The organism is Xanthomonas maliensis, from assembly GCF_009192945.1.
Taxonomy (GTDB): Bacteria; Pseudomonadota; Gammaproteobacteria; order Xanthomonadales; family Xanthomonadaceae; genus Xanthomonas; species Xanthomonas maliensis.
The window spans coordinates 57672-111169 of sequence record NZ_NSET01000062.1 but is presented as its reverse complement, the minus strand read 5'-3'; the positions used below and the strand labels follow the sequence as shown (position 1 = coordinate 111169).

Annotated in this window: 51 protein-coding genes and 2 tRNA genes (1 of these 53 only partly in view); 47 read left to right on the top strand and 6 right to left on the bottom strand. The window is 65.0% G+C overall.

Translation table 11 applies throughout. From position 1 onward, the window contains the following. Positions 1 to 123: 123 nt before the first annotated feature. Positions 124 to 1020, bottom strand: a complete 897-nt coding sequence (locus CKY51_RS18690) for a LysR family transcriptional regulator (protein WP_031338200.1) — start codon at positions 1018 to 1020, stop codon at positions 124 to 126. 108 nt (positions 1021 to 1128) lie between these two features. Here CKY51_RS18690 and trpB point away from each other — a divergent pair, with 108 nt between their 5' ends. The 10 genes from trpB to CKY51_RS18640 all read left to right on the top strand — a co-directional run bounded on the left by trpB (position 1129) and on the right by CKY51_RS18640 (position 11875). Then, positions 1129 to 2346: a tryptophan synthase subunit beta gene (gene trpB, locus CKY51_RS18685; RefSeq protein ID WP_022970561.1), complete on the top strand. Its 1218-nt coding sequence runs from the start codon at positions 1129 to 1131 to the stop codon at positions 2344 to 2346. Between the two features lie 49 nt (positions 2347 to 2395). Then, complete coding sequence (locus CKY51_RS18680) at positions 2396 to 2776, top strand: hypothetical protein (RefSeq protein WP_022970562.1); 381 nt, start codon at positions 2396 to 2398, stop codon at positions 2774 to 2776. A gap of 47 nt (positions 2777 to 2823) precedes the next feature. After that, complete coding sequence (gene trpA / locus CKY51_RS18675; protein ID WP_022970563.1) at positions 2824 to 3630, top strand: tryptophan synthase subunit alpha; 807 nt, start codon at positions 2824 to 2826, stop codon at positions 3628 to 3630. 324 nt (positions 3631 to 3954) lie between these two features. Beyond that, positions 3955 to 4839, top strand: a complete 885-nt coding sequence (gene accD, locus CKY51_RS18670) for an acetyl-CoA carboxylase, carboxyltransferase subunit beta (RefSeq protein WP_022970564.1) — start codon at positions 3955 to 3957, stop codon at positions 4837 to 4839. A gap of 112 nt (positions 4840 to 4951) precedes the next feature. After that, positions 4952 to 6301, top strand: coding sequence for a phosphoglucosamine mutase (glmM, locus tag CKY51_RS18665; protein ID WP_022970565.1), 1350 nt, complete (start codon positions 4952 to 4954; stop codon positions 6299 to 6301). Between the two features lie 114 nt (positions 6302 to 6415). Continuing rightward, positions 6416 to 7354 (top strand): isopenicillin N synthase family dioxygenase, encoded by a 939-nt coding sequence (locus CKY51_RS18660; RefSeq protein WP_022970567.1) that lies wholly within the window; start codon positions 6416 to 6418, stop codon positions 7352 to 7354. A 180-nt stretch (positions 7355 to 7534) separates the two neighbouring features. Continuing rightward, positions 7535 to 8224 carry a methylamine utilization protein gene (locus CKY51_RS18655; protein WP_022970568.1) on the top strand — a complete coding sequence of 230 codons (690 nt, stop codon included), beginning with the start codon at positions 7535 to 7537 and terminating at the stop codon, positions 8222 to 8224. After that, complete coding sequence (locus tag CKY51_RS18650) at positions 8221 to 10584, top strand: putative bifunctional diguanylate cyclase/phosphodiesterase (RefSeq protein WP_022970569.1); 2364 nt, start codon at positions 8221 to 8223, stop codon at positions 10582 to 10584. The genes CKY51_RS18655 and CKY51_RS18650 overlap by 4 nt, the downstream gene beginning before the upstream one ends. Continuing rightward, entirely contained in the window at positions 10581 to 11453 is an 873-nt protein-coding gene (locus tag CKY51_RS18645) for a DUF3034 family protein (protein WP_031338201.1), read from the top strand. The genes CKY51_RS18650 and CKY51_RS18645 overlap by 4 nt, the downstream gene beginning before the upstream one ends. After that, positions 11453 to 11875: a group I truncated hemoglobin gene (locus CKY51_RS18640; RefSeq protein WP_022970571.1), complete on the top strand. Its 423-nt coding sequence runs from the start codon at positions 11453 to 11455 to the stop codon at positions 11873 to 11875. Before CKY51_RS18645 ends, CKY51_RS18640 begins: the two co-directional genes overlap by 1 nt. 49 nt (positions 11876 to 11924) lie before the next feature. Here the strand turns inward: CKY51_RS18640 and CKY51_RS18635 are convergent, their stop codons facing one another. After that, entirely contained in the window at positions 11925 to 12725 is an 801-nt protein-coding gene (locus CKY51_RS18635) for an SDR family NAD(P)-dependent oxidoreductase (RefSeq protein ID WP_022970572.1), read from the bottom strand. Between the two features lie 110 nt (positions 12726 to 12835). On the opposite strand from CKY51_RS18635, the gene tpiA reads away from it, so the two are divergent. The 25 genes from tpiA (at position 12836) to pnp (ending at position 38703) form a co-directional block, all read left to right on the top strand. Beyond that, positions 12836 to 13591 carry a triose-phosphate isomerase gene (gene tpiA, locus CKY51_RS18630; protein WP_022970573.1) on the top strand — a complete coding sequence of 252 codons (756 nt, stop codon included), beginning with the start codon at positions 12836 to 12838 and terminating at the stop codon, positions 13589 to 13591. 33 nt (positions 13592 to 13624) lie between these two features. After that, positions 13625 to 14101 (top strand): preprotein translocase subunit SecG, encoded by a 477-nt coding sequence (gene secG, locus CKY51_RS18625; protein WP_152249646.1) that lies wholly within the window; start codon positions 13625 to 13627, stop codon positions 14099 to 14101. Positions 14102 to 14150: 49 nt separating this feature from the next. Beyond that, positions 14151 to 14235, top strand: a tRNA-Leu gene (locus CKY51_RS18620). 105 nt (positions 14236 to 14340) lie between these two features. Then, positions 14341 to 14697 carry an NADH-quinone oxidoreductase subunit A gene (locus CKY51_RS18615; RefSeq protein ID WP_003485539.1) on the top strand — a complete coding sequence of 119 codons (357 nt, stop codon included), beginning with the start codon at positions 14341 to 14343 and terminating at the stop codon, positions 14695 to 14697. Next, on the top strand, positions 14688 to 15242 hold the full coding sequence (locus tag CKY51_RS18610; RefSeq protein ID WP_016944318.1) for a NuoB/complex I 20 kDa subunit family protein: 555 nt from the start codon (positions 14688 to 14690) through the stop codon (positions 15240 to 15242). The genes CKY51_RS18615 and CKY51_RS18610 overlap by 10 nt, the downstream gene beginning before the upstream one ends. A 36-nt stretch (positions 15243 to 15278) precedes the next feature. Continuing rightward, the gene (locus CKY51_RS18605; RefSeq protein ID WP_022974264.1) at positions 15279 to 16031 is read left to right on the top strand and encodes an NADH-quinone oxidoreductase subunit C; all 753 of its coding nucleotides are present in this window, start codon (positions 15279 to 15281) and stop codon (positions 16029 to 16031) included. Next, entirely contained in the window at positions 16028 to 17335 is a 1308-nt protein-coding gene (locus tag CKY51_RS18600; protein ID WP_152249645.1) for an NADH-quinone oxidoreductase subunit D, read from the top strand. The genes CKY51_RS18605 and CKY51_RS18600 overlap by 4 nt, the downstream gene beginning before the upstream one ends. Beyond that, positions 17332 to 17859 (top strand): NADH-quinone oxidoreductase subunit NuoE, encoded by a 528-nt coding sequence (gene nuoE / locus CKY51_RS18595; protein WP_152249644.1) that lies wholly within the window; start codon positions 17332 to 17334, stop codon positions 17857 to 17859. The genes CKY51_RS18600 and nuoE overlap by 4 nt, the downstream gene beginning before the upstream one ends. A gap of 3 nt (positions 17860 to 17862) precedes the next feature. Next, positions 17863 to 19197 carry an NADH-quinone oxidoreductase subunit NuoF gene (gene nuoF / locus CKY51_RS18590; protein ID WP_152249643.1) on the top strand — a complete coding sequence of 445 codons (1335 nt, stop codon included), beginning with the start codon at positions 17863 to 17865 and terminating at the stop codon, positions 19195 to 19197. Then, the gene (nuoG, locus tag CKY51_RS18585) at positions 19194 to 21428 is read left to right on the top strand and encodes an NADH-quinone oxidoreductase subunit NuoG (protein ID WP_022974259.1); all 2235 of its coding nucleotides are present in this window, start codon (positions 19194 to 19196) and stop codon (positions 21426 to 21428) included. Before nuoF ends, nuoG begins: the two co-directional genes overlap by 4 nt. Next, a complete protein-coding gene (nuoH, locus tag CKY51_RS18580; protein ID WP_152249642.1) occupies positions 21425 to 22516 on the top strand; it encodes an NADH-quinone oxidoreductase subunit NuoH in 1092 nt (363 codons plus the stop codon). Before nuoG ends, nuoH begins: the two co-directional genes overlap by 4 nt. A gap of 3 nt (positions 22517 to 22519) precedes the next feature. Next, positions 22520 to 23008, top strand: a complete 489-nt coding sequence (gene nuoI / locus CKY51_RS18575; protein ID WP_014508211.1) for an NADH-quinone oxidoreductase subunit NuoI — start codon at positions 22520 to 22522, stop codon at positions 23006 to 23008. 4 nt (positions 23009 to 23012) lie between these two features. After that, complete coding sequence (locus CKY51_RS18570; RefSeq protein ID WP_022974257.1) at positions 23013 to 23675, top strand: NADH-quinone oxidoreductase subunit J; 663 nt, start codon at positions 23013 to 23015, stop codon at positions 23673 to 23675. Then, positions 23672 to 23977 (top strand): NADH-quinone oxidoreductase subunit NuoK, encoded by a 306-nt coding sequence (nuoK, locus tag CKY51_RS18565; RefSeq protein ID WP_152249641.1) that lies wholly within the window; start codon positions 23672 to 23674, stop codon positions 23975 to 23977. The genes CKY51_RS18570 and nuoK overlap by 4 nt, the downstream gene beginning before the upstream one ends. A gap of 7 nt (positions 23978 to 23984) precedes the next feature. Then, positions 23985 to 26174, top strand: a complete 2190-nt coding sequence (nuoL, locus tag CKY51_RS18560) for an NADH-quinone oxidoreductase subunit L (RefSeq protein WP_152249640.1) — start codon at positions 23985 to 23987, stop codon at positions 26172 to 26174. Positions 26175 to 26194: 20 nt separating this feature from the next. Then, complete coding sequence (locus CKY51_RS18555; RefSeq protein ID WP_022974255.1) at positions 26195 to 27697, top strand: NADH-quinone oxidoreductase subunit M; 1503 nt, start codon at positions 26195 to 26197, stop codon at positions 27695 to 27697. Between the two features lie 36 nt (positions 27698 to 27733). After that, complete coding sequence (gene nuoN, locus CKY51_RS18550) at positions 27734 to 29194, top strand: NADH-quinone oxidoreductase subunit NuoN (RefSeq protein ID WP_031340783.1); 1461 nt, start codon at positions 27734 to 27736, stop codon at positions 29192 to 29194. Positions 29195 to 29359: 165 nt separating this feature from the next. Beyond that, a tRNA-Met gene (locus CKY51_RS18545) sits at positions 29360 to 29436 on the top strand. 197 nt (positions 29437 to 29633) lie between these two features. Beyond that, the gene (gene rimP / locus CKY51_RS18540) at positions 29634 to 30221 is read left to right on the top strand and encodes a ribosome maturation factor RimP (RefSeq protein ID WP_022974253.1); all 588 of its coding nucleotides are present in this window, start codon (positions 29634 to 29636) and stop codon (positions 30219 to 30221) included. Positions 30222 to 30225: 4 nt separating this feature from the next. Continuing rightward, positions 30226 to 31737 carry a transcription termination factor NusA gene (nusA, locus tag CKY51_RS18535; RefSeq protein WP_022974252.1) on the top strand — a complete coding sequence of 504 codons (1512 nt, stop codon included), beginning with the start codon at positions 30226 to 30228 and terminating at the stop codon, positions 31735 to 31737. Positions 31738 to 31832: 95 nt separating this feature from the next. Next, positions 31833 to 34517 carry a translation initiation factor IF-2 gene (gene infB, locus CKY51_RS18530; protein WP_022974251.1) on the top strand — a complete coding sequence of 895 codons (2685 nt, stop codon included), beginning with the start codon at positions 31833 to 31835 and terminating at the stop codon, positions 34515 to 34517. Positions 34518 to 34633: 116 nt separating this feature from the next. Beyond that, a complete protein-coding gene (gene rbfA / locus CKY51_RS18525) occupies positions 34634 to 35023 on the top strand; it encodes a 30S ribosome-binding factor RbfA (protein WP_022974250.1) in 390 nt (129 codons plus the stop codon). A gap of 73 nt (positions 35024 to 35096) precedes the next feature. Then, positions 35097 to 36023, top strand: coding sequence for a tRNA pseudouridine(55) synthase TruB (gene truB, locus CKY51_RS18520; RefSeq protein ID WP_022974249.1), 927 nt, complete (start codon positions 35097 to 35099; stop codon positions 36021 to 36023). 153 nt (positions 36024 to 36176) lie between these two features. Then, positions 36177 to 36437 carry a 30S ribosomal protein S15 gene (gene rpsO / locus CKY51_RS18515; protein WP_022974248.1) on the top strand — a complete coding sequence of 87 codons (261 nt, stop codon included), beginning with the start codon at positions 36177 to 36179 and terminating at the stop codon, positions 36435 to 36437. Positions 36438 to 36594: 157 nt separating this feature from the next. Beyond that, positions 36595 to 38703, top strand: a complete 2109-nt coding sequence (gene pnp, locus CKY51_RS18510) for a polyribonucleotide nucleotidyltransferase (RefSeq protein ID WP_152249638.1) — start codon at positions 36595 to 36597, stop codon at positions 38701 to 38703. Positions 38704 to 39068: 365 nt separating this feature from the next. Here the strand turns inward: pnp and CKY51_RS18505 are convergent, their stop codons facing one another. The 3 genes from CKY51_RS18505 to CKY51_RS18495 form a co-directional block, all read right to left on the bottom strand. After that, positions 39069 to 40157, bottom strand: a complete 1089-nt coding sequence (locus tag CKY51_RS18505) for a DUF2272 domain-containing protein (protein WP_022974245.1) — start codon at positions 40155 to 40157, stop codon at positions 39069 to 39071. Positions 40158 to 40219: 62 nt separating this feature from the next. Further along, positions 40220 to 41104, bottom strand: a complete 885-nt coding sequence (nadC, locus tag CKY51_RS18500) for a carboxylating nicotinate-nucleotide diphosphorylase (RefSeq protein ID WP_022974244.1) — start codon at positions 41102 to 41104, stop codon at positions 40220 to 40222. Beyond that, entirely contained in the window at positions 41101 to 41370 is a 270-nt protein-coding gene (locus CKY51_RS18495; RefSeq protein WP_022974243.1) for a Trm112 family protein, read from the bottom strand. Before CKY51_RS18495 ends, nadC begins: the two co-directional genes overlap by 4 nt. Positions 41371 to 41428: 58 nt before the next feature. Here CKY51_RS18495 and purE point away from each other — a divergent pair, with 58 nt between their 5' ends. Together purE and CKY51_RS18485 are read left to right on the top strand one after the other, a co-directional pair. Then, complete coding sequence (purE, locus tag CKY51_RS18490; RefSeq protein ID WP_022974242.1) at positions 41429 to 41932, top strand: 5-(carboxyamino)imidazole ribonucleotide mutase; 504 nt, start codon at positions 41429 to 41431, stop codon at positions 41930 to 41932. Then, complete coding sequence (locus CKY51_RS18485) at positions 41929 to 43071, top strand: 5-(carboxyamino)imidazole ribonucleotide synthase (protein ID WP_022974241.1); 1143 nt, start codon at positions 41929 to 41931, stop codon at positions 43069 to 43071. Before purE ends, CKY51_RS18485 begins: the two co-directional genes overlap by 4 nt. A gap of 63 nt (positions 43072 to 43134) precedes the next feature. Here CKY51_RS18485 and CKY51_RS18480 read toward each other — a convergent pair whose 3' ends face one another. Next, positions 43135 to 43713 carry a superoxide dismutase gene (locus CKY51_RS18480; protein ID WP_022974240.1) on the bottom strand — a complete coding sequence of 193 codons (579 nt, stop codon included), beginning with the start codon at positions 43711 to 43713 and terminating at the stop codon, positions 43135 to 43137. A gap of 121 nt (positions 43714 to 43834) precedes the next feature. Here CKY51_RS18480 and grxD point away from each other — a divergent pair, with 121 nt between their 5' ends. From grxD to CKY51_RS18430, 10 genes are all read left to right on the top strand, one after another. Next, entirely contained in the window at positions 43835 to 44155 is a 321-nt protein-coding gene (gene grxD / locus CKY51_RS18475) for a Grx4 family monothiol glutaredoxin (protein WP_152249637.1), read from the top strand. Next, positions 44152 to 44892, top strand: a complete 741-nt coding sequence (locus CKY51_RS18470; protein WP_022974238.1) for an SDR family NAD(P)-dependent oxidoreductase — start codon at positions 44152 to 44154, stop codon at positions 44890 to 44892. Before grxD ends, CKY51_RS18470 begins: the two co-directional genes overlap by 4 nt. Beyond that, entirely contained in the window at positions 44889 to 45488 is a 600-nt protein-coding gene (locus CKY51_RS18465; protein WP_022974237.1) for a YhgN family NAAT transporter, read from the top strand. The genes CKY51_RS18470 and CKY51_RS18465 overlap by 4 nt, the downstream gene beginning before the upstream one ends. A 458-nt stretch (positions 45489 to 45946) precedes the next feature. After that, positions 45947 to 49141 (top strand): TonB-dependent receptor, encoded by a 3195-nt coding sequence (locus tag CKY51_RS18460; protein ID WP_152249636.1) that lies wholly within the window; start codon positions 45947 to 45949, stop codon positions 49139 to 49141. A gap of 108 nt (positions 49142 to 49249) precedes the next feature. Beyond that, the gene (gene ppnN, locus CKY51_RS18455) at positions 49250 to 50635 is read left to right on the top strand and encodes a nucleotide 5'-monophosphate nucleosidase PpnN (protein WP_022974236.1); all 1386 of its coding nucleotides are present in this window, start codon (positions 49250 to 49252) and stop codon (positions 50633 to 50635) included. Positions 50636 to 50805: 170 nt separating this feature from the next. Next, complete coding sequence (locus CKY51_RS18450) at positions 50806 to 51321, top strand: GspH/FimT family pseudopilin (protein ID WP_022974235.1); 516 nt, start codon at positions 50806 to 50808, stop codon at positions 51319 to 51321. Further along, positions 51321 to 51794, top strand: coding sequence for a type IV pilus modification protein PilV (gene pilV, locus CKY51_RS18445; RefSeq protein WP_425509525.1), 474 nt, complete (start codon positions 51321 to 51323; stop codon positions 51792 to 51794). The genes CKY51_RS18450 and pilV overlap by 1 nt, the downstream gene beginning before the upstream one ends. Further along, positions 51791 to 52966 carry a PilW family protein gene (locus CKY51_RS18440; RefSeq protein WP_152249634.1) on the top strand — a complete coding sequence of 392 codons (1176 nt, stop codon included), beginning with the start codon at positions 51791 to 51793 and terminating at the stop codon, positions 52964 to 52966. The genes pilV and CKY51_RS18440 overlap by 4 nt, the downstream gene beginning before the upstream one ends. A gap of 3 nt (positions 52967 to 52969) precedes the next feature. Further along, positions 52970 to 53479 carry a pilus assembly PilX family protein gene (locus tag CKY51_RS18435; protein ID WP_152249633.1) on the top strand — a complete coding sequence of 170 codons (510 nt, stop codon included), beginning with the start codon at positions 52970 to 52972 and terminating at the stop codon, positions 53477 to 53479. 10 nt (positions 53480 to 53489) lie between these two features. Next, positions 53490 to 53498 carry the start of a pilus assembly protein gene (locus CKY51_RS18430; protein WP_211904925.1) on the top strand. The gene runs 3864 nt beyond the window's last position, so only the first 9 of its 3873 coding nucleotides appear in the window; it begins with the start codon at positions 53490 to 53492; its stop codon lies beyond the right edge, outside the window.

The window sequence follows — 53498 nt, the reverse complement described above, 5'->3', positions numbered from 1 at the left end:
GCCTTGGGCCATCGCGCATCAAACCCGACAGCGATGGCCCAAGGCTGCGCGGGAGTTGCAGGGCAGCGGCATGAGTGGGCCGGATGTCTGGACCGATACGCCATTGGCAGCGCGCAGGCGGTGTCAGTCTTGGCTGTCTTCGGCCAACCGTTGGCGCATCCAATCGGCCAGGCGCGGGAGGCGCGGGTCGGGATTGCGCCGCGCCGCACACAAGACCCAGCGCGCCCGCGTGGGGACAAAGCCCCACGGGGCCAGCAAGCGCCCAGCCGCCAGGTCGGCGCCAACCAAGGGCTGCGGTGCGATCGCCACGCCCAACCCGGCAGCCGCCGCCTCCAGCAAATAGACCAGATGCTCGAACGCGGTGCCGAAGCGCAGGCGCTCGACCGGCAAGCCATGGGCCTGCGCCCAGTCCGGCCAGGCTTGCGGGCGCGAGCGCGTTTGCAGCAGTGGTTCGCCGAGCAGCATCGCCGCGGGCGGCGACGCGGTCGCTGCCAGGCGATGCTGCGGTGCTATCACCGGGCCGATCCATTCCTCGCCGAGGGTATGCACTTGCCAATCGGCGGGAAACGGCGGCGTCTCCAGCAGTAAGACTGCATCCAATCCGGGCAAGTCCGGCCCAGGCGGTTGCTCGCTGGCCGACAGATGCAGACGCAGGTCGGGCAGCGCCTGTTGCAACTGCGGCAGGCGCGGAATCACCCAGCGCGCCAGCAGGCTGCCGGAGCAGCCCAACACCAGCGGGGTGTCGTTGCGGGGCTGCGCCAGTGCTGCCCAGGTGCGAGCGATGCGCGTGAATCCTTCGCTGGCGGCGTCGCGCAATTGCTCGCCAGCAGGCGTCAAGGCCAATCCACGTCCCTGCCGGCTGAACAGGGCGGCCCCGAGCGACTGCTCCAGGCTGCGGATATGCCGACTGACGGCGCCGTGGGTCACGTGCAGCTCGTCGGCAGCGCGGCTGACGCTCTGCAGGCGCGCGGCCGCCTCGAAGGCGCGCAACGCCGGCAGCGAGGGGAGAGAGTGATTCACGTGTGAGTCTGGGTCACATGTCAGGGCGATCTAATCGATGTATCACGCCCGCCTCCTGGGGTAAAGTGAGGCTTTCCAGCAATGCCGCCAACGGCGGAGGACGAGCCCATGTCGGCCCAGCCCATCAGTGACTTTCATGCCTATCCCGACGCTGCCGGCCACTTCGGTCGTTTCGGTGGCCGCTTCGTCGCCGAGACCTTGATCGGTCCGTTGCAGGAACTGTCGGCTGCCTACGACGCCGCGCGCCAGGATCCAGCGTTTATCGCCGCCTACGACAAGGACCTGGCCCATTACGTCGGCCGGCCCAGCCCCATCTACCATGCCGAACGGCTCAGTCGCGAAGTCGGCGGGGCGCAGATCCTGCTCAAGCGCGAGGACCTGAACCATACCGGCGCGCACAAGATCAACAACACCATCGGGCAGGCACTGCTGGCCAGCCGCATGGGCAAGACCCGCATCATCGCCGAGACCGGCGCCGGCCAGCACGGCGTGGCCAGTGCCACGGTGGCGGCGCGGCTGGGTCTGGAGTGCGTGGTCTACATGGGCGCCACCGACATCGAACGGCAGAAGATCAACGTCTACCGGATGAAGTTGCTCGGTGCCAGTGTGGTGCCGGTCACCAGCGGATCGGCCACGCTGAAGGATGCGCTCAACGAGGCGATGCGCGACTGGGTGACCAATGTGCGTGATACCTTCTACATCATCGGTACCGTTGCCGGGCCGGACCCGTACCCGCGCATGGTGCGCGACTTCAACGCCATCGTTGGCCGCGAAGCGCGTGCGCAGATGCTGCAGGACTACGGTCGGTTGCCGGATGCGATCAGCGCCTGCGTCGGTGGCGGCAGCAATGCGATCGGTTTGTTCCATGCCTTCCTCAACGATGCTTCGGTGAAGATCTACGGTGCCGAAGCCGCGGGCGACGGCATTGCCAGCGGTCGCCATGCCGCGTCGATCGCCGCTGGTCGTCCAGGGGTGTTGCATGGCAACCGCACCTATGTGATCTGCGACGACGATGGCCAGATCATCGAGACCCACTCGATCTCGGCCGGTCTGGACTATCCCGGCGTCGGTCCCGAGCATGCGTTCCTGTCCGACAGCGGCCGCGCCACCTACCAGGGCATTACCGACGACGAGGCGATGGCGGCCTTCCACCTGCTGGCGCACACCGAGGGCATTCTCGCCGCGCTGGAATCCAGTCACGCGGTCGCGCAGTCGATCAAGCTGGCGCGTGACCTGCCCAAGGATGCGCTGGTGCTGTGCAACCTGTCCGGCCGTGGCGACAAGGATGTGCATACCATCGCCGCGCGCGAAGGGATTGCGCTGTAGCCCATGCGAAAGCTGCGAGGCTGCATCGGCAACGCGCCGGGGCGCGGCAATGATCGAATGCATCACGCAATTTGTCGTCGAGTTGCTCTTGCAGGCGCTGACCGAGTTGTTGATCGAGGCCGGTTTGCATCACATGCGCCATTCGGGCCACGCGCGCCGCTCGCCCGACGCAGCGGTCGTCGGTTACGTGCTGTTGGGGGCGAGCATGGGCGGGATCAGTCTCTTGCTGCTGCCCAGGCATCTGACCACCGGCGAGGCAGCCCGGCTGGCGGTGCTGATCGGCGTTCCCGTGCTGGCAGGGGCGTTGATGGCGGTACTGGGTGGCTGGCGTGAGCGTCGCGGCGAGCAACGGCTGCGCCTGGACCGTTTCTCCTATGGGTATCTGTTCGCGCTGGGCTTCGCGTTGGTGCGCTTTTTCTTCGCCGACTGACGTAGTGCGGGCGGCCGATCCTTTCTCTTTCCTTCCTGGGTGAGCCCATGAGTCGTATCGCAACCTGTTTCGCCACGCTGCGCGCCGCCGGCCGCAAGGCCCTGATTCCGTTCATCACTGCCGGCGACCCATCGCTGGAAGCCACCGTGCCGGTGATGCACGCGCTGGTGCGTGCCGGTGCCGATGTCATCGAGCTGGGGGTACCGTTCTCCGATCCGATGGCCGACGGCCCCACCATCCAGCGCAGTTCCGAGCGTGCACTGGGCCGCGGCGCCGGCCTGGCCTATGTGTTGGAGGCGGTGCACGAATTCCGTCGCGAGGATCCCACCACGCCGGTGGTGTTGATGGGCTACCTCAACCCGATCGAGATCCATGGCACGCAGCGCTTTGCGCAAGCGGCGGTGGCCGCCGGTGTGGACGGCGTGCTGCTGGTCGACCTGCCGCCGGAGGAAGCGAGCGAAACTCGCGCGATCTTCGATGCTGCCGGTCTGGACCTGATTGCCTTGGCCTCGCCCACCACCAGCGAAGCGCGTCTGGACATGTTGTGCAGCACTGCCCAGGGCTATCTGTATTACGTCAGCTTCGCCGGCGTGACCGGGGCGTCCGATCGTCTCGACACCCAGGCGGCCAGCGACCGCCTGCGCCAGTTGCGCCAGCGCGCTGGTGCGCCGGTGGTGGCCGGATTCGGTATCAAGGATGCGGCCAGCGCGGCGGCCATGGCGGTGGATGCCGACGGCGTGGTGGTCGGTAGCGCGCTGGTGGCAGCGCTTGGCGAGGCTGGCGACAGCGCCGCGGCACGGCAGCGCGCCGAGGCGTTCCTGGGCCCGCTGCGGCAGGCATTGGACGCTGCCTGAGCGCTGCCGCGCGACCCATCGGTCGCGCGGTTGCTGACGGCGTTGGTCGCGCCCCTGGCCAATGCGCGGCTGGATGGGGCAAGGCGCAGCGGTCGCAGGGGAGGGCATCGCGCCCGCCGCCGTGGTGGTGGCGTGGCGGCATGACCTGGAGGATCTAGCTGAACGCGCCGGGGGCGTGGGCCCCGCAGCACGGTGGTGCACCTCCTTGCCGAGCCCCGGCCCAGATGCTTCCATGCGCCACCGTCCTGCACCCGGCGGGGCGCCGCGTTAGACTGTCGCCCCTCTGCGGCCTCCGGGCCGCCTTGCATGGATCGTCATACCCGCATGAGCTGGCTCAGCAAATTGATGCCCTCCGGCATCCGCACCGAGAACACCCCTGCCAAGAAGCGCAGCGTCCCCGAGGGCCTGTGGGAGAAGTGCAGCAACTGCGGCAGTGCGTTGTATCGGCCCGAGCTTGAAGAGAATCTCGAGGTGTGTCCCAAGTGCGGTCACCACATGGCGATCCGCGCGCGCGCGCGCCTGGCCGCGCTGTTCGATGCCGGCGCGCCCTGCACCGAGATCGCCGCCCAGCTCGGCCCGGTCGACGTGCTGAAGTTCAAGGACCAGAAGAAGTACGGCGAGCGCATCAAGGCCAGCCAGAAGAGCAGCGGCGAGTACGACGCGCTGATCGCCATGCGCGGTGTGCTCAAGGGCAATCCACTGGTCGCCGCTGCCTTCGATTTCGCTTTCATGGGAGGCTCGATGGGCTCGGTGGTCGGCGAGCGTTTCGCGCGCGCGGCCGAGGTGGCGCTGGAGCTGGGGTGCCCGTTCGTCTGCTTCTCCGCCAGCGGCGGCGCACGCATGCAGGAAGGCCTGTTCTCGCTGATGCAGATGGCCAAGACCTCCGCGGCGCTGGGTCGGTTGCGCGAGGCCGGGCTGCCGTACATCTCGGTGCTGACCCATCCCACCACCGGCGGCGTCTCGGCCTCGTTCGCGATGCTGGGCGACATCAACATCGCCGAGCCGCATGCGCTGATCGGCTTCGCCGGCCCGCGCGTCATCGAACAGACCGTGCGTGAGACGCTGCCGGAGGGGTTCCAGCGCTCGGAATTCCTGCTCGAGCATGGCGCCATCGATCAAATCTGCGACCGCCGCGAGTTGCGCGACCGCATCGCCGAGCTGACCGCACTGATGATGCGCCAACCGCGTCCGCTGGAGGCGGTGGCGTGAGGCGGCCGGTACCCGGGAGAAGCGTGGCTCGCTGTCGTTGGACGCCCGAGGACTGCTCCACCCGGGCCCCGGGTCCCGGGTCCCGGGTCCCGGCTCTTCGGGTCCCCGCTCCATGAGCGCCCGCAAATATTTCGGCACCGACGGCATTCGTGGTCGGGTCGGGCAAGGCGTCATTTCCGCCGATTTCGTGCTGCGCCTCGGCAACGCCTTGGGCCGCGTGCTCTCTGCCGGGCGGGTAAAGCGTCCGCTGGTGCTGATCGGCAAGGACACGCGTATTTCCGGCTACATGTTCGAAGCGGCGCTGGAAGCCGGATTGGTCGCGGCCGGTGCCGACGTGCAGTTGATCGGGCCGATGCCGACCCCGGCGATCGCCTTCCTGACCACCACGCTGCGCGCCGACGCCGGCGTGGTGATCAGTGCCTCGCACAATCCGCACTACGACAACGGCATCAAGTTCTTTTCCGCTGAAGGCGAAAAGCTCGACGACGCCACCGAAGCCGCGATCGAAGCCGCACTGGACGCGCCGTTCCATACTGTGGAGTCGGAGCGGCTGGGCAAGGCGATCCGCACGCGCGATGCGATCGGCCGCTATATCGAGTTCTGCAAGGCCAGCGTGTCGCGCGGCTTCACCCTGCGTGGTCTGAAGATGGTGCTGGACTGCGCGCATGGCGCGACCTATCACATCGCACCGATGCTGTTTCGCGAACTGGGCGCCGATGTTGTGGTGATCGGCGCCGCGCCGGATGGATTGAATATCAACGACGGCGTCGGCTCGACCCATATCGACAACCTGGCCGCCAAGGTGCGCGAGAGCGGTGCCCATCTGGGCATTGCCTTCGATGGCGACGGCGACCGTGTGCTGATGGCCGACGATCAGGGCAATCCGGTCGACGGCGACGATCTACTGTACGTATTGGCTCGGTCCTGGCAGGCCAGTGGCCGCTTGACCGGCACGGTGGTGGGCACGCTGATGACCAATTACGGTCTGGAGCGCGCGCTGGCGGCACTGGGCATTCCCTTCCAGCGCGCCAAGGTCGGCGATCGCCACGTCCATCAGGCGCTGGTGGAGGGCGGCGGCACGCTCGGCGGAGAGACCTCTGGCCACTTGCTGTGCCTGGATCGTGCCAGCACCGGCGACGGCGTGGTCAGCGCGTTGCAGGTGCTGGAGGCCCTGGGGCGCGATGGTCACAGCCTGCGGCAGGCGCTGGCCGGACTGTCCAAGGTGCCGCAGAAGACTGTCAACGTGCGGCTGGAGGGCGGCGCGGCCAAGGCCGTGGTCGCCGCGTCCTGCGTGCAGCAGGCGCTGCAGCAGGCGCAGGCCGCGGTGCACGGTCGCGGCCGCGCCTTCCTGCGCCCGTCCGGCACCGAGCCGGTGGTGCGCGTCACGGTGGAAGCCGACGATGCGGCGCTGATGCAAGACACCCTGGACCGGCTATCCGGAGCGGTGCGTGACGCGGCGTGAATCACTGATCATTGCCGTCTGCGTGGGCCTGGCCAAGGCCGCCACGTTCTATTTGCTGTACCGCCTGCTGTTCTGACGCAGGCGGCCTTCCTTCGATCCGACCAAGACATCCGTATGAGCGCTCGCATTCCCACCCTGGACATCACCCGCTTCGACAGCGATCGCGAGGCCTTCGTTGCCGAGCTGGGCGCTGCCTACCGTCAGTGGGGATTCGCCGGCATCCGCAACCATGGCATCGCCCAGGCCGACATCGATGCCGCCTACGACGTGTTCAAGGCGTTCTTCGCCTTGCCGGAAGAGGTCAAGCGGCGTTACCACGTCCCGGGCAGCGGTGGTGCCCGTGGCTACACCGCCTTTGGCGTGGAGACCGCCAAGGACTCCAAGCATTTCGACCTGAAGGAGTTCTGGCACATCGGTCGCGAGATTGCCGACGATTCGCCGTATCGCGCGGTGATGGCGCCCAACCTGTGGCCGGAGGAAGTTCCGGGCTTTCGCGAGCATGGCTATCGCTTGTACCAACAGCTCGATCAATTGGGCTCTCGGGTCCTGTCGGCGCTGGCCCTGCACATCGGCCTGCCGGTGGACTACTTCGCCGACAAGACCAATAGCGGCAACTCGATCCTCCGGCCGATCCATTACCCGCCGATCACCAGCGACGACATTCCCAATGTGCGTGCCGGCGCGCATGGCGACATCAACCTGATCACCTTGCTGGTCGGTGCGAGTGCGGCCGGTCTGGAGGTGCGTTCCCACGACGGTGAATGGGTACCGTTCACCGCCGACGCCGACACCATCGTGGTCAACATCGGCGACATGCTGCAGCGACTCACCAACCACGTGTATCCGTCGACCATCCATCGGGTGGTCAACCCGCCGGGAGACGAGGCACGCAAGCCGCGCTATTCGGTGCCGTTCTTCCTGCACCCCAATCCCGACTTCCTGATCGAGGTGTTGCCCTCCTGCATCACCGCCGACAATCCCAGCCGCTACCCACAGCCGATTACCGCCCACGGCTTTCTGGAAGAGCGTCTGCGCGAAATCAAGCTCAAGTAGAGCGCGTTCGATGTGCGGATGCGGAATCGATCCGCGTCCGCTCTGCGGGGGCATGGCTCCCATATTGTCGATGCGCGCGCAATTAAAGCTTGCGTTCACCTCGGCCGATACCCCAGTCTGATCGCTAGCGCGACGTCGGACTCGCCTGGCGTGCGCGGCCAGTGACGAGGGGCGGGGGTTATGCGGACGCAACGGTATCGACAGCTGGGCTTGCTGCTGACAGCGCTGGTGGGCGCCTCACAAGCGGCTGCCACCTCGCTGACGGTCAACGTCGGTGACGCCGCCGGTGCCCTGTCCGATGCGGTCGTCAGCCTGGAGCCCGCGCGGCCCGCCGCCGCGCCTGCGGCAGGCGCGAAGCCGGCGGTGATGGATCAGGTCAATTCGCAGTTCGTGCCGGCCGTTCTCCCGGTGCGCACCGGCACCCTGGTGAAATTTCCCAACAGCGACCAGATCCGCCATCAGGTCTACTCGTTCTCGCCGGCCAAACGCTTCGAGTTGCCGTTGTTCCAGGGCAGCACGGCCGCGCCGGTCCGCTTCGACAAGCCCGGCGTGGCGACCGTTGGCTGCAACATCCATGATTGGATGCTCGGCTATATCGTGGTGCTGGATACGCCGTATTTCGCCAAGACCGGTGCGGACGGCCGCGTGCAACTGGAAGCGCCCGCCGGCGACTACACCCTGCATGTCTGGCATCCGCGCCTCAATGGCCCGGCCACCTCCGAGGCCTTGGTGCTCGGTCGCGACGCCGTGCAACGACGGGTTCGCGTGCAGACCACCGGCCCGGCGCCGACCACTGCGCCGCCCGACGAGCGCATCCGTGCGCTGCAGGACAAGTTCCGCAACGCCGGCCAGAAGAAGCCCACTCCATGAGGGCGATGCGCCTGCACACCCGCATCGCGGTATTGCTGGTCCTGGTGCTGCTGGCGACGCAGGGGGCGACCTTCATCGCCGTGCAGGTTGCCACCGATCGGAGCGTCCGCGCCCAGCTCGACGAAGAGCTGGAGATCGGCGAGCGGGTCTGGCAACGCATCAATACCCGCCGCGACGAACAGCTGCTGCAGTCGGCCTCGGTATTGGCCGACGATTTCGGTTTCCGTGCGGCGGTGACCAGCGGCGATGTGCCGACGATGCAATCGGCGCTGCGCAACCACGCCGCCCGCATGTCGGCGCAGACCGCCCTGCTGTTGGCGCCCGACGGCGAGTTCCTGACCGGACTGGCGGATCTGCCGCAAGCTCAGCAACTGCGCGCGGTGCAGGCGCTGCTGCAACGCGCGCAGCGCGACGGTCGTGCGGTGGGTGTGGTTGCGCTGGAGGGGCAGATCGTCCGGCTGGCGGTGGTGCAGGTGCTGGCGCCGAACCGCGTCGGCTGGATCGCCATCGGCAACGAATCCGGCGACGGTCTGGCCCAGGATTTCCGTAGTACGACCGGCCTGGATGCGAGCTTCTTCATTGCTGGACGACCGGCCCAGGTACTGGCGTCCACGCTCGAGCCGGCCGCGCGCGCCCAATTCGCCCAGCAACTGTCACTTGCCACGCCGAGCGCTGCGGGCGCCATTCCATTCACCCTGGATGGCGCGCGTTACCTGGTGAAGCTGCAGGCGGTGCAGGGCGATGGCCAGGTCCGCGTCGCCTTGCAGGCATCGCTGGATCGTGCCATCGCACCCTATCAAGTCTTGAAGCTGCGCATCCTGCTATTGGCCGGGCTGGCCACCGCAGCGGCACTCGGTGTGGCGATCTTGCTGGCGCGCAGCATCAGCAAGCCGGTCGCACAACTGGTACAGGCAGCCCGGCGCATCCAGCGCGGCGACTACCACACCGCCTTGCAGGTGCCGCCAGGACGCGAGCTGGCCGAGCTGGCCAACAGTTTCGGCCACATGCAGCAACAGATTGCCAGCCGCGAGCAACGTATCCTGCATCAGGCCCGGCACGATGCATTGACGGGACTGCCCAACCGCAGCTGGTTGCTGGAACGGTTGCGGCAGGTGGTTGTGCAGACCGTGGCCAGCGGCGAGAGCGCGGCAGTGCTGATCCTGGATCTGGAGCGCTTCAAGGAACTCAACGATAGTCTCGGTCACGACTTCGCCGACCAGGTGCTGGTCGAGGTGGGACGGCGGCTGGCCGACGTGGTGCAGGAACCGCATCTGGTCGGGCGGCTGGGGAGCGACGAATTCATGGTGGTGATGGCCCAGGCCGATGCCGCCAGCGTGCAGCAGGATGCGCAGCGGCTGTTGCTGCAACTGCGTAACCCGTTGAGCTTGCCGCAGGCGCGCATCCAGCTGGAAGCACGCATCGGGATCGCGCTGGTTCCGGATCATGGCGACGATGCAGACACCTTGCTGCGGCGCGCGCACATCGCGCGGCGGCAGGCGGGCGAGACCGGCAGCGCCGCTAGCATCTATCGCATGGGCGAGGACGAACAACATCTGCGCCGACTGCGGCTGACCGGCGATCTGCGCCAGGCCATCGCCGGCAACGAACTGACCCTGCGGTTCCAGCCCAAGATCAGTCTGCGCAACGATCGCGTCGAACAGGTCGAAGTGCTGGTGCGCTGGCACCACCCGGTACTGGGGCCGATCGGGCCGGATGAGTTCATCCCGCTCGCCGAACATTCCGGGGTGATCCATGCGCTGACGCGCTTCGTGCTCGACGACGCCTTGCGCTGTCTGGCCCGCTGGCGCCGGCAAGGGCTGCAATTGGGCATGGCGATCAATCTGTCGGCGCTGGATCTGTCCGATCCGGGCTTGCCCGATTACGTCCGTGGCCGCCTGGAGCATCACGCCGTGCCCGCACGCCATGTCACCCTCGAGCTGACCGAAAGCGCGTTGATGCGCGACGTGGAGTTCGCGCTGCATATGCTGCACCAGCTGCGCAATGTCGGCGTGCGGCTGTCCATCGACGATTTCGGCACCGGCTACTCCTCGCTGGCTCAGCTCAAGCGGATGCCGGTGGACGAGTTGAAGATCGACAAGAGTTTCGTCATGCAACTGGCCGAGGCCACCGACGATGCCTTCATCGTGCGCAGCACGATTGATTTGGGGCACAACCTCGGTCTGAGCGTGATCGCCGAGGGGGTGGAGAATGCCGCGGCGGTAACGTTGCTGCGCGGCTGGGGCTGCGACATGGTGCAGGGCTATCTGTATTCGCCTCCGCTCGAGGAGGCTCCGTTGGTGGCGTGGTGCAAGCGGCAGCTCGAAGCGGCCACCACGGTCCAGGCAGGAGTTGCACAATGAACACGACGCGTTGTCTCTGCCTTCCCGCGGCGGTGTTGGCGCTGGCCGTGTTGCCGCAGACCGGCATCGCTGGCGATGGACGTCTGTTGGCGACGGGGGCGGTTTCAACCATCGAAGGCACGAGCGGTGGCGGCATCGTGCCGTGGGCCAGCTTGTCCGGTTACGGCACCCGCGATGAACTCGGGACGACGCTGTTCGCTACGCATGTGGATAGCGGCGACTACCGCCTGGATGTGCAGGGCGCTGCCTTTACTGTGGGAAACCGGCTGGAATTGTCGCTGGCGCGTCAGCGCCTGGACCTGGGCACCTTGCAGGACCGCCTGGGCTTGCCATGGAACGCGCTTGGCCAGGACGTGTTCGGCGCCAAGCTGCGCCTGCATGGCGACCTGGTCTACGGGCGCGCACCGCAGGTGAGTCTTGGAGTGCAATACAAGCGGCTGCGCGACGGCGCCTTGCCGCTGGCGATCGGTGCGCGTGACGACCATGGCACCGATGTCTATCTCAGTGCCTCGCGCCTGTTGTTGCAGGGCGCTGGCGGCTACCAGTTGCTGCTCAACGGTACCCTGCGCGCCACGCGCGCCAACCAGACCGGCTTGCTGGGCTTCGGCGGCGACCGTCGCAACGGTTACACGCTGGTGGGCGAACTGGCCGCGGCGGTGGTGCTGGCGCCGTCCTGGGTCGTGGGGGTGGAATATCGCGATAAGCCGAACAATCTGGGGTTTGCCCGCGAGCAGGCCTGGGGCGATGCCTTCGTGGCTTGGTTCCCCAGCAAACATGTCTCGCTGACCGCGGCCTGGGCCGAGTTGGGCGAGGTGGCGACGCTGCGCGCCCAGCGCGGCCCCTATCTTTCCTTGCAGGTGGCCTTGTGATGACGCGTGCCTTGCCCTGGGGGCTGTTGTGCGTGCTGGCGTTGACGGCGTGTGCGACCACGCCGCGGCAATCCCTGTATGACGAACTCGGGGGGCAGCCCGGCATCGAGGCCTTGGTGGAAACCATGCTCTCGCGGGTGGCCGACGATCCACGGATCGTCGACAAGTTCGCCCGCGTCAATATCGTGATGCTCAACCAGCGACTCGTGCAGAAGTTCTGCCATGTCAGCGATGGACCCTGCGCGGACACCGAAAAGTCCATGCACCAAGCGCATCAACCCCTCACCATCCGCGAAGCGGATTTCAATGCCCTGGTCGAGGATCTCACCTGGGCGATGGATCAGCGGCACATTCCGCGGCGCACGCAGAACCGCTTGCTGGCACGTCTGGCGGCGATGCAGGGCGACATCGTCAATCACTAACGCGTACGCAGCGGCTGGCGAGACTCCGACGTCCTGTCACTTGCCTGCGCTATTGCAGCGGTCGCACCCGATGCGAGCCGCGCGCCATCAGTCGCAGCGCCAGTGCATGCGGCAGTAGACGCAACAGCGTGTGCACCAGGCGATAGCGCCAACCCGGGATCGCCAGCACCTGGCCACGCTCGAGTGCGGCGATGCCGTACTCGGCCACTGCATCGGCCTGCAGCCAGGCCCAGCGCGGCAGGCTGGCCATCGCCTCACGCGTGCCGGTCACATCGTGAAATTCCGACCAGGCAAAGCCAGGGCATAGCGCACAGGCGCGCAGGCCGCAGTCGGCATTTTCCAGTGCCAACGATTCACTGAAGCGCAACATGAAGCTCTTGGCGGCGGCATACAGGGTTTGCCCATCGGCGCTCGGCGCCAGCGCCGCGAACGACGCCACGTTGAGGACGCGTCCCTGGCCGCTGGCACGCAACATCGGCAGCAGTCGCCAGGTCAGTTCGCAGACCGCGGTCACCATGACCTGCAGGAAGCGCGCGTGGGTCGTCCAGTCGTTTTGCTGGTAGCGGCCGGGCACCCCGTAGCCGGCATTGTTGACCAGGGTGCCGACCTGCCAGCCCTGTTCCTGGAGATGCTTCACCAGCGCCTGCACGGCCGCCGGCTCGGCCAGGTCCGCCGGCACGACCTCGACCCGGGTCTGCCCGGCCAGCTCGGCCGCCAAGGCCTGCAGACGATCGACCCGGCGCGCGGTGATGATCAGCGGCACGCCGCGGCGTGCATAGGCGCGGGCGATCTCACGGCCGATGCCGCTGGAGGCGCCGGTGACCAGCGCGAAGACAGGGGAAGTGGACATGCAGGTTCCGGGCAAGGGCAGGGCAGGACAGCGGATGTCCTCCAGTCTGCCAGGCGTGGACAGGGCTTGGGCTATCCTGTCGCTCATCCCCCCTCAGGAGCCTGCGCCTGATGCGTCGAAGAATCGTTGCCGGAAACTGGAAGCTGCATGGCAGCCGCGCCTTTGCTACCGAATTGCTTGCCCAGGTGGCGGCCCAGATGCCGATCGCCGGCGTGGAGGTGGTCGTGCTGCCGCCCTTGCCCTACCTGGGAGACCTGATCGAAGACTTCGAGGCCCACCAGCTGGTCTTCGGTGCGCAGGACGTCAGCAGCAACGAAAAGGGTGCCTACACTGGCGAGGTCTCGGCCTCGATGCTGGTCGACGTAGGCGCCCGCTACGGTTTGGTCGGGCACTCCGAACGCCGGCAGTACCATCAGGAATCCAGCGAGCTGGTCGCGCGCAAGTTCGCCGCTGCGCTGCATGCCGGGCTGACCCCGGTGCTGTGCGTGGGCGAATCGCTGCAGCAGCGCGAGGCCGGACAGACCGAAGCGGTGCTGCGGGCCCAGGTGGAGCCGGTGCTGGCGCTGGTGGGCAGCCAGGGCTTCGCCCAGGCCGTGCTTGCCTATGAGCCGATCTGGGCGATCGGCACTGGGCGGACCGCCACGCCGGAACAGGCCCAGGCCGTGCATGCCTTCCTGCGTGGCGAAGTCGCGAAGTCGGATGCTAGAATTGCCGATTCGTTGCCGATCCTGTACGGCGGCAGCGTCAAGCCCGACAATGCCGGCGAGCTGTTTGCGCAGCCCGATGTCGATGGCGGGCTGATCGGTGGCGCCTCCCTGGTGGCCGACGATTTCCTGGCCATCGCGCGTGCGGCGGTCGCGTGTTAACCCATTAAGTTTTGTCCGGGGACGGATTTTCGAATGTTGATGTTGATCCTCAATGTGGTCTACGTGCTGGTCGCGCTGGCGATGATTGCGCTGATCCTGATGCAGCGTGGCGCCGGTGCGGCGGCGGGCTCCGGTTTCGGCGCCGGTGCGTCGGGCACGGTATTCGGCTCGCAGGGCGCATCGAACTTCCTGTCCAAGACCACCAAGTGGTTGGCCGTGGTGTTCTTCAGCATCAGCCTGTTCATGGCCTGGTATGCCAGTCACGGCGCGCGCCCGACCGACCAGAACCTGGGTGTGATGTCGCAAGGTGCCGCGAGCACGCCAGCGCCCGCCGCAGGCGAGCTGGCCCAGCCGCTGCCGCAGGCTCCGGCCACGGGCGCTGTGCCGACCGCGCCGTCGCAGCCGGCTCCGGCCGCCGCCCCGGCCTCCGCGCCTGCAGCGGCCGCGCCACCGCAGGCGACGCCTGCGGCAGGCGAAGAAAACGCTTCAGAGCCAGCACAAAAACGCTGAAGCCGGTTACAATACGCTGCGCACTGGGAGATCCAGCGGCGCACCGTATGCCCAGGTGGCGGAATTGGTAGACGCACTACCTTGAGGTGGTAGCGACTTAGGTCGTAGGGGTTCGAGTCCCCTCTTGGGCACCATTGTTTGGCTGCAGTTCCTGTGCATCGCGGCGATGCCGGCGCAGGGTCTGCCTATACCCCATGCCGGCACGCGGCGCGTGCGGGCAGAGGCAAGAGAGAATCGCTGTGCTGGCCGAATATTTGCCGAGTCTGCTGTTTCTGATCGTCGCCACCGGCATCGGCATCGTGCTGATGCTGGTCGGTCGCTTCCTCGGTCCGCGTAGTCCGGACCCGCGCAAGCTCTCGCCGTACGAGTGCGGCTTCGAAGCCTTCGAAGACGCACGCATGAAGTTCGACGTGCGCTACTACCTGATCGCGATCCAGTTCATCGTCTTCGATCTGGAAATCATCTTCATCGTGCCGTGGACCCAGGTGTTCATGGAGATCGGCGCCCGTTCGCTGGTCACCATGGGCCTGTTCGTCGGCATGTTGTTCCTCGGCTTTATCTACGTGTGGAAGAAGGGAGCGCTGGAATGGGAGTGATTCAGACCCTGGATCGTCTGATGACCAACCCGATGCCGGAAGGCCGGGTGGAAGACATCCTGCGCCCGGAAGGCGAAAACCCGCTGCTGGAAAAGGGCTATGTGACCACCAGCGTCGACGCGCTGTTGAATTGGGCGCGTACCGGTTCGATGTGGCCAATGACCTTCGGTCTGGCCTGCTGCGCGGTGGAAATGATGCACGCCGGTGCGGCGCGTCTGGACCTGGACCGCTACGGCGTGGTGTTCCGGCCGTCGCCGCGTCAGTCCGACGTGATGATCGTCGCTGGCACCCTGGTCAACAAGATGGCCCCGGCGCTGCGCAAGGTCTACGACCAGATGCCCGACCCGAAGTGGGTCATCTCGATGGGGAGCTGCGCCAACGGCGGCGGTTACTACCATTACTCGTATTCGGTGGTGCGCGGTTGCGATCGCATCGTGCCGGTGGACATCTACGTCCCCGGCTGCCCGCCGACCGCCGAAGCGCTGGTCTACGGCATCCTGCAGCTGCAGAAGAAGATCTGGCGTACCCAGACGATCGCACGCTGACATCCGTCTTCTCCTACCGAGAGCAGCCAAGCCCCCATGGCAGAGCAAGCATCCTCCTTCACCGAACGGCTCGCGGCACACTTTGCCGGCGCGCAGGTCGTCGTGGCCCAGCCGCGCGGCGAAGTGACCCTGGAAGTGGCCGCCGCCGACTGGCATGCCACCTGCGTGGCGCTGCGCGACACGTTCGGCTTTGAACAATTGAGCGACCTGTGCGGCGTCGACTACCTCGGCTACGGCAGCGACGAGTGGGATACCTCCGATGTGTCGTCGCAGGGATTCAGCCGCGGTGTCGAAGGCAAGGCGGTCGGCCGTTTCGCATGGGGTGAATTCCCCAGCCAGGAATCGCCCGATGGCGCGCAGCCACAGCAATTGCCGCAGCAGCGTTTCGCGGTGGTCGCCCAGCTGATTTCCTACCAGCACAACCAGCGCCTGCGTGTGCGCTGCTATGCGCCCAACGACGCATTGCCGGTGGTGGCTTCGCTGACCGACGTGTGGCCGGGCGTGAACTGGTTCGAGCGCGAAGCCTTCGACCTGTTCGGCATCGTATTCGCCGGCCACCCGGACCTGCGCCGTATCCTGACCGACTATGGATTCGTCGGTCATCCGTTCCGCAAGGACTTCCCACTGATCGGCAACGTCGAAGTGCGCTACGACGATGAAAAGAAACGCGTTGTGTACGAGCCGGTGACCTCGGTGGAGCCGCGTGTCGGCGTGCCGCGGGTGATCCGCGACGACGCGCGCTACGCCACTGCCGCAGGTGAAGTGGGCAAGTCGGAGATCGCCAAGTGAGTGAGTTCCGCCAGGCAACCGATGCCTTCGCGAGCAATCCTGCCGAAAGCAAGCAGGAAATCCGCAATTACACGATGAACTTCGGCCCGCAGCATCCTGCGGCGCACGGTGTGCTGCGCCTGATCCTGGAAATGGATGGCGAGAACGTGGTACGTGCCGATCCGCATATCGGCCTGCTGCACCGTGGCACCGAGAAGCTGGCCGAGTCCAAGCCGTTCAACCAGTCGGTGCCGTACATGGACCGCCTGGACTACGTGTCGATGATGTGCAACGAGCACGCCTACGTGCGCGCGATCGAGACCCTGATGGGGATCGAGGCGCCTGAGCGTGCCCAGTACATCCGCACGATGTTCGACGAGATCACCCGCATCCTGAACCACCTGATGTGGGTTGGTTCCAACGCGCTCGACCTGGGCGCGATGGCGGTGATGCTGTACGCGTTCCGCGAGCGCGAAGAGTTGATGGACGTCTACGAGGCGGTCAGCGGCGCGCGCATGCACGCGGCGTACTACCGCCCGGGCGGCGTCTACCGCGATCTGCCGGACACGATGCCCAAGTACAAGGAATCGCGCTGGCACAAGGGTGGGGCGCTCAAGCGTCTCAACTCGGCACGTGAAGGCTCGATGCTGGACTTCCTCGAGTATTTCACCGACGAGTTCCCGGCGCGGGTGGACGAGTACGAGACGCTGCTGACCGACAACCGCATCTGGAAGCAGCGCACCGTCGACGTTGGCATCGTCACCCCCGACCTGGCGCGCGCTTGGGGCATGACCGGCCCGATGCTGCGTGGTTCGGGCATCGAATGGGATCTGCGCAAGAAGCAGCCCTACGCCAAGTACGACGCGGTGGATTTCGATATCCCAGTCGGCACCAATGGCGATTGCTACGACCGCTACCTGGTCCGCGTGGCAGAAATGCGCGAGTCCAACCGCATCATCAAGCAGTGCGTGAAGTGGCTCAAGGCCAATCCCGGCCCGGTCATGGTCACCAACTTCAAGGTCGCTCCGCCCAGCCGCGAAGGCATGAAGGACGACATGGAAGCGCTGATCCATCACTTCAAGTTGTTCAGTGAAGGCTATTGCGTGCCGGCCGGCGAAACCTACAGCGCGGTGGAAGCGCCCAAGGGCGAGTTCGGCTGCTACCTGTTGTCCGACGGCGCCAACAAGCCGTTCCGCGTGCACCTGCGCGCGCCGGGTTTTGCTCACCTGTCGTCGATGGACGCGGTGGTGCGTGGTTATCTGCTGGCCGACGTCGTGGCGATGATCGGTACTTACGATTTGGTTTTCGGTGAGGTTGACCGATGAAGGCGACGGGTAATTTCGAGGCGGCGCGCGACGTCGATCCGCTGGTGGTGCTGAGCGACAAGACGCGCGCGCACATCGATCATTGGCTGAGCAAGTTCCCGCCCGACCGCAAGCGTTCGGCGGTGCTGCAGGGCCTGCATGCCGCGCAGGAGCAGAACCAGGGCTGGCTGACCGACGAATTGATCGTCGGCGTGGCGAAGTATCTGGAACTGCCGCCGGTGTGGGCCTACGAGGTCGCCAGCTTCTATTCGATGTACGAGACCGAGAAGGTTGGCCGCCACAATGTGGCGTTCTGCACCAACATCAGCTGCTGGCTCAACGGCGCCGAGGATCTGCTCGCGCATGCCGAGAAGAAGCTGGGCTGCAAGCTGGGCCAGTCGACCGCCGACGGCCGCATCTACCTCAAGCGCGAGGAAGAGTGCCTGGCCGCCTGCTCGGCTGCGCCGATGATGGTGATCGACGGCCATTACCACGAGCACCTGACCAAGGAAAAGGTCGACGCGCTGCTGGACGGTCTGGAGTAAGACATGGCACATCATCACGCACCCACCGGCCCCGTCGGCCCGGCGCCGCAGCCGCACCAGGTCGTCTACACGACCCTGCATTACGACACTCCCTGGTCCTATGAGAGCTATCTCAAGACCGGCGGCTACGCTGCCCTGCGCAAGATCCTCGAAGAGAAGATCCCGCCGGAGCAGGTGATCGAGATGGTCAAGCAGTCCAATCTGCGTGGCCGTGGCGGTGCGGGCTTCCCGACTGGCCTAAAGTGGTCGTTCATGCCCAAGGGCACGATGCAGAAATACATCCTGTGCAACTCGGACGAGTCCGAGCCGGGAACCTGCAAGGACCGCGACATCCTGCGCTACAACCCGCATTCGGTGGTGGAGGGCATGGCGATCGCCTGCTATGCCACCGGCTCGACCGTGGGCTACAACTACCTGCGCGGCGAGTTCCACCACGAACCATTCGAAAACTTCGAGCAGGCCCTGGCCGATGCCTATGCCAATGGCTGGCTGGGCAAGAACATCCTCGGCAGCGGCGTGGACATCGACATCTACGGCGCGCTGGGCGCCGGCGCCTACATCTGCGGCGAAGAAACCGCCTTGATGGAATCGCTGGAAGGCAAGAAGGGGCAGCCGCGCTACAAGCCGCCGTTCCCGGCCAATTTCGGCCTGTACGGCAAGCCGACCACCATCAACAACACCGAGACCTACGCGTCGGTGCCGGCGATCATTCGCAATGGCCCGGAATGGTTCCTCGGCCTGAGCAAGACCAAGAACGGCGGCCCGAAGATTTTCTCGGTCTCTGGCTGCGTGCAGAAGGGCGGCAACTTCGAGGTACCGCTTGGCACCACCTTCGACGAGCTGCTGGAGATGGCCGGTGGCCTGCGTCCGGGCCGCAAGCTGAAGGCGGCCATCCCGGGTGGCGTGTCGATGCCGGTGCTGAAGGCCGAGCAGTTGGCCGGCCTGCAGATGGACTACGACACCCTGCGTGCGCTGGGCACCGGTCTGGGATCGGGTGCGATCGTCGTGCTGGATGACAGCGTCTGCTGCGTGCGCTTCGCCTGCCGCATCTCGCAGTTCTTCCACAAGGAATCCTGCGGCCAGTGCACTCCGTGCCGCGAGGGCACCGGCTGGATGCACCGCGTGCTCGAGCGCATCGTCGCCGGCAAGGCCACCCTGGAAGACCTGCACCAGCTGCGCACCGTCGCCGGTCAGATCGAAGGCCATACCATCTGCGCCTTCGGCGAAGCGGCGGCCTGGCCGATCCAGGGCTTCCTGCGCCAGTTCTGGGACGAGTTCGAGTACTACATCGTCAACGGTCGTTCGATCGTCGATACGCAAGTCGGAGTGGCTGCATGAGCGCCCAACCAGTGAACCCGAACGTGCCGCCGGATCATGTGACCGTCGAGATCGACGGCCAGAGCCTGGTCGTGCCGAAGGGCTCGATGATCATCCAGGCGGCCGACAAGGCCGGCATTCCGATCCCGCGCTTCTGCTATCACGAGAAGCTGCCGATCGCGGCCAACTGCCGTATGTGCCTGGTCGATGTCGAGAAGTCGCCCAAGCCGTCGCCGGCCTGCGCCACGCCGGTGATGGATGGCATGAAGATCACCACGCGCAGCGAAAAGGCGCTGAAGTACCAGCGCAGCGTGATGGAGTTCCTGCTGATCAACCACCCGCTGGATTGCCCGATCTGCGATCAGGGCGGCGAATGCGAGTTGCAGGACGTTTCGCTGGGCTATGGCCGTTCGGTCAGCCGCTTCAACGAGCGCAAGCGCGTGGTGCCTGACGAGGACATCGGTCCGCTGGTTGCCACCGAGATGACCCGCTGCATCCAGTGCACCCGCTGCGTGCGCTTTACCGCGGATATCGCCGGCACTTACGAGCTGGGCGGCATGTACCGCGGCGAGAACCTGCAGATCGGCACCTACGACGGCAAGCCGCTGACGACTGAGATTTCCGGCAACGTCATCGATGTCTGCCCGGTGGGCGCCTTGACCAACAAGGTGTTCCAGTTCCGCGCCCGTCCGTGGGAGCTGATGGCGCGCGAGTCGCTGGGCTACCACGACGCGATGGGCTCCAACTTGTTCCTGCATGTGCGTCGCGGCGAAGTGCTGCGCACCGTGCCGCGCGACAACGAGGCGGTCAACGAATGCTGGCTGTCCGACCGTGATCGCTATTCGCACCAGGGCCTGTATGCCGAAGACCGTGCGGTCAAGCCGCTGAAGAAAGTCAACGGCGAATGGACCGAGGTGAGCTGGACCGAAGGCTTGGCCGCGGCCACTCAGATCCTGCGCGACAATGCTGGCGATCAGCTGGGCGTGCTGGTGCATCCGGCCACGTCCAATGAAGAGGGCGCCTTGCTGGCGCGCCTGGCCGAAGGCCTGGGCAGCGGCAATCTCGACCATCGCTTGCTCAACCGTGATTTCTCCGACGCCGCCGTCGCCGAGGCGTTCGGCACGCCGCTGGCGGAGATCGAGCAGGCCGACATGGTGGTGCTGTTCGGCACCAATGTCCGCCATGAGCTGCCGTTGCTGCATGCGCGCCTGCGCAAGGCCAGCATCCAGAACGGGACCCGTATCCATTCGGTCAATCCGGTCGACTTCGATTTCGCTTTCACCCAGGCCAGCCGCACTGTGGTCGCACCGTCGCAGCTTGCTGCTGCGCTGGATGATGCCGCACTGCGCGATGCGGTCAGTGCCGCGCGCCGCGCGGTGATCGTGGTCGGCGCGTTGGCCGAGAATCACCCGCAGGCTGCCGCACTGCGTGCCGCCGCGCGTGCGTTCGCCGCCGCGACCGGCGCCTCGCTGTGCCGGATCCCGCAGGGCGCCAACGCCGTTGGTCTGGTCGCGCACGGTGTGCTGCCGAGCGCGCGCGATGTCGCCGGCATGCTGGCGCAGCCGCGTCAGGCCTATGTGCTGTACGGCATCGAGCCGGGTCTGGACTTCGCCGATGCCGCCGCTGCACGCAAGGCGCTGGCCGGCGCCAAGGTCGTGGCGTTCAGCCAGTTCGCCTGCGCTTCCACCCGTGACGTTGCCGATGTGATCCTGCCGATCGGCGCCTTGCCTGAAATCGAGGCGACCCTGACCAATCTCGACGGTCGCGTGCAGAGCGCGCGTGCCGCCGGTCGTCTGCCGGTCGAGGCGCGCGAAGGCTGGCGTGTGCTGCGTGCGCTGGGCGGCGAGCTCGGCCTGGCCGGTTTCGACTTCATCGATCTGGCCGGCCTGCGCGCCGGGCTGCAGCCGCGTACCGTAACGCCGGTGGCATCGGCGCAGCCGGCGGCGGCTAGCCAGGGACTGGAAGTGGCAGCGACGGCGGCGATCTATCGCACCGATGCGGTGGTGCGGCGTGCCGCCGCGCTGCAGGCGCATCCGCTCAACATCGCACCTTGCGTGACGATGCATCCGGAGCAGGCCACGCAACTGCAGGTCGCCGACGGACAGATGGTCAAGGTCGGTACCGACGCCGGGCAGGCGACGTTGCCGGTGGTATTGGACAAGCGCGTCGCACCGGGCACGGTGTGGATCGAGTCGGGCCACGGCGCAACTGCGCCGCTCGGTGCCGGTCGGGTAACGGTGGTGGCTGCATGAACGAGTTGCTGTTGAACGTGATCGGTCCGCTCCACCAGTGGTTCCTCGGCCTGGGGGATGGTGGCGTGGTGCTGTGGACGGTGCTGAAGATCTTGCTGATCGCCGTGCCGGTGATCGTCTCGGTCGCCTTCTACGTGGTCTGGGAGCGCAAGCTGATCGGCTGGATGCACGTGCGGCATGGGCCGATGTACGTCGGAATGGGCATTTTTCAGGCCTTCGCCGACGTGTTCAAGCTGCTGTTCAAGGAGATCGTGCAGCCGAGCAGCTCGCACAAGGCGATCTTCGTCATCGCGCCGTTGCTCACGCTGGCGCCGGCCTTCGCGGCCTGGGCAGTGGTGCCGTTCGATGCCAAGCTGGTGCTGTCCAATGCCAATGTCGGTCTGCTGTACCTGCTGGCGATGACCTCGCTGGGCGTGTACGGCATCATCCTGGCTGGCTGGGCGTCCAACTCCAAGTACGCCTTCCTCGGTGCGATGCGCTCGGCCGCGCAGGTGGTCAGTTACGAAATCGCGATGGGTTTCGCGCTGGTTGGCGTGATGATCGCCTCCGGCAGCGTGAATCTGAGCCAGATCGTGATGGCACAGGCAGGCAACTCCGGCCTGTTCGATTGGTTCCTGATCCCGCTGTTCCCGCTGTTCATCGTGTACTGGGTGTCCGGCGTCGCCGAGACCAACCGTGCGCCGTTCGACGTGGTGGAAGGCGAATCGGAAATCGTCGCCGGCCACATGGTGGAGTACTCGGGCGGTGCGTTCGCGCTGTTCTTCCTGGCCGAGTACGCCAACATGATCCTGGTCAGCTTCCTGATCTCGATCTTCTTCCTCGGCGGCTGGTTGAGCCCGATCCAGGGTTGGGTCAACGCGGACATTTCGCCGTGGATCGACTGGTTGTGGAAGGGTGGTTGGCCGTGGCTGCTGATGAAGGTCTTCTTCTTCGCCAGCGCCTACATCTGGTTCCGTGCCAGCTTCCCGCGCTATCGCTACGACCAGATCATGCGGCTGGGTTGGAAGGTGTTCATTCCGCTCACGATCGTCTGGATCGCGGTGACGGCATTGATGGTGTTCTACGGCGTGATCCAGAAGGGCGTGTAATTGATGAACAAGATCACCCACTACTTCAAGAGTCTGCTGCTGCTGGAGCTGCTCGGCGGCCTGTGGCTGACGTTGAAATACACGTTCAAGCCCAAGTACACCGTGCTGTATCCGATGGAGAAGTTCCCGCAGTCGCCGCGTTTCCGCGGCTTGCATGCGCTGCGCCGTTATCCCAACGGCGAAGAGCGCTGCATCGCCTGCAAGCTGTGCGAGGCGGTGTGCCCGGCGCTGGCGATCACCATCGACTCGGCCAAGCGCGAGGACGGCACCCGCCGGACCACGCGCTACGACATCGATCTGTTCAAGTGCATCTTCTGCGGTTTCTGCGAGGAAAGCTGCCCGGTGGACTCGATTGTCGAGACGCACATCCTCGAGTACCACTTCGAGAAGCGCGGCGAGAACATTGTCAACAAGCCGCAGCTGCTGGCGATCGGAGACCGGCTGGAAGCCGAGATCGCCGAGCGTCGCGCTGCCGATGCCGCCTTCCGTTGAGGTCATGATGGACTGGGTCAATATTGCTTTCTACGCCTTCGCCGCCATCGCGGTCGTCGCCGCCGGTGCGGTGATCAGCGTGCGCAACCCGGTGTACGCCGTGTTGTGCCTGATCCTCACCTTCTTCTCGATGGCCTGCATCTGGCTGCTGGTCGGTGCCGAGTTCCTCGGCGTGACCCTGGTGCTGGTCTACGTCGGCGCGGTGATGGTGTTGTTCCTGTTCGTGGTGATGATGCTGGACATCGATACCAGTCGCTTGCGCGAGGGCTGGGTCAAATACCTGCCGGTCGGCATCATCGTGGCGGTGGCGATGCTGGTGCAGATGGTCACCCTGATCGGGGTCAAGTCGCGCGGTGTGACGGCATTCCCGGCCGACAACGCGGCCGCGCAGGCAGCCGATACCTCCAACCTGACCTGGCTGGCCAAGAGCCTGTATACCCAGTTCCTGCTGCCGTTCGAGTTTGCTGCGGTCATCCTGACCGTGGCGGTGGTCGCGGCGGTGATGCTGACCCTGCGCAAGCGCACGGGGATCAAGCTGCAGGATGCCGCCGAGCAGGCGCGCGTGAAGTCCACCGACCGCCTGCGCATCGTCAAGATGGCGGTCGAAAAGCCAGTACAGCTCGCGCCGCGCACCGATGCGGCCGACGGACAGGAGGCGAAGTCTTGATTACCTTGGGCCACCTGCTGGGATTGGGCGCGGTGCTGTTCTGCATCTCCCTGGCCGGCATCTTCCTCAACCGCAAGAACGTCATCGTGTTGCTGATGTCGATCGAGCTGATGCTGTTGTCGGTCAATGTCAACTTCATCGCGTTCTCGCGCCAGCTCGGCGACACCGCGGGCCAGTTGTTCGTGTTCTTCATTCTGACCGTCGCCGCCGCTGAAGCCGCGATCGGCCTGGCGATCCTGGTGACACTGTTCCGTACCCGCCGCACGATCAATGTGGCCGAAGTCGATACGTTGAAGGGCTGACCCGTAGATGGAAATCACTCTCTCCAAGAGTCTGCTGATCGCCGTGGTGCTCGCACCGCTGCTCGGCAGCATCATCGCCGGCCTGTTCGGTCGCCAGGTGGGGCGTATCGGCGCCCAGTCGGTCACCATCCTCGGTGTCGCGGTCAGCTGCGCGCTGTCGTGCTGGACGCTGTACCAGCTGGTCGGGCAGGGCGCCAGTCCGTTCAACCAGAACCTCTACACCTTCTTCGATGTCGGCAATTACTCGGCTCACGTCGGTTTCATGGTCGATCGCCTCACCGCGATGATGATGGTGGTGGTGACTTTCGTCTCGCTGTTGGTGCACATCTACACCATTGGCTACATGGAAGAAGACCCCGGTTACCAGCGCTTCTTCAGCTACATCTCGCTGTTCACCTTCTCGATGCTCACCCTGGTGATGAGCAATAACTTCCTGCAGCTGTTCTTCGGCTGGGAAGCGGTGGGCCTTGTGTCGTATCTGCTGATCGGTTTCTGGTTCAAGCGCCCGACCGCCGTGTTCGCCAACATGAAGGCGTTCCTGGTCAATCGCGTGGGCGACTTTGGTTTCCTGCTCGGCATCGCCGGTGTGCTGCTGTGGTTCGGCTCGCTGGACTACGCCACCGTGTTCGCCAACGCGCCAACGCTGGCTGGTGCCAGCGTGCAGTTGTTCGCCGGCCATGCCTGGAGCGTGATGACGCTGATCTGCATCTGTCTGTTCATCGGTGCAATGGGCAAGTCGGCGCAGGTGCCGCTACACGTGTGGCTTCCGGATTCGATGGAAGGCCCGACCCCGATCTCGGCACTGATCCACGCCGCAACCATGGTCACCGCCGGCATCTTCATGGTGGCGCGCATGTCGCCGCTGTTCGAGCTGTCGCAGACCGCGTTGAACTTCATTCTGTTCGTCGGCGCGACCACGGCGTTCTTCACCGGCCTGATCGGCATCGTGCAGAACGACATCAAGCGCGTGGTCGCTTACTCGACGCTGTCCCAGCTCGGCTACATGACCGTGGCATTGGGCGTGTCGGCCTATTCGGCCGCGGTGTTCCACCTGATGACCCACGCCTTCTTCAAGGCGCTGCTGTTCCTGGCCGCCGGTTCGGTGATCATCGGCATGCATCACGAGCAGGACATGCGCAAGATGGGCGGCCTGCGCAAATACATGAAGGTCACCTATTGGACCAGCGTGATCGGGACCTTGGCGCTGGTTGGTACGCCGTTCTTTTCGGGCTTCTATTCCAAGGACACCATCATCGAGGCCGCGGCGCATCATGCGCACACCTCGCACAGCTGGGTGGCCACCTACGGCTACTGGGCGGTGCTGGGCGGCGTGCTGGTGACCAGCTTCTACAGCTTCCGTCTGCTGTTCCTGACCTTCCACGGCAAGGAGCGCTTCCGCGATGCGCATGCCCATGAGGTGCATGGCCATCACGACAGCGCGCATACCGACGCCGAGGCGCAGGTGCACGCACACGATAGCCACAGTCACGATGCCCATGGCCACGACGATCATGGCCACGACGATCATGGCCACGACGATCATGGCCATGGTCACCACGGTGCGCATGAGCCGCATGAGTCGAAGTGGGTGGTTACGCTGCCGCTGATCCTGCTGGCGATCCCGTCGATCGCGATCGGCTTCTTTACCATCGGTCCGATGCTGTTCGGCACCGATTGGCAGGGGCACCATGCCGAAAGCGCCGTCGGTGGCCAAGCCGTCTCGTTCTTCACCGGTATCGTCGATTTCTACGATCCGGCGCGCAATACCGTCGCTGCGCTGGCCGAGGAGTTTCGTGGTCCGGTGGCGTTCGCACTGCACGGAATGATGGCAGCGCCGTTCTTCCTGACCCTGGCCGGTTTGCTGCTGGCCGCGTTGTTCTACCTGTGGATGCCGGAGCTGGCGACCAAGTCGCGCAAGGCGTTCGCGCCGATCGTGTGGTTGCTGGAGAACAAATACGGTTTCGACAAGCTGTGGATCAATGGCTTCGCCGGCGGCGGCGTGGTCCTTGGCAAGGCCTCGCGCGCCATCGATACCCACGTGGTCGATGGGGCGGCGGTCAATGGTTCGGCCCGACTGATCGACCTGGCGGCCCATCTGCTGCGTCGCACGCAATCCGGTTTCCTCTATCACTACGCCTTCGCAATGATCATCGGTTTGATCGCCTTGTTGGCGGTACTGATGCATTTCTGGCGTTGACCTGTACGGAATAAGAAAACGTGTCGAACTGGCCTTTACTGTCTGTCCTGATCTGGCTGCCGATCGTCGGTGGCGCCCTGATCCTTGCCGTACGCAACGCCGAGACTGCCCGCTGGGCGTCGCTGGCGGTCGCGGTGGCAACCTTCGTGCTGAGTCTGCCGCTGTTGGGCTATGACACGGCCAACGACGCCTTGCAGTTCGTCGAGACGCGCGCCTGGATCCCGGCCTACAAGATCGGCTACAACCTCGGCGTGGACGGCATTGCGGTCGCGCTGATCGTGCTGACCACGCTGGTCACGGTGCTGGCGCTGATCGGTGCCTGGCGCTCGATCGACAAGCGGGTCAATCAGTACGTCGCCGCGTTCCTGATCCTCGAAGGCGTCACGGTCGGTATCTTCGCCGCCACCGACGCGATGTTGTTCTACGTCTTCTTCGAGGCGATGCTGATCCCGATGTTCCTGATCATCGGCGTCTGGGGCGGGCCGCGTCGCATCTATGCGGCGATGAAGTTCTTCCTCTACACCTTCCTCGGCTCGGTGCTGATGCTGGTGGGCCTGATCTACCTGTACCTGAAGGGCGGCAGCTTCCAGCTGGCGGACCTGTACGCCTTGCAGCTGACCGCCAAGGAGCAGACCTGGATCTTCTTCGCCTTCCTGATCGCCTTCGCGGTCAAGGTGCCGATGTTCCCGGTGCACACCTGGTTGCCCGATGCCCACGTGGAAGCACCGACAGCCGGTTCGGTGATCCTGGCGGCGATCGCGCTGAAGATCGGTGGTTACGGTTTCCTGCGCTTCAACTTGCCGATCGTGCCGGATGCCAGCCATGCGTTCGCCTGGTTGGTGATCGCGTTGTCGTTGATCGCGGTGATCTATGTCGGCCTGGTCGCCCTGGTGCAGGACGACATGAAGAAGCTGGTGGCCTACTCATCGATCGCTCACATGGGCTTCGTGACGCTGGGTACCTTCATCGCCTTCACGTTGGTGCGCGAATACGGCAGCACCGATGCGGCCCGGCTGGGTCTGCAAGGCGCGATGGTGCAGATGATCTCGCACGGTTTCGTGTCCGGTGCGATGTTCTCGTGCATCGGCGTGCTGTACGACCGCATGCACACCCGCCGCATCGCCGACTACGGCGGCGTGGTCAACGTGATGCCCTGGTTCGCCACCTTCGCCATGTTGTTCTTCATGGCCAATGCGGGCCTGCCGGGTACCAGCGGTTTCGTCGGCGAGTTCATGGTCATCCTGGCCAGCTTCCAGAAACATCCGTTGGTCGCCTTCGGCGCCGCCACCACGCTGGTGATTACCGCTGCCTACACGCTGTGGCTGTACAAGCGCGTGTTCTTCGGCGAGGTGGCCAACGCGCATGTGGCCGAATTGAAGGACATCAACGGTCGTGAGGCCTTCGTGCTGGGGGTGTTCGCCGCCGGCGTGCTGGCCCTGGGCCTGTACCCGAAGCCGCTGACCGACCTGATGGAGCCGTCGATCGCCAAGCTCGCGACCCAGATTGCCACGACCAAGCTGTAACGGCTTGCCGTCCGTACCGTTTTCCAGGATTTGATGATGACCACGCCAACGCTTGCGCCGTTGACCACCGCCGATCTGGCTCCGCTCGCTCCGGAGCTGGTGTTGATCGGCGGCGCCTTCGCTCTGTTGATGATCGACCTGTTCGTCAGCCAGCGGCAGAAGGTCTGGACCCACCTGATCTCCGTCGCCGTGCTGGCGGTGGTGCTGTTGATGCTGGCCACCGGGGTCGGCGGGCAGGGCGAAGCCTTCCATGGCATGTTCGTGCGCGACAACGCGGCCGACGTGATGAAGGCGGTGATCGTGCTGGTCAGCGGCTTGAGCCTGGTCTATGGCTGGAGCTATCTGCGCGAGCGCAATCTGTATCAAGGCGAGATCCCGGTGCTGGTGCTGTTCTCGACCGCCGGCATGATGCTGCTGGCGTCGGCGGGCAGCCTGTTGATGGTGTATCTGGGCCTGGAGCTGCTGGCGCTGTGCTCGTATGCGCTAGTCGCATCCAACCGCGACAGCGGGCTGTCCACCGAAGCGGCGATGAAGTACTTCGTGCTGGGCTCGCTGGCCTCCGGTCTGCTGCTGTATGGCATGTCGCTGGTCTACGGTGCGACCGGTACGCTGAGCCTGGCCGGCATCCATGACGCCATCGACGGCTCGGGCGAGCGCTTGCTGCTGTTGACCGGCACGGTGTTCATGATCGCCGGCGTGGCCTTCAAGCTCGGCGCCGCCCCGTTCCATATGTGGCTGCCGGACGTGTATCAAGGTGCACCGGCACCGATCGCGCTGTTCATCAGCTCGGCACCCAAGCTGGCGGCGTTCGGGATGACCTACCGTCTGCTGGAGGTCGGCATGGGGCCGCTGTCGCCGCAGTGGCATCTGCTGATCGGCGGGCTGGCGGCATTGTCGCTGGTCATCGGTAATCTGATGGCCATCGCGCAGAGCAATCTCAAGCGCATGCTGGCGTACTCCACGGTCTCTCACATCGGCTTCCTGCTGATGGGTGTGGCCGGCGGCGGCGAGCAGGGCTATACCGCCGCGATGTTCTACGCGGTCAGCTACGCCATCATGTCGACCGCCTCGTTCGGCGCCATCATCGCGCTGTCGCGCAATGGTTTCGAGGCCGAGAACATCGACGACTTCAAGGGCTTGAATGCGCGCAATCCGTGGATGGCGGGCCTGGTGCTGTGCATCATGGCGTCGCTAGCTGGCGTGCCGCCGTTCCTTGGCTTCTGGACCAAGCTCGCGGTGCTGGGCGCGGCGGTGAACGGCGACATGCTGTGGCTGGCCATCGTCGGTGTCCTCTGCGCGGTGATCGGTGCCTACTACTACCTGCGCGTCATCAAGGTGATGTACTTCGACGAGCCGGTGGGCGAGCCGTTGCCGGCCAACAACGACCGCGTGCTCGGTGTGGTGTTGGGCGTCAATGCGCTGGCCTTGCTGGCCCTGGGCATCAGTTGGAACCCGGTGATCGTGTGGTGCCAACGGGCCTTTGCAGGCTTGGCCTGAGCGCACTGATCGCAACGCTGCAGCACGCGCTGCAGCGTTATCGCTGTTTCGTTTTTGATTCAACGCGGTTATCATTGTCCGCGACGTTGAACACCTCGGTGTCCAACAGATGGAAAACTAGGGGCTTGCAACTTCGCTCAAAGTTCTTCATAATTCCGCTTCTGCTGCGGGGTGGAGCAGTCTGGCAGCTCGTCGGGCTCATAACCCGAAGGTCGCAGGTTCAAATCCTGCCCCCGCTACCAAGTTTTGGATTGTTGCCTCGGTGCAAGGATTCAGCTTCTTGGATCGCAAAGACGCTTGTTCCCGTCTTTGCGCCGACCCGGAGAGGTCGGGCTTTTTAGACGCAAGGGGCCCATTGGGCCCCTTGTTTTTTCCGGAACCGGAAAGTTTGCTGCCGGTTGCCGGGGTTCTACTGGCAATCTTCTGATCAGGGCAGTCTGTGAGCGAAAAAGCGAACGAAATCGCGACTCTGCTGGGACCGACGGTGCAAGCCCTTGGCCTCGAATTGCTGGGCGTGGAATATCTCCCCGCCCCGGGCAGCGCGACGCTGCGTCTGTACATCGATGTGCCGTTGGCCGAGCAGCCCGAGCGCATGGTCAACGTCGACGATTGCGAGCGCGTGAGCCGCGAGGTGTCGGCGCAGTTGGACGTCGAAGATCCGATCAGCGGCAATTACACGCTGGAGGTGTCCTCGCCGGGCGTGGATCGTCCGTTGTTCACGCTGGAACAATTCGCGCGTCACCTCGGCGAGTCGGCCAAGGTCACGCTGAAGCTGGCGCAGGACGGCCGGCGTCGCTTCCAGGGCCAGATCCAGCAAGTGATGGACGCCGCCAATGCGGTGGTGTTCGCCATCGATGGCAAGGACGTGCAGATCGGCTTCGACAATATCGACAAGGCGCGCATCGTCCCGGATTGGGTCGCACTGGGGCTGGCACCGCAGAAACCGAACAAGCCCGGCCCGAAGAAGCCGGGGCAGGGCAAGAAACCATCCAACGAGTCGGCGGCCGGCAAGCCGCGCGCGGAGTGACGAAATGAGCAAGGAACTTTTGCTGGTAGTGGACGCGGTCGCCAACGAAAAGGGCGTGCCGCGCGAGGTGATCTTCGAGGCGATCGAGGCCGCATTGGCATCGGCAGCCAAGAAGCGCTATCCCGACCAGGACGTGCTGACGCGCGTGACCATCGATCACAAGGACGGCACCTACGAAACCTATCGGCGCTGGGAAGTGGTGGCCGACGACGTCGTGATGGAATCGCCCGACCGCCAGATCCGCTTGATGGATGCGGTCGATGAGGCCGACGGCGTGGATGTGGGCGACTACATCGAAGAGCAGATCGAGAATCCGGACTTCGGCCGCATCGCCGCCCAGGCCGCCAAGCAGGTCATCGTCCAGCGCGTGCGCGAGGCCGAGCGCCAGCAGGTGGTGGATGCGTGGAAGGACCGCGTGGGCGAGCTGATCACCGGCGTGGTCAAGCGCGCCGAGCGCGGCAATATCTTCGTCGACCTGGGCGGCAATGCCGAAGCCTTCATTCCCAAGGACAAAGGCATTCCGCGCGATGTGCTGCGTCCGGGCGACCGCGTGCGCGGCTACCTGGCCGAAGTGCGTTCCGAGCCCCGTGGACCGCAGCTGTTCATCAGCCGCGCTGCTCCTGAATTCATGATCGAGCTGTTCAAGCTCGAAGTGCCGGAAGTGGGCCAGGGCCTGGTCGAGATCAAGGCCTGCGCACGTGATCCGGGCGACCGCGCCAAGATTGCCGTGATCGCGCACGACACCCGCACCGATCCCATCGGTGCCTGCATCGGCATGCGCGGCTCGCGCGTACAGGCGGTGTCCAACGAGCTCAATGGCGAGCGCGTGGATATCGTGCTGTGGAACGACAACCCGGCCAACTTCGTCATCAATGCGATGGCGCCGGCCGAGGTGCAGTCGATCATCGTCGACGAAGAAAAGCATTCGATGGACCTGGCGGTGGCCGAGGATCGGCTGGCGCAGGCCATCGGCAAGGGTGGCCAGAACGTGCGCCTGGCTAGCCGCCTGACCGGTTGGCAGCTCAATGTGATGACGGCCGACCAGGTGGCTGCCAAGTCCGAGGCTGAACAGGCATCGGCCCGTCAGCTGTTCATGGATCGCCTGGAAGTCGACGAAGAGATCGCCGCCATCCTGGTCTCCGAGGGCTTCAACACCGTCGAGGAAATCGCCTACGTCCCGGTCGGCGAGCTGCTGGCGGTGGAGGGCTTCGACGAGGACATCGTCGAGGAACTGCGCGCCCGCGCCCGCGACGCCCTGCTGAATGCGGCGCTGGCCGAGGAAGAGGGGCTGGAAGGCACCCAGCCCACCGAAGATCTGCTGGCGCTGGAAGGGATGGACGAGGAAACGGCCTTTGCTCTGGCCGAGCACGGCGTGCGTACCAGCGAGGACTTGTCCGACCTGGCAGCGGACGAGATCGTCGACTTCGGCATCGAGGGCATGACCCAGGAGCGCGCCGCGGCGCTGATCCTGGCCGCCCGCGCCGAGGAGATCGCCCGTTTGGAGCGCGGCGAATGAGCCGGCAATGAACCGCGCCCTGACCCCATCAGGGCTTAGAATCAGCGTATCCCTTGCTCTGGGCGAGGGGGCGCCAACCAGATCATAGGATCCGAATGTCGCAGCAAACCACCATCCGCAAGCTTGCCGAACTGGTCAATACGCCGGTCGATAAACTGCTGGTTCAACTGGCCGAGGCCGGGATGAAGTTCAGCGGTCCCGATCAGGTCGTGACCAGCACCGAGAAGATGAAACTGCTCGGCTTCCTGCGTCGCACGCATGGCAAGTCCGATGCGCCGGCAGAGGCCGCCAGCGAGGCGGCCCGCAAGATCACCCTCAACCGTCGCAAGCTGCAGGAAGTGACGGTGAGTGCCGGGCGCAGCAAGACCACGGTCAACGTCGAGGTGCGGCAGAAGCGTACCTACGTGAAGTCCGACGCCGAGAACAGCCGTACGCCGCTGAGCCCGGACGACGAGCGTGCTGACATCCTGCGCAAGCTCGAGGAATCGCGCCAGCGCAATCTTGCCGAGCAGCAGCGTCTGGCCGAAGCCGATCGTGCGCGTGACGAAGAATTGCGACGCAAGCGCGAGGAAGAGCAGGCCGAGCGCGATCGCATCGACGCCGAACGCAAGGCGGCCGAGCAGGCCGCAGCTGCGGCCAATGCACCGGCGCAGGCCGATGCCGACGCGCCGGCTGCGGCGCCTGTCGCACGCCAGCCCTCGGCTGCGCGTCCGGCTCGTCCGGCTGGTGCCGCGCCCGCCTCGCGTCCGGCTGCGCCGGCACGTGCCGACGATCGTTCCAATGCGTCCAAGCACAAGACCCGTGGCTCGCATGTCATGGTGTCCGGGGTCGAGGACGACGACGCGACCAAGCGCTTCGCCGGGCAGTTGCATCTGTCTGCCGCCGATCGTGCGCGTCGCTCCAATGTCCGCGGCAAGTCTGCCGGTCGCGCGGGGGCGTCCTCGCGTCGTGGCAACGATGGCGGTCGTGGCGGCAACCAGGGCGGCGGTGCGCATGGATTCGAGCGTCCGACCGCGCCGGTCGTGCGTGAAGTGTCGATCGGTGAAACCATCACCGTGGCCGACCTGGCGCAGAAGCTGGCGCTGAAGGGCGGCGACGTGGTCAAGGCGCTGTTCAAGATGGGCGTCATGGCGACCATCACCCAAAGCATCGATCACGACACCGCGGTGTTGGTGACCGAAGAGCTCGGCCACAAGGCCAGCCGTGCCGACAGCGCCGACTTCGAGGACGCGTTGCTGGCGCATGCCGAGGAGACGCAAGGCGACGCAACGCCGCGTCCGCCGGTCGTCACCATCATGGGTCACGTCGATCACGGCAAGACCTCGCTGCTGGACTACATCCGTCGCACCAAGATCGCCTCGGGCGAAGCCGGTGGCATCACCCAGCACATCGGTGCTTACCACGTCGAAACCGATCGCGGCGTCATCAGCTTCCTGGATACCCCGGGCCACGCAGCGTTCACCTCGATGCGTGCCCGCGGCGCCAAGATCACCGACATCGTGGTGCTGGTGGTCGCTGCCGACGATGGCGTGATGCCGCAGACCAAGGAAGCCGTGCAGCATGCGCGTGCCGCCGGTGTGCCGCTGATCGTGGCGGTCAACAAGATCGACAAGTCCGCCGCCGATCCGTTGCGGGTCAAGAACGAGCTGCTGGCCGAGAACGTGGTCGCCGAAGAATTCGGTGGCGACACCCAGTTCATCGAACTGTCGGCCAAGACCGGTCAGGGCGTGGATACGCTGCTGGATGCGATTTCCTTGCAGGCCGAAGTGCTCGAACTGAAGGCCGTGGCAGAAGGTCGCGCCAGCGGTACCGTGATCGAGTCCTCGTTGGACAAGGGCCGCGGTCCGGTCGCCACGGTGCTGGTGCAGCAGGGCTCGCTGAAGAAGGGCGATTACCTGGTGTGCGGCATCCAGTACGGCCGCGTGCGTGCGCTGTTCGATGAGACCGGTGCCCAGCCAAGCGCCGCCGGCCCGTCGATTCCGGTGCAGGTGCTCGGCCTGTCCGGTGTGCCGGAAGCCGGCGACGACTTCGTGGTCGTCGAGGACGAACGCCTGGCCAAGGACGTGGCGCAGCAGCGTGAGGCCAAGCGTCGCGAAACCCGCCTGGTCGCCTCGGCCGGCAACCGCATGGAAGACATCCTGGCCCAGATGGGCAAGGGCGAAGGCCAGCAGGTGCTGAACCTGGTGATCAAGGCCGACGTGCAGGGCTCGGTGGAAGCGCTCAAGCAGTCGCTGGTTGCGCTGTCCAACGAAGATATCCGCATCAACGTGATCCACTCCGGCGTGGGTGGCATCACCGAGTCGGACGCCAATTCTGCCGCCGCCTCCAAGGCCACGGTGATCGGCTTCAACGTACGTGCCGACGCATCGGCGCGCCGGATCATCGAGTCCAACGGCGTGGACCTGCGTTACTTCTCGATCATCTATGACGTGATCGACCAGGTGAAACAGGTGGCGTCGGGTCTGCTCGGCGTGGAGATCCGCGAAGAGATCATCGGCATCGCGCAGGTGCGCGACGTGTTCCGCAGTTCGAAGTTTGGCGCGGTCGCGGGTTGCATGATCATCGAGGGCGTGGTGAAGCGCAGCAAGCCGATCCGCGTGTTGCGCGACAGCGTGGTGGTGTTCGAAGGCGAGCTGGAATCGCTGCGCCGCTTCAAGGAAAACGTCGAGGAAGTGCGCAACGGTACCGAGTGCGGTATCGGCGTGAAGGCTTACAACGACGTCAAGGTGGGCGACCAGATCGAGTGCTTCGAGCGCATCGAAGTGGCGCGCACGCTGTAACGAAGACGGGACCGGGGACCCGGGGCCCGGGACCCGGGAGTAGCGAAGGCCACGGCTCTTGCTCTTCCGGGCCCCGGGCCCCAGGCCCCGGGGCCCGAACCAAAAGGTTCTCGACCATGCCTACCAAATCATTCCATCGCACCGACCGCGTCTCCGCACAGGTGCGCCGCGACCTCGGCACGATCGTGCACGCGGCCGTGCGTGAGCACGGATTGCCGTCGGTCAGCGTCTCCGATGTGGAAATCAGTCGCGACCTGGCGCATGCCAAGGTCTTTGTCACCGCGCTGCAGCAGGAGCGCTCGGCCGAAGCCGTCAAGGGATTGAAGGAAATCGCCGGACAGCTGCGCATGCAACTGGCGCGGGCGATGAAGCTGCGGCATGTGCCGGAGCTGCATTTCCATTACGACGACTCGGTCGATCGCGGTGAGCGCATCGACACCTTGCTGCGCGACGAAGCGGGTGCCGCGCCGGATGAGGATGCCGACGAGGACGCTGGTCGGCAGTGAGTGCCGATTGGTATCGCTGCGGCCGCCGTCTCCGCACGCAGGCTGCTATTCCGATCCGAGCGTTGACGATTTCGTGAATCCCCGTATTTCCTATCGGCCGTTGCACGGCATCCTGCTGCTCGACAAACCCGCCGGCCTCAGCTCCAACAATGCGTTGCAGGCGGCGCGCCGCTTGCTGCGTGCCGAAAAAGGCGGCCATACCGGTAGCCTGGATCCGCTCGCCACCGGCTTGTTGCCATTGTGCTTCGGCGAAGCCACCAAGATCGCCGGCCTGCTGCTGGGATCGGCCAAGGCCTACGATGCCGAGATCGTGTTGGGTGTGGACACCGATAGCGACGATGCCGACGGCGTGCCGTTGCGCGAGCGGCCAGTGCCGGATCTGGACGAAGCGACCTTGTCTGCGGCGGTGCAACCGTTCATCGGTCGCCTGCAGCAACGGGCGCCGATCTATTCGGCACTCAAGCAGGGTGGTGAGCCGCTCTATGCAAAGGCGCGTCGCGGTGAGGCGATCGACGCGCCGGTGCGCGAGGTGCAGGTGCACGCGATCACCGTGCTCGGCTACCAGGCGCCACGTCTGCGCCTGCGGGTGGCCTGTGGTTCGGGCACCTATATCCGCAGTCTGGCCCGCGATCTGGGCGAACGCCTGGGCTGCGGCGCCCACATCGCCGCGCTGCGCAGGTTATGGGTGGAGCCGTTCCGCGCCCCGCAGATGCTGACGCTGGAGGCGCTTGCCGCCAAGCTCGAGTCCGGTGCCGTTGCCGGCCAGCTATTGCTGCCGCTGCAGGATGGCCTGGCCGATTTTCCGCGCATTACCTTGGATGCGGCCCACGCCGCTCGCTTCCGGATGGGCCAGCGCTTGCGCGACGATGCCTTTCCGACAGGGCAGGTCGCGGTGTTCGGACCGGACGGCGTGCCTTCCGGGCTGGGCAGCGTGGACGTCCAGGGGCGACTGTCGCCGCAACGCCTGTTCAATGGGCTGGGCCGTGACGATAATTGTTAAGTTCTAGTCAACTTGTCCGCCGGCCCCCACGACGGTACAATTTCGCCGCCCCGCTCGGGGCATCTCCTGCGCCATCGCGCGCACTCAGCAAACGGCGAGTCCGACGGTGCGTCCCGTACGTTCCTGTCGACCACGCATCTATCGAGAAAAATCATGTCCGTAGACACCCAGAAGATCATTGAAGACAACAAGCGCAGCGCCCAGGACACCGGTTCGCCGGAAGTGCAGGTCGCGCTGCTGACCGCCCGCATCGAGCTGCTGACTGGCCACTTCAAGACCCACAAGAAGGACCACCACAGCCGCCGCGGTCTGCTGCAGATGGTCAACCGCCGTCGCAGCCTGCTCGACTACCTGAAGAAGAAGGATGGCGAGCGCTACAAGTCCCTGATCGAAAAGCTCGGCCTGCGCCGCTAATCGTTCCTACCGCCGCGGCGCAGCGATGCGCCGCGGTTTCGTTTTAGACGTTCCCGCATCATCCCGCATCACCCCATGGGCCGGAGCCTCCCGGCCGCCCGTTCTCGGCAAGGGTCGACGACGGTCCATCTGCAAAAGCATCACCAAGGAAACCCCCGTGGCAAAAATCACCAAAACCTTCCAGTACGGCAAGCACACCGTCACCCTGGAGACGGGCGAAGTCGCCCGCCAGGCGAGCGGCGCCGTCATCGTCAAGATGGACGACACCGTACTGCTGGTCACCGCCGTCGCCGCCAAGAGTGCGCGCGAAGGGCAGGACTTCTTTCCGCTGACGGTTGATTACCAGGAGAAGTTCTACGCCGGCGGCCGCATCCCGGGCGGCTTCTTCAAGCGCGAAGGGCGTGCGACCGAGAAGGAGACGCTGATCTCGCGCCTGATCGATCGTCCGATCCGTCCGCTATTTCCGGAGGACTACAAGAACGAAGTGCAGATCATCGCCACGGTGATGTCGATGAACCCGGACATCGACGGCGACATCGCCGCGTTGATCGGCGCCTCGGCCGCGTTGTCGCTGGCCGGCACCCCGTTCAACGGCCCGATCGGCGCCGCCAAGGTGGGCTACAAGAACGGCGAGTACATTCTCAACCCGACCGTCACCGACTTGAAGGATTCGCAGCTGGAGCTGGTCGTCGCCGGTACCGCCAATGCGGTGCTGATGGTGGAATCCGAAGCGGCGCTGCTGTCCGAGGACGTGATGCTGGGTGCGGTCACCTTCGGTCATCGTGAGATGCAGAAGGTCATCAACGCGATCAACGAGCTGACCGTCGAAGCCGGCACCAAGCCGAGCAGTTGGGTGGCCCCGGCCAAGAACACCGCGCTGATCGGCGCGCTGAAGGAAGCGGTCGGCACCCAGCTGGCTGGCGCTTTCCAGATCCGTGACAAGCTGCAGCGTCGCGACGCCATCGCCGCAATCAAGAAGGACGTGCTGGAGTCGTTGGCCGGCCGCGTTGCTGCCGAAGGCTGGAGCACCGCGGAGCTGTCGAAGGAATTCGGCGAGCTGGAATATCGCACCATGCGCGACTCGGTGCTGGACACCAAGGTGCGGATCGACGGCCGTGCGCTGGACACCGTGCGTCCGATCGCCGTGCAGGCCGGCGTGCTGCCGCGCACCCATGGCTCGGCGCTGTTCACCCGCGGCGAGACGCAGGCGATCGTGGTCACCACGCTGGGCACCGCCCGCGACGGCCAGGTGATTGATGCGGTCAGCGGCGAGTACAAGGAAAACTTCCTGTTCCATTACAACTTCCCTCCGTATTCGGTGGGCGAGTGCGGTCGTTTCGGTGCGCCGAAGCGTCGCGAAATCGGTCACGGCCGCCTGGCCAAGCGCGGCGTGCTGGCCGTGATGCCGAGCCTGGAAGAGTTCCCGTACACCATCCGCGTGGTCTCGGAAATCACCGAGTCCAACGGCTCCTCGTCGATGGCCTCGGTGTGCGGCTCCTCGCTCGCGCTGATGGATGCTGGCGTGCCGGTCAAGGCGCCGGTGGCAGGTATCGCCATGGGTCTGGTGAAGGAAGACGACCGTTTCGTGGTGCTGTCGGACATCCTGGGTGACGAAGATCACCTGGGCGACATGGACTTCAAGGTGGCCGGTACTGCCGACGGCGTGTCCGCGCTGCAGATGGACATCAAGATCGAAGGCATCACCGAAGAGATCATGAAGCAGGCGTTGCAGCAGGCCAAGGCCGGTCGTCTGCATATCCTGGGCGAGATGTCCAAGGCGCTGACCACCCCGCGTGCCGAGCTGTCGGACTACGCGCCGCGTCTGCTGACCATCAAGATCCATCCGGACAAGATCCGCGAAGTGATCGGCAAGGGTGGCTCGACCATCCAGGCGATCACCAAGGAGACCGGCACCCAGATCGACATCCAGGACGATGGCACCATCATCATCGCCTCGGTCAATGCGATCGCGGCACAGGCTGCCAAGTCGCGTATCGAGCAGATCACCTCGGACGTCGAGCCGGGCCGCATCTACGAAGGCAAGGTCGCCAAGATCATGGACTTCGGTGCGTTCGTGACCATCCTGCCGGGCAAGGACGGCCTGGTGCACGTGTCGCAGATCTCCAGCGAGCGCGTGGAAAAGGTCGGCGACAAGTTGAAGGAAGGCGATCTGGTCCGCGTCAAGGTGCTGGAAGTGGACAAGCAGGGCCGTATCCGTCTGTCGATCAAGGCTGTCGAAGAAGGCGAGGGCGTGCAGGGCGAGTAATCGCCATGCCATCGCGCTGCTGAAAAAGCGGGCTTCGGCCCGCTTTTTTTATGCGGTTTTATGCATCCGGGGTTGAGGCCTGTCGGCTGTTTGGCGATGTGGCGATCGCGGCTCGCCCGCTGTTGCGCTGATGCGTGCTGCCAGCAGACGCAGGCGATGGACTGTGGCGTTCGATGCCTTGATGAGCTTTCGCCGCGTACCACGGTGCGACGTCGTGCATGCATATGCCGCAGGCGCCATGTAGCGGCAGGCATCGTCGCAGCGCCGCAGTGACATTGTCTAAGCACCCGGCGCGCCGGGGTTGGCAGCGTCGCAGCGATGCACGGCGCTGCAGCCGCAAGCAAAGCGCACGCATGCGCGCAGACTCACTGCTGCTGCGAAGGCGCGCTGGCAGCCGGTTCGGTTTGCGGCGGGCTGGCCGGCTGCGGACGCGGCGGCACCACGCGCGGAAAGCCCGGTGGCATGGTCTGCGGCGGCTGCGGCTCCGATGCTGGAGTAGGCGCCGGCATCGTCGTCGTCGGCGGCGGCGGTGGTATCTGTGCTGCGGTATCGCGCAGCTTCAAGAGTGCCGCCCAGTCGCGACGGTTGAAGTCGCACAACTCCTCATGCGCTGGCGTGCACTCGTTGCTGCTGCCCAGGCCATCGTCGGACTCGCTTTCGGTCGCGCCGGATTGCGGAGCGGGCAGCAGTAGATGGCCGGCCCGATCCAGCCGCATCTTGCGCATCATCACCGTGTTGAACACATTGCCGCCGATCAGATACAGCGTGCGGTCGCCGCCGACATTGGCGGCCACGACGACATCGCAATGCGATTTCCACGGCATCGACCCATGTCCGCCCAGCGCGGCGCGCAGCCCCGCGTAACCCAAGGCGACCTCGCGTCCGCGCAGCAGGCATAGCAGATCGCCTGGCGCGGGCTTCTCTGCGGCAGGGTCGGTGAAGCGGTAGGGGCCGTTGCCGCTATCGGCATAGGCACTGCGGATGTAATCGAGATGGCGCGCCGAGCGTGAAAATCCGACCAGCCCGGCCTGTGTCATCACCCAGGAGACGAAGGCGGCGGACCATGGGGTGTCGATCAGGAAGGCGCGGCAATCGCTGGCGGTATAGCGGCTGCCATCCAGCGCCGCGCAACTGGAGGCGCCCGGGGTGCCGCTCATCTGCGCAAGGGTGCCGCTGTCGCGCCAATACATGGCGACGCGTTGCCAGGCGACCAGGCCGTGATCGGCAAGATAGGCCGATTCGGCCTCGGTCACGCCCAGGCTGGCGATTCGTCCATTGGCATCGATGAAGGGGCGTTGCCACAGGCGATGCTCATTGCAGGCGCTGCGGACGATGGCGGCGGCAACCGGGCTGGTGCCAAAACGCGGCGGGATGTCGCACACCTCGGCGGCCGCGGCGCTGCCGGCGCTTGCGGCCAGCAGTAGCCAGATCCATCGCCAGGGCGCAAGCCTCATTCCGAGTCCAATGTTCAACGATGTCCGCAGGCTGCCAGAGGCGGATGCGGGCAAGCGTGAAATCAGCGCGGTGCAGGCCCCAGCTTCAGGGACAGATCCACCGCCTGGACATGCTTGGTCAGCCCGCCGATGGAGATGCAATCCACGCCGTCCTCGGCGATCGCGCGGATGCTGGCCAGATCGACACTGCCGGACACTTCCAGCGGAATCCGTCGCTCCGGTGGCAGCGCGGCGACGATGGTCACCGCCTGTCGACGCATCGTCTGGTCGAAGTCGTCGATCAGGATCCGTGTACAGCCGACCTGCAAGGCTTCCTGCAGCTGCGCCAGCGTCTCCACTTCCACCACCAGCGGCAACTGCGGCTGCTGCGTGCGCGCAGCGTGGACGGCCGCAGTGAGCGAGCCGGCGGCACGGATGTGGTTTTCCTTGAGCATCACCGTGTCGAACAAGCCGATGCGGTGGTTGTCGCCGCCGCCGCAGCGCACGGCGTACTTCTGCGCGGCGCGCAGGCCGGGCAGCGTCTTGCGGGTGTCCAGGATGCGCGCGCCGGTGCCGGCGACGGCAGCGACAAATGCGGCCGTGGTGGTCGCGGTGCCCGACAGGGTTTGCAGGAAATTGAGTGAGGTGCGCTCGGCGCTGACCAGTGAACGGCTACGCCCGTGCAGCAGCGCCAGCACCATGCCGGCGCGTATCTGGTCGCCGTCGCGCGCCTGCCACTGGATCTGGACCTGCGGATCGAGGGTGCGGTGGGTGGCGTCGAACCAGGCCTGGCCGGCCAGTACGGCGTCCTGCTTGCATAGCAGGTAAGCGCTGTCGGCCTGGTCGGGCAGCAGCGCGGCAGTGACGTCGCCGCTACCGATGTCCTCGGCCAAGGCCCGCGCGACATCGGCCTGGATGACCGCTGCCGCGGGCACTGGCGGCCGTGCCGTGCTCGAGGTGGTGCTCACTTGTCGGGGAAGTCGGCGATCTGTGCCGCGAGGATGGCCTCCTCGGCCAGCAACACCGGAATGCCGTCGTCGACGCGGAACAATTGCTTGCGGTCGCGGGTGATCAGGACCTCGCGCAGCGGCTGTTCCTGGCGGGTGCCGTCGACGCGTTGCACCTCGCCGGCGGCGATGGCGCGATTGAGCGCCTCCAGGCCCTTGCCGTCGAGCAGCGACAGCGGCTGGCGGGTGTCCGGTGAGCACAGCAGGTCGAGCAGTTTGCGATCCATCGAAGTCTTGTCTTGCGTGGAAGACGGCTAGAATACGTCTTTACCGCAGGGCAGGGCCATGACCTCGAACCATTCCGCGCCGCTGGTCGGCATCGTGATGGGCTCCCGTTCGGATTGGGAGACCATGCAACACGCAGCTCAGAAGCTGGATGCGCTGGGCGTGCCCTACGAAGTGAAGGTGGTTTCCGCGCACCGTACGCCGGATGTGCTGTTCGCCTATGCCGAGCAGGCTGATGCGCGCGGGTTGCGGGCGATCATCGCCGGTGCCGGCGGTGCGGCGCATCTGCCGGGCATGCTGGCGGCCAAGACGGCGGTGCCGGTGTTGGGCGTGCCGGTGCAGTCCAAGGCGCTCAATGGCATGGACTCGCTGCTGTCGATCGTGCAGATGCCGGCCGGTATCCCGGTGGCGACCTTCGCCATCGGTAACGCGGGCGCCGCCAATGCGGCGCTATTCGCCGCTGCCATGCTGGCGCCGACGCAGTCGCCGATCGGCCAGGCGCTGGCGCAGTTCCGCGCCCGCCAGACCGAGGACGTGATGGCCAGCGACGATCCGCGCCAATGAGCACGCTAGGTATTCTGGGAGGCGGACAACTGGCGCGCATGCTGGCACTGGCGGCGGCGCCGCTGGGCGTGCGTGTACGCGTCTACGACCCGGCCGCCGATGCCTGTGCAGGCCAGGTCGCACCGCTACAGGTCGGTGCGTTCGACGATGCCGCCGCACTGGCGGACTTTGCCGCGCAAGTGGATGTGCTCACCTTCGACTTCGAGAACGTCCCGGCCGGCAGCGCGCAGCAGTTGGCAGCGCAGTTGCCGGTCCACCCCGCGCCAAGCGCGCTGGCGGTGGCGCAAGACCGTTTGAGCGAGAAGACCTTGTTTCGCGAACTGGGCATTCCCGTGCCGGCGTTCTCCGCCATCGACGATCGTGCAGGCCTCGATGCGGCGCTGGCCACGATCGGCGCGCCCTGCGTGCTGAAGACGCGCCGCTTCGGCTACGACGGCAAGGGGCAGTTCCGTATCCGCTCGCTGGACGACGCGCACGCGGCCTGGGCCGCACTGGGCGCGCAGGCTGCCACGGTGGGATTGATCGTCGAAGCCTTCGTGCCGTTCCAGCGCGAGGTCAGTGTGGTGGCCGTGCGTGGTCGCGACGGCGAGTTTCGTGCCTGGCCGTTGACCGAGAACTGGCATGTGGATGGCGTGCTGTCTGCCAGTCTTGCGCCGGCCAGCGTGGACACGGCACTGCAGGCACTGGCCGAGCGGCATGCGCAAGCTGTCGCCGAGCGGCTGGATTATGTCGGCGTGTTCGCGCTGGAACTGTTCGTGCGCGACGGCGAACTGCTGGCCAACGAAATGGCGCCGCGTGTACACAACTCCGGGCACTGGACCATCGAAGGCGCCGAGACCTCGCAGTTCGAGAACCACGTGCGCGCCGTGCTCGGCCTGCCACTCGGCAGCACGGCCATGCGCGGCCATGCCTGCATGCTCAACTGGCTGGGTGCCATGCCCGATGCCGCCGCCTTTCTGGCCGTGCCGGGCGGCCACTGGCACGACTACGGCAAACAGCCGCGCGATGGTCGTAAGGTCGGTCACGCCAGCGTGCGCGCCGACCGTCCCGAAGTGTTGGCGCAGCGCCTGCAGCAGGCCGGACAGGTATTGCAGCGGCAGGAGCAGGTGGGCGCGGTCGTCGCCCGCTTGCAAGGCTGAGGCCGGCGGCAGTTCGGCGTGGTCAGGTCGCCGACGCGGCGGCCTGGCCACGCCGCTGCCGGTTCAGTTCAACCGGCTGGCGACGAACTCCCAGTTGACCAGTTTCCAGAACGCGTCCAGGTAACGCGCCCGGTCGTGCCGGTAATCCAGATAGTAGGCGTGTTCCCAGAGATCGCAGGCCAGTAGCGGCGTGTCGGGGCCGCTGAGCGGTGTGGAGGCGTTGCGGGTCGCGACCACTGCCAGACTGCCGTCCGGCCGCTGGACCAGCCATGCCCAGCCAGAGCCCGCCACGCCCAGCGCCAGCCGATTGAATTCCTGTTTGAACAGCGCGAAGTCGCCGAATGCGCGCGCGATGCCGTCGCCCAACCGGCCCAACGGCTCGCCGCCGCCGCGCGGCCGCAGGCATTGCCAGTAGAGATTGTGGTTGCACACCTGCGCGGCCAGATGAAACAACGTGCCTTGCGCCTGTGCCACCAGTTGTTCCAGCGTCAACTCGGCAAATTCGCTGTCAGCGATGATGGCGTTGAGGCGCTCCACGTCGCCGCGGTGAAGCATTCCGTGGTGCGCTTCAAGCGTTGCCGCCGACAGATGGGGTTCGAGCGCGGCGCGAGAGTAGGGCAGAGCAAGGTGTTCGATCGGCATGGGGCGGCGGGTGGCGGAGGGAGTCGGCGAGCGGACATGCAGAGGGCTTACAATGCGCGCCTTTGCGGAAGTCTATCCGACCTGGGGGTTGGGGCTCGCCGCGTCCTGTCAGGAGAGTCCAATGCCGGTGATGGAACGCATCCAGGCTGAAGTCGAACAACACCCGATCGTGCTGTTCATGAAAGGCACCCCGCAGTTTCCGATGTGCGGGTTTTCCAGTCGTGCGGTGCAGGCATTGATCGCCGCCGGCGCCGACCAGCTGCATACGGTCAATGTGCTGGAAGAGCCGGAGATCCGCGCCAACCTGCCGCGCTATTCCAATTGGCCGACCTTTCCGCAGTTGTTCATCCACGGCGAACTGATCGGCGGTTGCGACATCACCCTGGAATTGTTCGAGAGCGGCGAGCTCAAGCGCATCGTTGGCGAGGCCTACCAGCCGTGAGTGTGTCCGTGGCGCGGGCGGCCGCCGCACTGAGCGGGCGGGTGGTGCTGGTCAGCGGTGCCGGTGGTGGCCTTGGTGCCGCCGCGGCCCGTGCCTGCGCCGAGGCCGGCGCCACCGTCGTGCTGCTGGGGCGCAAGCTGCGTGCCCTGGAGCGCGTGTACGATGCGATGGCTGCACTGGGTGCAGAGCCGCTGCTGTATCCCTTGGATCTGGCAGGCGCAACGCCGGAGGACTACGCCGAGTTGGCGCAGCGACTGCGCAGCGAGCTGGGCGGTTTGCACGGACTGCTGCATTGCGCTGCTGATTTCCCCGGTTTGACGCCGATCGAGTTGGCCGCTCCGGAGGATGTCGCCCGCGTTGTGCACGTCAACCTGACCGCACGACTCTGGCTCACCCAGGCCTGCCTGCCGTTGCTGCGCGAGCAGCAGGACGCCGCGGTGGTGTTCGTGCTGGACGCGCCGGCGCGCGTCGGCCAGGCCTACTGGGGCGCCTACGGTGCCGCCCAGCATGCCCAACGCGGGGTGCTCGCCAGCCTGCATCACGAAACCGCCGCCGGGCCGGTGCGCGTGGCCGGCTTGCAGCCTGGCCCGATGCGGACCGCATTGCGCGCACGCGCCTTCCTGCATCAGGACGACACCGAGGCCGTTGCCCCGGCCCGCTACGCCCCGGCCTGTGTCACCTTGTTGTCCGCGGACGGCGCCGCCCATCGCGGTGCCATCTGGAGTCCCCACGCATGACCATCCTCTCAGCGGCGCTGCTGCTGTTTCTGATCCTCGATCCGCTGGGCAACATCCCGGTGTTCCTGAGCGTGCTCAAACCGTTGCCGGGGCCGCGCCAGCGCTTCGTGCTCGCCCGTGAACTGCTGATCGCGTTGGCGGTGCTGATGGGCTTTCTGTGGGGAGGCAAGTACGCGCTGGAGCTGATGCACCTGCGGCAGGAATCGGTGGCGATCGCCGGCGGCATCGTGTTGTTCCTGATCGGCATCCGCATGATCTTTCCGCGTCCAGAAGGCCTGATGGGAGAGATTCCCGATGGCGAGCCCTTCATCGTGCCGTTGGCCATCCCGTTGGTGGCAGGTCCATCCGGCATGGCCGCGGTGATGTTGATGGGCAGCAACGAGCCGGCGCGGCTATGGGACTGGAGCCTGGCGCTGATGATCGCCTGGGGCGCGACCTCGGCCATCCTGTTCTCGGCCACCCTGTTGTACCGCCTGCTGGGCCACCGCGCCCTGACTGCGCTGGAGCGCCTGATGGGCATGCTACTGGTGGCCATCTCGGTGCAGATGTTCCTCGACGGTATCGGTACGTATCTGAAGCTGCCGGTGTCGATTTGATCTGGGGCTGACCGCCGGGTAGCGGTCAGCGCGAGGCGGTGGTGCCGCGGCAACCCTTGCGCCTGGGGCATGTCATGGATGTGTCGCCGAACTGACGCATCCTGAGCCCCGAGCATCCGTCAGTGGATGTCGGGTGCGCCCGCCAGGTGGCGATCGACCTCGCTTGCCGCGCCATTACTGCAGCCTCGCCACCAAATCCGTGCCCGAGATCGCCACGGCCTTGCGAACATTGCCGCAATTGGGTGCTTGCCCGTGCCCAGGCAAATTCATGTTGCGTTGCGCGAAGTTTGTCACGTGGCCGTCACATCTAGGCCTTAGCGTGTTAATCTGTTGTTAACCGTTGCGGCGGCAACCAGTCGCGCGGCGAGGGAATCCAGATCATCGGCAGCCCACCTCCGGGAACGGTTGGGCTGACTGCGCTTTTTTGTCACTGCCCAACCTGTATCGAGGCTACCGAAATGACCCACCCCCGTTGTCTTCGCATGTCCAAGCTCACGCTTGGCCTCGTCGCCGCGCTTGCGACCGCTCCGGTGTTCGCGCAAAACACCTCTGCCGGCGTCGCTGGCGTGGTCACCGGCAGCAACGGGCAGCCGGTCCCCAATGCCGAAGTCACGATTACCCACGTCGAATCGGGCACGGTCAGCCGGGCCTCCACTGACGCCAGCGGCCGCTATACCGCGCGCGGCCTGCGCGTGGGTGGTCCGTACACCATCACCATCAATGCCGCCGGTTCGGGCAACACGACTCGCGAAGGCGTGTATCTGAACCTGGACAAGGTGAACCAGGTCGATGCGGCACTGGGCGGCGATCTCGCCACCATGGGCACCGTGCAGGCGATTGCCGCCAACTATGGCTCGGCGATCTTCAGCGCGAACAAGATGGGCACGGGCACCAATGTGACCCGCGAAGAAATCGAATCGTTGCCGTCGATCAACCGCAACCTGCAGGACTACGTCCGCCTGGATCCGCGCGTGTCGCAGACCGACAAGGCGCGTAACGAGATCTCCATCGCCGGCCAGAATCCGCGCTACAACGCGATCCGCGTCGACGGCATCAGCACCAATGACGCCTTCGGTCTGGAATCCAACAGCCTGCCGACGCCGCGTCAGCCGTTCTCGATGGACGTCATCGACGAAATTTCGGTGGACGTGGCCAATTACGACGTCACCATCACCGGCGGCACCGGCGGCGTGATCAATGCGGTCACCAAGTCCGGCACCAACGAGTTCCATGGTTCGGTCTACGGGACGTATCGCGATAACGACTGGTCCGGCAAGAACCAGAACGGCATCCGTCCGCAGCTGTTCGACAACGAAGCGACCTATGGCTTGACCCTGGGCGGCCCGATCGTCAAGGACAAGCTGTTTTTCTTCGCCAACTACGAAAAGTACAAGGGCAAGGGCGTTTTCACCGGTAACAGCGGCTATGGTCCTACAGGTTCCGGCGCCAGCAACATCGTGAACATCTCGCAGGCGCAGGTCGACCAGATCGTCGATATCTCGCGTAACGTCTACGGCTTCGATCCAGGCACGCTGGCGCTGCCTGCGTTGGATTCCGATTCCGAGGAGAAAGGCTTCAAGCTGGATTGGAACATCAGCGACAAGCACCGTGCTTCGTTCCGTTACGGCAAGTCCAAGCAGAACACAGCCAATCTCAATGGTTTCAGCAATAGCTCGCTTGCACTGAGTTCCTATCACTACGTGCGCGATTTCGACCTGGAAACCTACACCGCGCAGCTGTTCAGCGACTGGACTGATACCTTCTCAACCGAGGCCAAGGTGTCGTACCGCGACTATTCGGCTGTTCGTACGCCTCCCTCGCTATTGCCGGCGATCAACGTCCGGGTTGGCGCAAATTCCGTCAATCTCGGAACCGAGGCAAACACCCAGGCGAACGAGCTGCGCACCAAGACCTGGAATGGTTTCTTCGCCGGTAATCTGTTCCTCAACGACCACACGGTGAAGTTCGGCTTCGATTACGAAGACAACGATATTTTCAATCTGTACGGGCCGCGCGTGTTCGGCTCCTACAGCTTCGACTCGATTGCCGCATACCGTGCCAACCTTCCGGTGTCGTACCGGTACTCGTCGTCCAACAGCGGCAATATCGATGACATCGCGGCGAAGTGGGGCCTGCGCAACCTGGGTCTGTTCGTGCAGGATACCTGGGCCATCAATAGCAATCTGACCTTGACGTTCGGCGTGCGCTACGACAAGCAGATGGTTCCGGACAGCCCGCAGTTCAACCAGGCGGCGTTCAACGCCTTTGGCGTGCGGAACGACAACACGCTCGATGGCAACGACCTGTGGCAGCCGCGCTTCGGCTTCAATTACACCTTCGATGCCGACCGTCCGACGCAGCTGCGTGGTGGCGTCGGTCTCTTCCAGGGCGCAGCCGCATCCGTTTGGTTGTCAAATCCCTTCTCCAACACCGGCCTGGCGTATACGGACTACAACTTCCGCAATGCCACCGAGATCGCGCGTGGTGGCATTCGTTTCACTCCGGATGTCAACAATCAGCCGACCGGCACTACCGGTGGTGTGCAGTCGGTTGATTTCATCGACAAGGATCTCAGTCAGCCGTCGGTGTGGAAGGCAAATCTCGCGTTCGATACCGAGTTGCCCTGGTATGGCATCGTCGCGTCTTTGGAAGGCGTGGTTACCAAGGTCAACGAAGCCATTTACTACCAGCAGCTGAATCTTGGCGCTCCGACCGCGGTCGGCCAGGACGGTCGGGATATCTACTGGAATGCCGTCGGCCGCAATCGGGCAAACTGGGACAATCTGGGGCGTGTCAGTGGTAATGCGTTGGCACGCGCCAACAGCAACCAGAGCTTCAACGATGCCATCATTGCGCGCCCCACGGATAAGGGCGGAAGCCAGAGTTTCACCGTCGGCCTGAGCAAGCCGTTCAACGACAGCGATTGGTCGTGGAGCCTGGCGTACACCTACTCGAATGCCAAGGAAGTCAGTGCCTTGACCAGCTCGACCTCTGGTTCGCAGCTGTTGAACGTGGCGACCTTCCAGGCGAACGAGCAGGTCAACGCCACCTCGGCCTATCAGATCAGGGACAGCATCCTCGGTACGCTGCAGTGGAAGCATGCCTTCTTCGGTGATTACGCAACCAAGTTCGGCCTGGTCTACCAGGGGCGCAGCGGTCGTCCGTATAGCTATACCTTCGATAACGACGCCAATGGCGATGGCCGTGCCAACGATCTGCTCTACATCCCGGCAGGTCGTGGCGATGTGCTGTTCGGTAGCGCTGCGGAAGAAAATGCGTTCTGGAACTACGTGAACAACGACCAGTACCTGTCCACCCACAAGGGGCAGATCGCCGGGCGTAATGCGGTCCGCAATTCCTGGGTCAACCAGTTCGATCTGCATCTCGAGCAGGAGCTGCCTGGCTTCTTCGAGGGCAACAAGGCGCAGATCTGGCTCGACGTCATGAACGTTGGAAATCTGCTCAACAAGAAGTGGGGGCACGTGGATGAGTACGCGTTCCCGGGCTTCAAGGGCGTGGTGGAATACGGCGGTATCGATGCAGCGACGGGCAAGTATGTCTATCGCTTCAATGAGCCGGATACGTCCACCATCTACGACGACAAGGGCATCTCGCGCTGGGCTCTGCAGTTGGGCTTCCGCTATCAGTTCTGATTCTGATCGGATCAGTCTGTACCTCAGAAACGGCCGGGCTTCGCCCGGCCGTTTTCTTTTGGGCACGGGAGTGCGCTACAGTCCGGCGGTTGGCCAGAGGAGTAGGACATGGAACTGAGCAGTACGGCAGCGCGGGCGCTGCCGGTGGTGGATGCGCGGATCTACCCGCGCGGTGGCTTGGACGTGCTGTCCAAGGCCGAAGTGGCGCGCTTGCGCGATGCCTCCAGTGGCGGTCTGCACGAATTGCTGCGTCGCTGTGCGCTGGCGGTACTGACCAGCGGCAGCGCGTCCGACGATCCGCGCGCCGCGCGCGACCTGTATCCGGATTTCGACATCCAGGTGAACCAGCAGGATCGCGGCATCCGCATCGATCTGAGCAACGCCCCGGCGATGGCATTCGTCGATGGCGAGATCATCCATGGCGTGGCCGAACTGCTGTTCGCGGTGGTGCGCGATCTGGCCTATATGGCGATCGAGCTGGAAGCCCAGCGCGCCGACCTGGAGACCAGCGAGGGCATCACCAACGCGGTGTTCGGCCAGTTGCGCAATGCGCGCATCCTGCAGCCGTCCGACCCGAATCTGGTGGTGTGCTGGGGTGGCCATTCGATCTCCCGCGACGAATATCTCTACACCAAGCAGGTCGGCTATGAACTGGGCTTGCGCGGGCTGGACATCTGCACCGGCTGCGGCCCTGGCGCGATGAAGGGGCCGATGAAGGGCGCCACCATCGCCCATGCCAAGCAACGCAAGCACCACACCCGCTATATCGGCCTCACCGAACCGGGCATCATCGCCGCCGAGTCGCCCAACCCGATCGTCAACCACCTGGTGATCATGCCGGACATCGAGAAGCGCCTGGAGGCCTTCGTTCGTATCGGTCACGGCATCCTGGTCTTCCCAGGCGGCGTCGGCACCGCCGAGGAGATCCTGTATCTGCTCGGTATCCTGCTGCGCGAGGAAAACGCATCACTGCCGTTCCCGCTGGTGCTGACTGGGCCGACCATCGCCGCGCCGTACTTCGAACAGATCGACCGTTTCATCCGCCTGACCCTGGGCGATGCGGCGGCCTCGCGTTACGAAATCATCGTCGGCGATCCGGTGGCGGTTGCTCGCCGCATGTCGCAGGGGATCCAGCAGGTGCGCGCGCATCGCAAGGATCACAAGGACTCCTATTACTTCAACTGGTCGGTGCACATTCCGCTGGAGTACCAGCAGCCGTTCGTGCCCAGCCATGCCGCGATGGCCGCCCTGGACCTGCATCACGGCCGGCCGGCCCCCGCGCTGGCGGCCGACCTGCGGCGGGCCTTCTCGGGCATCGTCGCCGGCAACGTCAAGGAAGACGGCATGCGGCGCATCGAGGAGTTCGGCCCGTTCGAGATCCACGGCGACCCCGACATCATGGCCGCCCTGGACGCCCTGCTGCGCGCGTTCGTCGAGCAGCGGCGCATGAAGATCTCGGGCGACTACCGTCCGTGCTATCGGGTGGTGACCTAGACTGGAAAGGCGCGCCGTAGCCCGGCCGGGGTGGCCGGCGCTCGGGCCGGGGGCTGGTATCTGGCCCGGGGGTTACGCCGGTGCCCCCAAAACGACCGTTCGTCCCCTTGGCGCTTGTCGCCCGGGGGGCGGCCGTCGCATCTTGCACACGTCACGCTGGGGAGCGTTCAATGTCTTTTCGCCGATCTGCCGGCTTCACACTCGTGGAACTCATGATTGCGATCGCCGTCCTGGCGATCCTGCTCGCCATTGCATTTCCGAGCTTCCGAGGAACGCTTCGCTCCAATCAGGTGGCGAGCAGCACCAACGAGACCATCGGCCTGCTGTCGATTGCGCGCAGTGAGGCGATTCGTAATCGCCGTGGTGGCGGCGTCTGCGGCAGCGCGTCCGGGACGGCATGCGACAACAACTGGGGTGCAGGAATGCTGGCCTGGGCCGATACCGATGGCGATGGAGCGTTCAAGAGCGGCGATACGGTGTTGCGCTTCGTCTCGATCAACTCAGCGCTGACCAGCACAGGGCCGTCCGGTGCCGTGATCGCCTTCGACGGGCGAGGGCGCAGGGTCGCGTCCACCAATCAACAGATCACGCTGCAGCCGATGACGTGCGATGGGCAGGCGCTGCGGCGCACCTTGTTCGTCAATGCTGCCGGTCAGATTACGTCTCAGAAGAGCGCCTGCCAATGATGCGTCTCCGTCCCCTAGTTTCGTCCTCTCGCGCCAAGGGATTCAGTCTGCTTGAGGTGCTGATCGCCATCATCGTCCTCGCATTTGGCCTGCTCGGCTTTGCGCTATTGCAGACGACGAATGTGCGGTTCGTGCAAAGTTCCAATTACCGCACCCAGGCCACTAATCTGGCGTATGACCTGCTGGACCAGATGCGGAGCAATCGCTTCCAGTCGGCCTGGTATACGGATGCCACTTTCGCCGCCAATACGGTGACTGCTGCCAGCTGCACTCGGCCTATCGGGACTGTCTCCATCGCCGACAATATTGCGCGCTGGAAATGCCAGGTCGTGCGCGCATTGGGCGAGGGTGCCAGCGCGACGGTGCTCAATAACAACGGCCAAGTCACCGTTGGTATCAGTTGGGGGGATCAGCGCTGGGACGCCAGCAACCCCAACGCCCAGACCACCTTCACCCTGGTATCGCAGTTATGACGCAGCGGCTTTCCTCCAAGCGTTTCGCCGCTGGCATCAGCCTGATCGAGATGATGATCGCCATGGTGATCGGCCTGGTGCTGATGCTGGGCGTGATCCAGGTGTTTTCCGCGTCGCGTACCGCATCGATGTTGGCCGAAGGCAATGCGCGCGCACAGGAGAACGGTCGTTTCGCGCTGGATTTCCTGCAGCGCGACATTCGCATGGCCGGGCATTTTGGCTGTGTCAATGACCAGGCACATTTCGTGCGAGGTGAGGGCGACCCGGTGGTCACTACCGGTGCGACCAGTGGTTCGGGCCATCCGCTGGATTTCAGTATCAGCATTCAAGGTTACGAAGCGCCCAACACAAAGCCCACAACTCCTTCCAGCAGCCTGAAAATTGGAGAGAACTGGGCAGTGCCGGCTAATCTGCCAGCATCGATCACCAAGCTCAACCCGCGCGGCGGTAGCGATATCCTGGTTCTGCGCTTCCTGGCCCCGGAAGGCGTGCCGATCACAACGTTGACCACCGGCAGCAACAGTATTGTGGGTTTCAATGCCACCGCTGGATCACGTTTGACAGAAGGCGGGCAGACGGCACCGAACTTGTTCGGGGTTGCGGACTGTGCCCATGCCACGGTGTTCAAGGGGACCTATGCCAGCGGCCAGGTCACCGCTACCGGGACCAATCTGTCCAATTACTCCACCCGGCCCAGCGGCCAGGCGATGCTATATCGCGCAGAGTCGCTGGTGTATTACGTCGGTACATCGGCCACGTCGGGCGAGCCGGCGCTGATGCGTGCACGGTCCAACGGCGTCGACGATTACGGCATGCCGGAAGAGCTGGTCGAAGGGATCGAGAACATGCAGCTGCTATTCGGTCTCGATCAGACCGTGAACATGTCCAATACTTCGCCTCCGTTGGGGAATATCAGCACCCAGGCGATTGCGAGCGACGTGTCTACTGCGACGGATGCTACGGCGGCGGGGCAGTGGAGGCGGGTTGGGCAGGTTCAGGTTGGCATCCTGGCACGTAGTCCGGCGCCTGCCGCAGCAGAGCGGGCGACAAGTGCTGTGAGTTATCCCAGTGCGCTGGGCGTCTCTTTCACGCCGCCAGACAAGAACGATGGCCGCTACCGCATGACCTACGAATCCACGATCGCCTTGCGCAATCGCCTGTTCGGGAATTGACCCATGAATGCATTCGCTCGTCGCCGCCCGATGCCGTCCCGCCCCCGCGGTGCAGTGCTCTATGTTGCCTTGATCATGTTGATCCTGCTGGCATTGATCGGGATCGCCGGCATGCAGGTGGCCGGCATGCAGGAAAAAATGGCGTCCAATTATCTGGTCACCAATATTGCGTTCCAGAATGCCGAGGGCGTGACGCGCAGGAGCGAGCGGTCGATCGAAGCCATCGCCAATCGAAAGGCTGCTCCCAGCGACGCAACGGTGGTGGACACCGATATCCAGCAAAATTGCGATACCGTCTTCGATCCGCTGGCTTGGGCGCGCAGCAAGGCCACGTCGGTGAATCAGGCGGTCAATGTGCGGCGCATCGATTCGTGCATCATCGGCGGCGGTTCGCTCGCGATGGGCGATCCGGTCGACCCGGTGACCCCGGTCTATCAAATCACCACTTTCGCCAACGATGCGACGACGGATGCATCCTCGTCGGCGGCGATCGATTCCATTTTCAAGCTCTGAGGCCGTGAGCATGTCTCGT

Bases quoted from the DNA above. Each gene is read 5' to 3' on its own strand.
- trpB (WP_022970561.1), top strand. From the start codon at position 1,129: ATGTCGGCCCAGCCCATCAGTGACTTTCATGCCTATCCCGACGCTGCC.
- CKY51_RS18680 (WP_022970562.1), top strand. From the start codon at position 2,396: ATGATCGAATGCATCACGCAATTTGTCGTCGAGTTGCTCTTGCAGGCG.
- trpA (WP_022970563.1), top strand. From the start codon at position 2,824: ATGAGTCGTATCGCAACCTGTTTCGCCACGCTGCGCGCCGCCGGCCGC.
- accD (WP_022970564.1), top strand. From the start codon at position 3,955: ATGAGCTGGCTCAGCAAATTGATGCCCTCCGGCATCCGCACCGAGAAC.
- glmM (WP_022970565.1), top strand. From the start codon at position 4,952: ATGAGCGCCCGCAAATATTTCGGCACCGACGGCATTCGTGGTCGGGTC.
- CKY51_RS18660 (WP_022970567.1), top strand. From the start codon at position 6,416: ATGAGCGCTCGCATTCCCACCCTGGACATCACCCGCTTCGACAGCGAT.
- CKY51_RS18655 (WP_022970568.1), top strand. From the start codon at position 7,535: ATGCGGACGCAACGGTATCGACAGCTGGGCTTGCTGCTGACAGCGCTG.
- CKY51_RS18650 (WP_022970569.1), top strand. From the start codon at position 8,221: ATGAGGGCGATGCGCCTGCACACCCGCATCGCGGTATTGCTGGTCCTG.
- CKY51_RS18645 (WP_031338201.1), top strand. From the start codon at position 10,581: ATGAACACGACGCGTTGTCTCTGCCTTCCCGCGGCGGTGTTGGCGCTG.
- CKY51_RS18640 (WP_022970571.1), top strand. From the start codon at position 11,453: ATGACGCGTGCCTTGCCCTGGGGGCTGTTGTGCGTGCTGGCGTTGACG.
- CKY51_RS18635 (WP_022970572.1), bottom strand. From the start codon at position 12,725: ATGTCCACTTCCCCTGTCTTCGCGCTGGTCACCGGCGCCTCCAGCGGC.
- tpiA (WP_022970573.1), top strand. From the start codon at position 12,836: ATGCGTCGAAGAATCGTTGCCGGAAACTGGAAGCTGCATGGCAGCCGC.
- secG (WP_152249646.1), top strand. From the start codon at position 13,625: ATGTTGATGTTGATCCTCAATGTGGTCTACGTGCTGGTCGCGCTGGCG.
- CKY51_RS18610 (WP_016944318.1), top strand. From the start codon at position 14,688: ATGGGAGTGATTCAGACCCTGGATCGTCTGATGACCAACCCGATGCCG.
- CKY51_RS18605 (WP_022974264.1), top strand. From the start codon at position 15,279: ATGGCAGAGCAAGCATCCTCCTTCACCGAACGGCTCGCGGCACACTTT.
- nuoE (WP_152249644.1), top strand. From the start codon at position 17,332: ATGAAGGCGACGGGTAATTTCGAGGCGGCGCGCGACGTCGATCCGCTG.
- nuoF (WP_152249643.1), top strand. From the start codon at position 17,863: ATGGCACATCATCACGCACCCACCGGCCCCGTCGGCCCGGCGCCGCAG.
- nuoG (WP_022974259.1), top strand. From the start codon at position 19,194: ATGAGCGCCCAACCAGTGAACCCGAACGTGCCGCCGGATCATGTGACC.
- nuoH (WP_152249642.1), top strand. From the start codon at position 21,425: ATGAACGAGTTGCTGTTGAACGTGATCGGTCCGCTCCACCAGTGGTTC.
- nuoI (WP_014508211.1), top strand. From the start codon at position 22,520: ATGAACAAGATCACCCACTACTTCAAGAGTCTGCTGCTGCTGGAGCTG.
- CKY51_RS18570 (WP_022974257.1), top strand. From the start codon at position 23,013: ATGATGGACTGGGTCAATATTGCTTTCTACGCCTTCGCCGCCATCGCG.
- nuoL (WP_152249640.1), top strand. From the start codon at position 23,985: ATGGAAATCACTCTCTCCAAGAGTCTGCTGATCGCCGTGGTGCTCGCA.
- nuoN (WP_031340783.1), top strand. From the start codon at position 27,734: ATGACCACGCCAACGCTTGCGCCGTTGACCACCGCCGATCTGGCTCCG.
- nusA (WP_022974252.1), top strand. From the start codon at position 30,226: ATGAGCAAGGAACTTTTGCTGGTAGTGGACGCGGTCGCCAACGAAAAG.
- infB (WP_022974251.1), top strand. From the start codon at position 31,833: ATGTCGCAGCAAACCACCATCCGCAAGCTTGCCGAACTGGTCAATACG.
- rbfA (WP_022974250.1), top strand. From the start codon at position 34,634: ATGCCTACCAAATCATTCCATCGCACCGACCGCGTCTCCGCACAGGTG.
- rpsO (WP_022974248.1), top strand. From the start codon at position 36,177: ATGTCCGTAGACACCCAGAAGATCATTGAAGACAACAAGCGCAGCGCC.
- CKY51_RS18505 (WP_022974245.1), bottom strand. From the start codon at position 40,157: ATGAGGCTTGCGCCCTGGCGATGGATCTGGCTACTGCTGGCCGCAAGC.
- CKY51_RS18495 (WP_022974243.1), bottom strand. From the start codon at position 41,370: ATGGATCGCAAACTGCTCGACCTGCTGTGCTCACCGGACACCCGCCAG.
- purE (WP_022974242.1), top strand. From the start codon at position 41,429: ATGACCTCGAACCATTCCGCGCCGCTGGTCGGCATCGTGATGGGCTCC.
- CKY51_RS18485 (WP_022974241.1), top strand. From the start codon at position 41,929: ATGAGCACGCTAGGTATTCTGGGAGGCGGACAACTGGCGCGCATGCTG.
- CKY51_RS18480 (WP_022974240.1), bottom strand. From the start codon at position 43,713: ATGCCGATCGAACACCTTGCTCTGCCCTACTCTCGCGCCGCGCTCGAA.
- grxD (WP_152249637.1), top strand. From the start codon at position 43,835: ATGCCGGTGATGGAACGCATCCAGGCTGAAGTCGAACAACACCCGATC.
- CKY51_RS18465 (WP_022974237.1), top strand. From the start codon at position 44,889: ATGACCATCCTCTCAGCGGCGCTGCTGCTGTTTCTGATCCTCGATCCG.
- CKY51_RS18460 (WP_152249636.1), top strand. From the start codon at position 45,947: ATGACCCACCCCCGTTGTCTTCGCATGTCCAAGCTCACGCTTGGCCTC.
- ppnN (WP_022974236.1), top strand. From the start codon at position 49,250: ATGGAACTGAGCAGTACGGCAGCGCGGGCGCTGCCGGTGGTGGATGCG.
- CKY51_RS18450 (WP_022974235.1), top strand. From the start codon at position 50,806: ATGTCTTTTCGCCGATCTGCCGGCTTCACACTCGTGGAACTCATGATT.
- pilV (WP_425509525.1), top strand. From the start codon at position 51,321: ATGCGTCTCCGTCCCCTAGTTTCGTCCTCTCGCGCCAAGGGATTCAGT.
- CKY51_RS18440 (WP_152249634.1), top strand. From the start codon at position 51,791: ATGACGCAGCGGCTTTCCTCCAAGCGTTTCGCCGCTGGCATCAGCCTG.
- CKY51_RS18435 (WP_152249633.1), top strand. From the start codon at position 52,970: ATGAATGCATTCGCTCGTCGCCGCCCGATGCCGTCCCGCCCCCGCGGT.